This is a genomic window from Achromobacter sp. E1 (genome assembly GCF_037039475.1).
Lineage (GTDB): Bacteria > Pseudomonadota > Gammaproteobacteria > Burkholderiales > Burkholderiaceae_B > Achromobacter > Achromobacter mucicolens.
The window spans coordinates 5,327,173-5,384,843 of record NZ_CP146253.1; the positions used below are offsets into that span (position 1 = coordinate 5,327,173).

Genomic DNA, 57,671 nt, shown 5'->3' on the forward strand with positions numbered 1-57,671 from the left:
CAAGGTCGCCGTCATACGGCGAGTTGCACGAATTGAACTCGGCAATTTCGGTGACCACCGCTTTTGCCGCGATGGCATCTGGGAGCTGCGCATCGACATGGGGCCCGGCTACCGCCTTTACTACACACTGGTGAGGCGCCGGGTCGTACTGCTTCTATGTGGCGGCGACAAAAGCACCCAATCGGCGGATCTTGCGTGCGCCGTCCGCTATCGCACAGACTGGGAACAAAGACCATGAAAAGCAGATCACACGACGAGGCGATGGCCGAGCTGTACCGCAATGATCCCGGACTGGCCGCGGACCTGATCAACAGCGTTCTGGAAGATGGGGATCAGGCAGAGCTGCTCATCGCGCTGCGTCAACTTACCCAGGCCTTCGGCGGCGTTCAAACCGTGGCATCCACGGCGCGATTGAACCCCACTCAGCTATATCGCACACTCTCCCCAAGTGGAAATCCCGGTCTTAGTAGCCTCACAGCCATCCTGAAGGCAATGGGATTGCGATTGGCCGTACAACCGTTGGAGCGGCGGCAACTCAACTAGCAGTGTCCGGCCATGGATAACCTCAGCAGCCCTGCATCGCCACCTTACGCCGGCGCACATTCCCGGCGCGCTGCACCAGCACCAGCGCCAGGCCGGCCGTTGCAATCAGCGCGCCGGCAATCGGCACCGCCGCGTAGCCCATGCCCGCCGAGATCACCGCGCCCCCGGCCGCCGCGCCCACCGCGTTGCCCAGGTTGAACGCGCCCACGTTCATCGACGAGGCCAGTCCCGGCGCATCCGTCGCGGCGCGCATCACGCCCATCTGCAGCGGCGGCACCACCGCGAACGTCGCGATGCCGAAGATCAAGAGCGAGATCGCCGCGCCGGCCGGCGTGGAGGCCAGCCACGGGAACGCCAGCAGATCCGCAATCACCAGCAACAGGAAGAAAATCAACGTGCCATCGAGCGAGCGGTCGGCCATGCGCCCACCCACGCCATTGCCCAGCGTGAAACCCAGACCGATCAGCACCAGCATGCCCGTCACGAAAGCCGGCGACGCGCCCGTGATCTCGGCCAGCGTCGGCGCGATGTACGTGTACAGCGTGAACATCGCGCCCGCGCCCAGCACCGTCGTCAGCAGGGCCAGCAACACGGCGGGGCTGCGCAGCACTGCCAGTTCATGACGCACGTTGGGACGACGTCCGGCCTCACCCGCCGGCAGCGCCAGCCACAGCGACAGCATTGCGATGAGGCCCAGCACCGCCGTCGCAAAGAACGACATCCGCCACCCGATTGCCTGCCCTAGCCACGTCGCGGCCGGCACCCCGCCCACGTTGGCGATGGTCAGCCCCATGAACATCGTCGCCACCGCGCTGGCCTGCTTGTGGCGCGGCACCACGCTGGCGGCCACCAGCGAGCCCAGGCCGAAGAACGCGCCGTGGTTCAGGCTGGTCACCAGGCGGGCCAGCAAGAGCGTCGTGTAGTTGGGCGACAGCGCAGACAGAATATTGCCGATCGTGAAGATCGCCATCAGCAGGATCAGCGCCTTGCGCCGCGACCAGCGCGAAAACGCCAGCGTCATCAGCGGCGCGCCGATCATGACGCCGATGGCGTAGGCGCTGACCAGCATGCCCGCGCTGGGGATGGACACGTTCACCCCCTCGGCGATGACGGGCAACAGGCCCATGGGAGAAAACTCGGTCACGCCGATGCCAAACGCACCGACGGCAAGCGCCAACAACGGCGGGCCGGCCTTCACCGGCTGGGTTTCTTGGGGATTCATGCAAGTTCCTTGGGTTCGACGGCGCCGGCAGGACGTTCCTGGGGCGCGCCCGGCCTGAAATGGCCGGCGCATCGGATAGACAGGCGTGCAGTATGACCGCCGGATCCTTGCAGAAAAAGGCGTCTGGCGGGCAAACACTTTTGACTTCAGGTCATTAATCAGCGGATGTCGAACCCGGCACCTGGGCGCGCCGTCAGGGATGCAGTCCCCAGCGCTTTGCGTGCTTGCGCGTGTTGGTCGTGATCCATCGCGTCAGCCGCTCCAGAAGCGTCCGTTCTGTTCCCAATCGTGCTTCGTCCCACAAACGAGCCTTGACCCGGGCCAGCGCGTCCGGCAATGCTCCGACAAGCGATTGCGCCACGGCAGCAACATAGCGCGGGTTAAATCCCAGATCGCTCGCCATGGCATCGAGTTGTTCCTTGCCTATGGCGCCCGGCTTGTCTTCCCCGCCAATGGCAAATGCAAACCGCGCGCTCAACCCCGGGTAAATTGCCGTGCACATCAAGTCGTAGAACGGCGCAAGGACGTATTTCCCGTCGCCGTCCAGAAGCACGGAGAGATTCTTCGCATGGCTGTCGTTGTTGCCCACCATCAGGTTGAACAGAATCCACTGCAAAAAACGCTTTACGTCCGGACCACCGACACCCGTCGCCGCCAGCAACTTGCGGCAATCCAACAGCGTCGGACCGCCATCCGATTCGTACTTCACGATCGAAGGCTTGCCCGCCAACTGGCACAGATCAAGCTGATGCAGTCGCCGTAAACCGCCCAGTCCGTCCGGCATGCGGTCGTAACGCTGAATCAGACACGCGCGCGTTTCCGGTTGATAAACGGCTTGCGCAACGCCCAACCCAAGTGCTGCCGCCAGTTGCATGACCAGCGTCTCGTTCAGGGCCGATGCCCACACCCCATCCAGTCCGCGAATATCCGGCTTGAGGATGTGAGTGGAGGGGGCCACACCTTCCGGCAGCGCGGGCGAACCGTCAGGCATGACCGTCAGCAGAAGCTTGTCCTGCGCCCCCGCGAGCGAGATCCGCGTGCCTTCAACGTTCTCGGCCACCAGCGCCGGCACGCCCGTTTGCTGCAGACGCGCAGCGATTTCCGGCCAAGTCACGGGTCGATACTGGGCGGGCTGGGGAATTTCCCCCCGCGGCAAAATCGTCAAACCACTCGCGGTGTCGCCGCCGACGCTGCGCAGCAATCCGAACACCGTCGTCGCATGCCGGCTGGCCTGCAGAAACTTGCGCACGTGGCCTTCGGGCAGCAGGTTTTCGAAGAAGGCGTGGACGGCTTCAGTGGATTGATCACCTTGCACAAGCGGTATCGACGGCGAGATCGGACGGGCGTCCGGATGCGCGATCCACGCATCGTCATACGCGAAGCGCAGGGGCTGCTCGTCGAACAGGCGCCCGACCTTCTGGCCATCCCGGTAGAGATCGAGCGCGTCTACGTTGCTCATGGCAGCCTCGCGCGCTTGGGTGCGATCTGCACCTCCAGCCCGAGCAGATCCAGCGCATCTAAGACCTTCTGCAACTGCAGCGTCGGCTTGCCTCGCTCCAGGTCCACCACGAAGCGATTGCCGGTCCCGGACAGGCCAGCCAGATCCGCTTGCAGCAACCCCTGGGACCGCCGGACGGCTCTTACCAGTTCGCCCACTTCGGCCGAGGTTTGCACCGTCACGGGAAACGCGTCGACGTTCGAAGCCATCGCCACCTCCATTTTTACCGTTCGGGAATTTTAGCTAGGTTTGAGCGCATTTGGGTCTTGGTTTTCCCGATCGGGAAGTTTTTGCAAAATATTCAAAGAAAACCCATGGATATTACCGATCGGGAATTTTTCAACCTGTTTTGCCCGCTTCGGCCACAAAAATTACCGATCGGGAAGCAAAGCCCCCTACAAACAAAAAGGGCGTCCTCCCGGACGCCCTCCATTCACCCCAACGCGCTTATTTCAACAGCAACGCGTTCAAGCGCTTCACAAACGCCGCGGGGTCCGCAATCTGCGCCCCCTCGGCCAGCAGCGCCTGGTCCAGCAGCAGACGCGCCCACTGATCGAACTCGCTGTCGTCAGCCGCACGGATACGCGCCAGCAGCGGGTGCTCGGGGTTGATCTCCAGCACCGGCTTCACGTTCGGCGCTTCCTGGCCCGCGGCCTTCAGCATGCGCAGCAGGTGCGGGCTGAGTTCGTTCTGGCCCACGACCACGCACGCCGGCGAATCCACCAGGCGCAGCGTCACGCGCACTTCCTTGACCTGGTCTTCCAGCGTCTTTTGCAGGCGCTCGACCAGCGGCTTGAAGTCCTCGGCCACTTCGGCTTGGTGCTTCTTTTCTTCCTCGTCGGCCAGCTCCGCCAGATCGAGGCCGCCCTTGGCCACCGACACCAGCGGCTTGCCGTCGAATTCACGCAGGTACGACAGCATCCATTCGTCAACGCGATCCGACAGCAGCAGGACCTCGATGCCCTTCTTGCGGAAGATTTCCAGATGCGGGCTGTTGCTGGCCGCGGCGAACGTGTCGGCCGTGACGTAATAGATCTTGTCCTGGCCTTCCTTCATCCGCGACACGTAGTCGGCAAACGACACCGTCTGCGCCTGATCGCCCGAGTTCGTCGACGCAAAACGCATCAGCTTGGCAATGCGCTCCAGGTTGGCCGCGTCTTCGCCCGCGCCTTCCTTCAGCACCTGGCCGAACTCCGACCAGAACGTTGCGTAGTCTTCCGGCTTGTTCTCGGCCAGGTCTTCCAGCAACGACAGGATGCGCTTGGCCGAGCCCTCACGGATTGCGCGCACGTCGCGGCTTTCCTGCAGGATTTCGCGCGACACGTTCAGCGGCAGGTCCGCCGAATCGATCACGCCGCGCACAAAGCGCAGGTACGACGGCAGCAGTTGATCGGCATCGTCCATGATGAAGACGCGCTTGACGTACAGCTTCACGCCGTGGCGGCCGTCGCGGTCCCACATGTCCATGGGCGCGTGCTTGGGCACGTACAGCAGCTGCGTGTACTCGCTGCGGCCTTCGACGCGGTTGTGCGTCCAGGCCAGCGGGTCGTCATAGTCGTGCGAAACCGTCTTGTAGAACTCGCGGTACTGCTCTTCCGTCACCTCGGACTTGTTGCGGGCCCACAGCGCATTCGCCTGGTTCACCGTTTCCAGTTCGTCGGTCTTGACCTGCTCGCCCTTCTCTTGATCCCACTCTTCCTTGGCCATGCGGATCGGCAGCGAGATGTGGTCGGAGTAGCGGCGCAGGATCTCGCGCAGCTTCCAGCCGTTCAGCAGCTCGTCCTCGTCGGCGCGCAGGTGCAGCGTCACGTCCGTGCCGCGGCCGGCCTTTTCGGCGGCGGCAATCGTGAACTCGCCTTGGCCGTCCGATTCCCACTGGATCGCTTCCGTCGAACCGGCGCGGCGGCTCACCACCGTGACCTTGTCGGCCACGATGAACGAGGAATAAAAGCCCACGCCGAACTGGCCGATGAGCTGCGCATCCTTCTGCTTGTCGCCGGTCAGCTGCGAGAAGAATTCGCGCGTGCCGGAGCGGGCGATCGTGCCCAGGTTGGCCACCGCCTCGTCGCGCGACAGGCCGATGCCGTTGTCAGAAATCGTGATCGTGCGGGCGGCCTTGTCGTAGCTGACCGTGATGGCCAGTTCGCCGTTGCCTTCCAGCAATTCCGGCTGGTCGATGGCCTCGAAGCGCAGCTTGTCGCAGGCGTCCGACGCGTTCGACACCAGCTCGCGCAGGAAGATCTCCTTGTTGCTGTAGAGCGAATGGATCATCAGATGAAGCAGCTGCTTCACCTCGGCCTGGAACCCCAGGGTTTCGGACGCGGAATTCGTGGCGGTTTGGCTCATAGTTCTACGTGGCTCGGAAAATAAATTAGGGACAAATATCCGGCGGCTGGGGCGGTGCGCCTGCGCAGGCGCCGGGAAACCCTACTGATGTGGGGGCCAATGGGAACTTTTCAAGGGCGGGGTGGCGGCCCTGCAACCTGACAACCGGCTGGCCCCGGTAAAATCCCGCACTTTTCTCACCTCCCCCTCCCCGGCCGGCCCTCCCGCCATGCAACCCGCCTCCCTCTCCCAACCCGCCCCCCACGGTGCGCCCGACGACGCCGACGCCCCCTACGATCTGGTCTACGGCCCCGACGACCGCCCCGCGCCGCCCGTCGCCTTCGTCGCCGCCCTGCAGCATCTGCTGGCCATCCTGGTCCCCATCGTCACCCCCGGCCTCCTCATCTGCCAGGCGCTGGGCGTCAGCAGCCGCGACACCACCCTGATCGTTTCCATGTCGCTGGTCATCTCCGGCATCGCGACGTACGTCCAGTGCAAGCGCTTCGGGCCCCTGGGCGCCGGCCTGCTCATCGTGCAGGGCACCAGCTTCAACTTCGTGGGCCCGCTGATCGCCGGCGGCTCGGTCATGGTCAAGCAAGGCACGCCGGTCGAAGCCGTCATGGCCGCCATCTTCGGCGTCGTCATCGCCGGCTCCTTCGTCGAAATGGGCATCAGCCGCATCCTGCCCTTCGTCCAACGCATCATCACCCCGCTCGTCACCGGCATCGTCGTGCTGCTGATCGGCCTGACCCTCATCAAGGTCGGCCTCATCAGCATGGGCGGCGGCTTCGGCGCCATGGCCAACGGCACCTTCGCCAGCGCCGAGAACCTGACCCTGTCCGGCCTCGTCCTGGGCACCATCATCCTGCTCAACCGCGTCCCGGTCGTCTGGATCCGCAGCACCGCGCTGGTGCTGGCGCTGGCCGTCGGCTACCTCGCCGCCGCCTACATGGGCCGCCTGGACTTCACCGGCGCCCGCGAAGCCGCCGTCTTCCAGGTCCCGGTTCCGCTGCACTTCGGCCTGGGCTTCTCGTGGGCCTTGTTCGTGCCGATGCTGATCATCTACCTGGTCACGTCCCTGGAAGCCATCGGCGACGTCACCGCCACCAGCAAGGTATCGAAGCAGCCGGTTGAAGGTCCGCTCTGGATGCAGCGCATCAAGGGCGGCGTCCTGGTCAACGGCGCGAACTCGCTGCTGGCCGGCGTTTTCAATACGTTCCCCAGCTCGGTATTCGCGCAGAACAACGGCGTCATTCAACTGACCGGCATCGCCAGCCGCCATGTGGGCGTGTGGATTGCCGGGATGCTGATCCTGCTGGGTCTTTTCCCGGTTGTGGCGGGTGTCCTGCAAGCCGTGCCTGAGCCCGTTCTGGGCGGCGCCGCGATGGTGATGTTTGGTGCGGTGGCCGCATCGGGCATCAATATCCTGGCGGGCATCCAGCTGGATCGCCGCGCGCTGCTCATCATCGCCGTGTCTTTGGCGCTGGGATTGGGGGTATCGCAAGTGCCGGAAATCCTGTCGCACCTGCCGCACTCGGTGAAGAGCGTGCTGGAATCGGGCGTCGCCACCGGCGGGATTTGCGCGCTGGTTATGAACTGGTTCTTGCCTGAGAAGAAGTAAGGATCGAGGGGGTGCGTGTCGGGGGTATGCTGCCCCCGGGCCAGCCCCTGAACGGCAGGGCCGCCCGGCCCTCGCCTGACAAGATGCCAAAGACCGCATATAATCGCGGTCTTCGCATCTCCCGCAGCCGTCACCTGGACGCGCTCGCGACCCCCTAGCCCGGGTGGTGAAATTGGTAGACGCAGGGGACTCAAAATCCCCCGCCGCAAGGCGTGCCGGTTCGATTCCGGCCCCGGGCACCATCAGGCCTTCCCATCGAGGCCCATAGCCAAAAAATTCGCTTTTACATCAGCGAGTTAGCGCTAGACAAAATTCCCAGCGAATCCCATAGATTCCCGCTGGGGTACACCAAAGCCCGCGTTTCTAGGTTCCCTGGCGTGTACCCAAAACGCTCTCCGAATTCCCCGTGGGTACACCCATTTCTGGAGAGCATATGAAGCTGACGTGCCCCCGGAATATCCGTACAGGTCAAAACTAGAGGTATGGTTGCTTCTCAGCGCCCCGAACGGGGCGAGGAGGAGCCATGAAACGGTCGAGATTTACCGAAGAGCAGATCACGTATGCGCTGCGACTGGCAGATAGCGGTACGCCGGTGGTCGACGTCTGTCGGCAGCTTGGTGTGTCCGAGGCGACCTTCTATACCTGGAAGAAGAAGTACGCCGACTTCGGTGTAAGCGAACTGCGTAAGCTCAAGCAGCTCGAGGATGAGAACGCACGGCTGCGGCGCATCGTCGCTGATCTGACACTGGACAAGCAGATCCTGCAGGAGGTGGTGCGAAAAAAAGTCTGAAGGCCGCCAAGCGGCGCGAGCTGGCGGCTTGGATGCACGAGCGCTTCCAGATCAGCGTGCAGCGCGCCTGCGCACTGGCGTTGCTGCAACGGTCGACCTGGTACGCCAAGAGCCATGCGCGGGACCAAAGCGCGCTGCGTCAGCGCATTCGCGACATTGCCCTGAGTCGTCCGAGGTTCGGCTACCGGCGCGTGTTAGTGATGCTGCAACGCGAAGGCTGGAACGTAGGCAAGAAGCGCGTGTATCGCCTTTACAGCCTGGAAGGCTTGCAACTGCGAATGAAGGTCAAACGTCGCAAGCGCATTGCGCTACTTCGGGGCAAGCCACCGGTGCCAACCGGGCCGAACCAGCACTGGAGCATGGATTTCGTTCATGATCAGATGCTCGATGGGCGCAGCGTTCGCATCTTGACCGTCATCGATCAATGGAGTCGCGAGAGTGTGTGTCTAGAGGCCAACTTTCGGCAAACGGGCCGGGGCGTCGGTCAGGCACTGGACCGGTCTGCGGTTCTGCGCGGCTGGCCCAAGGCGATCACCGTCGATAACGGAACGGAATTTACGTCTCGGGCGCTAGACGACTGGGCATACCGACACGGCATCAAACTCGATTACACACGCCCAGGCAAGCCGACGGATAATGGGCTCATCGAGTCGTTCAACGGTCGATTGCGTGATGAATTCCTGAATGTGCATGAATTCATCACGTTGCACGACCTGCAGCAAAAACTGCGAGCTTGGCAGGACGATTACAACCATCACCGTCCTCACGGTTCACTCGGCCATCTGACCCCGAGTGAGTACGTTCAAAAGTGGTCAGCGCAACCCAAAGAGGCAGCCACTTTCCAGTTTTGAACTGTCCAATTTGTGGGGGAAGGTCAGAGGCAGCCACTTTCCAGTTTTGAACTGTCCAATTTGTGGGGGAAGGTCAGTTGCTCAGCGATCGCTCGAGATCCAGGCCGGGAAGAAAGGGGCAACCCGTGTTCAGGAACTGGCCAAACTTGCCGAATTCGTGATCTCCGACGGGGATGGGGTAAATGGAAATCTTCGAAAGAAATTGAAGAGTACGCGTCTCGGTTCACCGATATCGATACCGAATTCGACGCGGTTGTAGGTTACGAAAGCCTTCGTTCGGCGGTTCGGCCGCGAATCAAGCGCGGGTTGTACAAATTCGGTGGAATCGCCAGTTGGTCCAAATGGCTTTCATTCGTGTGGAACGATTGGGCATTGATGTACGACGCGCGCATCGCTTTGCGCTGGACGCGATCCACTTTATCCGAGCCGCGAATGCGCCGGTGTTACCCATGCCGCCGAGCAGAAACGGTTTGCTTGCGAGTCTCGACGCTGAGAGCACGGCAGCCTTTGCCTGGTTGGGACGCTACGGAAGCGCGTGTCCTGCACGGGATGAGCTGGTGGCCGTGAGCGTAGGTAAGACAAGCAAGGATGATCCCCTCAGGGTCTGGTTGAACACGGCGGTAGTACCCGGCCAGAATGCCTATGCCTATTACCTCGAAGTTATGGCCTCAGCCCACCGGCAGCTCTGGCAAGATGATCGTCCCCTGGTGCATACGGAGATGCTGCTGTTCAAAATCTCGATCGCTGAAATTGCACAAGACTTCATCGCAGAGATGCTGGCTCGATTTGGGCAGCTACCAGAGGGCGCTGCATTGGCTGAGGCGGCTTGAAAGAAAGAGCGATGTCGCGAATCGCTGCAAAAATCGAGGCGATATATCCGCGCCATCTTTGATGGATGCATTGAGAATAGGGGTGTCCTGAGTTTCGGCTTGCAAGTCAACCGCGGTTACGTTCCGGCGCCGATGCGTATGACGGCGGTGGAAGCCCTGCCGGGCCCGGGTTTGCCCGCAAACCAACTTCCACTCCCGCCTCAAGCGAGCCATGCGGAGGCACGGCTGCCTGCCGTTTGCAAACGCGGGCTCGATTTTCGCTCTACCCACGATTACCCTCTTGCTATTTATCTGCTGAATGACGTTCAGCTCGAAATTTGACCATAAAGCAGCGGCTTTCTGAACAGCTGAAACCACCGCATTTTGCCATCATGAAAATTCATCAACGAATGTTAATATCCCCGTCAATTTTTCAACGTCCTGATTGCGCCCACGAATCAACATATAGGGTACGTTCGCGTGTCTACGATGATTAGCATCTGGACTGCAGTGACGCGCTTAAGCAGGCTGGATACCGTTCGTTGTCGAGGTCGGGTCGGTAGACGCAAGCCAACGCTGGGGAAGAATTAAGTGAGAGCGATCAAAGCCCTTTTACGCGATCCTGACATGCAGGTCTCGGAAGTGGCGCGTCGGCACGAAATTTCTCGCACCACGAACTACGAGTATGCAGGGGTGTTTAAGCCTCGTGCAAGAATAGTCAGAAGTGAGCGAAGGCGTTCATGAAGCTAATCAAAAACACCGGAACACAGCGCGTCATCGACTTGATAAGGCCCCACCTCAAGCACGGCAACCGACTCGACTGTGTAACGCCTTCTGTTTCTCTCTACGCCTTTGCAGAAGTCCGGGAGGCGTTGTCCGCTCTGGATCGAATCCAATTGATCGTGCCTCCTGATAACGAGGCGCTTGAACTCTTGGGTACGGAGGGTGACCGCGCTGCGCGCAATCGTCTGCAGGCACGTTGGTTAGCCAATCAATGCGCGAGATGGATCAATGACAAAGTGGAGCTTCGGCGGGCATCGAAATCGGTGCCGCAAGGGGCTGCCGTTATGCGCGGACCGGACGGCGCGCCTGCGCAAGTGATTCTGGGTTCTTTTGCCTTCAACACGTCTGGCCTTGGCCTGACGCCGGGCAACCCGCTGAACCTGATCCAGGCATCAGAAACGGCCGACGAAGCCGCGCAGCTCGCCCAATGGTTTGATCATCAGTGGTCGGGCTTGCAAAGTGCTGCTGCCACCGACTCCAAAGGCCAGCGCAACGAGAGCGCGTCCGTTCTTCAAGCACTGCAGGCCCTGGGTGAGCATCGCGATCCCTTCACCATCTACACCTTGATGTTGCACCACCTGTTTCAGGGCAGCGGTGACGAGATGGACGAAGAGCGCATCGTCAAGTCCGCCACCGGCATTCGCAATACCGTAGTGTGGAAGAAGCTCTTCAAGTTTCAGCGCGATGGTGTGGTGGGTGCCATCGACAAGCTGAGTCGCTTCGGTGGTTGCATCATCGCCGACAGCGTGGGGCTGGGCAAAACCTTCGAAGCCCTGGCCATCATCAAATATCACGAGCTGCGCAACGACCGCGTGCTGGTGCTGGCGCCCAAACGCCTGCGCGACAACTGGACGCTCTACAAGGCCAACGACAAACGCAACATCCTTGCGGCTGATCGGTTCAACTACGACGTGCTCAACCACACCGATCTGTCTCGTGATGGTGGCCTGTCGGGTGACATCGACCTGTCTCATGTGAACTGGGGCAACTACGACCTGGTAGTGATCGACGAGTCGCACAACTTCCGCAACAAGGCTACGCACAAGGGCAAGGAATCACGCTACGACCGCTTGATGCGACGCATCATCCGTGAAGGCGTCAAGACCCGCGTGCTAATGCTCTCCGCCACACCGGTGAACAACCGCCTGGCCGACCTGCGCAATCAGATTGCCTTTGCCACCGAAGGCGACGACGCCGCCCTGATGGAACATGGCATCCCCAGCATCGAAGCCACGACCCGCAAGGCGCAGGCGCAATTCAATCGCTGGCTGGCGCTGGACGAAGCTGATAAGACCCCCAGTCAGTTGGTAGAAATGCTGGGGTTCGACTACTTCACCCTATTGGACCATCTCACCATTGCCCGCTCCAGGCGGCATGTGGAGAAGTATTACGGCACCAGCGAGACCGGCCGCTTCCCCGACCGACTGCCGCCCATCAACATCAAGGCTGACGTGGACCTTGCGGGCGAGTTCCGTGCTATCCGCGACATCAACCAGGAAATCCGCCGGCTCACCCTCGCCAGCTACGCGCCGCTGCGCTATGTGGTGCCCCACAAGCAGGCCGCCTACGACGCCAAGTACAGCACTCAGGTGCGTGGCGGCGAAAGTTTCTTCCGCCAGGCGGATCGTGAAGAAAGCCTGATCCACCTTCTGCGCGTGAACGTGCTCAAACGCATGGAAAGTTGTGTGTCGGCCTTCACCCTCACCGTGCAGCGCCAACTCAAGGATGTAGAGAACACACTGGCACGCATCGAATCCCATGCCGAAGCGCTGGAGGAAATCGACATTGCCGATGTCGATATCGACGACCCGGCGTTCGAGGCCTTGCTGGTCGGGCGCAAGGTCAAAGTGCTGCTGGGCGATGTAGATCTGATTCGCTGGAAGCAGGATCTACTGGAAGACCGTAACCGCCTGGCGACCCTGCTGGCAGCAGCGCGCCAAGTGGATGCCGGGCGTGATGCCAAGCTGGCAGCGCTGCGCGACATGATTGCCCGCAAATGCGCCCAACCCATCAACACACACGATGGCAAAGCAAACCGCAAGATCATCGTGTTCACCGCCTTCTCGGACACGGCGCACTATCTCTACGCCCAACTTGCCCCCTGGGCCAGGGATACGCTGGGTGTGCATTCGGCGGTCGTCACAGGCAGCGCCGGCATTCAAACCACCATGCCGGGCTTAAGTAAGCGCATGGGCGACGTGCTGTCGGCCTTCGCGCCGCGCTCCAAGGAGCGCCCGCAAGACCTGGCGGATGAAGGCGAAATCGACCTGCTGATCGCCACCGACTGCATCTCCGAGGGGCAGAACCTCCAAGATTGCGACTGGCTGATCAACTACGACATCCATTGGAACCCGGTGCGCATCATCCAGCGCTTTGGGCGTATCGACCGCATCGGCTCGCCCAACCAGCGCATCCAGCTCGTGAACTTCTGGCCCAACATGGAGCTGGAGGAATACATCAACCTGGAGCAGCGCGTCAGCGGCCGCATGGTGCTGCTCGATGTCTCGGCCACAGGCGAAGAAAACCTGATCGAGCAGCAGTCCGGCAACGCCATGAACGACCTGGAGTACCGGCGCAAGCAACTGCTCAAGCTGCAGGACACGGTGATCGACATGGAAGACCTGTCGACTGGCGTGGCGATCACCGACCTCACCCTGACTGACTTCCGCATCGACCTGGCGCAGTACCTGAAAGCGCACCCCGGCAAGCTGGACACCCAGCCGTTGGGTGCTTATGCGGTCACCACCACGCTGGATGCCGACATTCCGCCCGGCGTGATCTTCTGCCTGCAAGCCTGCGGCCCGGCAGCAAAGCCCGCCACGACGTCCGACTACCCGCTCGCACCGCACTACCTGGTGCATGTCAGCGATGACGGCACCGTGTTGCTGCCGTACCCGCAGGCCAAGCGCATCCTGGATCGCCTCAAGCGCCTGGCGCTGGGGCGCGAACGGCCGGATGAAAATGCGAGCGCGCGCTTCGACAAAGCAACTAAAGACGGCGAGGACATGCGCCACGCCCAGAAGCTACTCGCTGCAGCGGTGGCCTCCGTCGCCGGAAAGCAAGAGGAACGGGCCGTGGCCAGCCTGTTCACGCCCGGCGGCACGCACGCCATGAAGGGCGAGTTCGCTGGCAGCGGTGATTTTGAGGTGGTGGCATTCCTGGTGGTGCTGCCGGAAAGGGAGGCGGCATGAAGATCATCGACGCGCACGCCGTTATTCAGGCATTGGGCCTGCCCGACAGTTGCCGGGTAGAGAAGCGCATCCCCAAAAAACTGCTGTTGGAGAATGGTGTGCTTACGGCGTCCGACAAACGCTTGATCACCGATGCCATTGAAGAAATCCAGTGGTTCTCCGCGCTCAAGCCCAACACCATCGGCGTGCCTGAGTACCAGGACGCGCAGTGCGAGTACCTTGAGATCGCAGTGCTTGTTGTGACCTTGCGGGGTACGGTCAAACCCGCCAGTTGCTCGCGGCTGGCTGAACTGGCGCACCGTGCGGTGCCTTATCCGGTGCTGTTGCTGTTGGTTGAAGGACAAACGGTGTCCTTGTCCTTGGTCCACAAACGCTGGGCGCAGAACGAGGCCAGCAAAGTGGTGCTCGACGGCAGGCTGACGTCGGCCTTGCTATCCCACGCAACCGCCGATGCCACAGCGACCGATCCCGCAGCACGCTCCGAAGCCGAACATGCCTTCGTGCAATCCCTGTCGATTGCACTCCAGCCCCAGACCTCGTTGCACGCTCTCTATCAAGGCTGGATGGATTGCGTGCAGGCCCTGCAGGCTGCGCGGCGGACAGGAAACTACCGAACCACGGCAACGCCGGAGCAAGCGGTAGCGCGTCAGCAGGCGCTGACCGATTGCGAGCGGCTTGAAGGCGAGATCAGCCGTCTGCGGGCACAAGGCGCTAAGGAAAGGCAGATGGCACGCCAAGTCGAAATCAATCTCCAATTGAAAGCACTGTTGGCCGAGCGTCAGCGGATCACTCAATATCTCTGAGGAATAGAAGTGAAGGCCACGGAAACCAACCTGCTCAAGTTCTTGAAGAAATCTCCGCAGTTCGTCATTCCCATCTATCAGCGCAATTACTCCTGGACGGAAGCACAGTGCCAACAGCTGTGGTCAGATTTGCTGAGGTCGGGTCGTGACGAGCAGATTAATGGCCATTTCATCGGTTCAATCGTTTATGTGGAGCGCGGTCTTTCCACCGTCACCACTCAGGAAGCACTGCTGGTCATCGACGGACAACAACGCCTTACCACGTGCACCTTGTTGATTGCAGCACTGGCCAAGCATTTTGAAGCGAATCAGCTGCCTGAACTTCTGGATGGTTTCTCCGCGCGAAAGCTGCACAATTACTACCTTCTCAATCCTGAAGAGGACGGCGATCGCCACTACAAACTGATTCTGTCGGAGACTGATAAGAAAACGTTGTTGGCCATCATCAAATCCGCACCGATGCCTGCAGAGATCAGTACCCGCATAGAGCAGAACTACATGCTCTTTCAGGCGCTGATAAACAAGCATCAGGACGAGCTCAAAGCCATCTGCCAAGGGTTGGCCAAATTGCTCATCGTCGAAGTGTCGCTCGATCGCACTCAGGATAATCCTCAGCTCATCTTCGAGAGCATGAATTCCACCGGCCTTGAGCTCAGCCAGGCCGATCTGATTCGCAACTACATCCTGATGGGATTGGAGCCAAAGCTCCAGACTGAGCTTTACCAGAGTTATTGGCGGCCGATGGAAAAATCGTTCGGTCAGAAGGCCTACGTGACGCACTTCGATCCCTTTATGCGTCACTATCTCACTGCCAAAACACGTGAGATTCCCAACGTGCGCGAAGTGTATGCTGCCTTCAAGGCTTTCGCTCGCGCCAGCCAGCTTGATACCACTGCGCTTGTTGCTGACATCCACGCCTACGCCAACTACTACTGCGCCATGGCGCTTGGTGCGGAAACAGAGTCGAAACTAAAAGAAGCTTTTCACGATCTGCGTGAGCTGAAGGTAGACGTAGCCTATCCCTTCCTGCTTGATGTCTATCACGACTATAAACAAGCACGCTTGCCTGCGGACGAATTGGTGAGCGTTGTTCGCTTAGTTGAAAGCTACGTGTTTCGCCGCGTCATCTGCGCCATTCCCACCAACTCGCTGAACAAGACCTTCTTAGGTCTGAGCCGGACACTGAAAAAAGACCGTTATCTGGAGAGTGTGCGGGCAGCGTTCCTGTTGTTGCCGTCCTATCGCCGCTTCCCAGGCGATGAAGAGTTCCAGCGCGAACTCAAGCAACGCGACCTGTACAACTTCCGCAGCCGTAGCTATTGGTTGCGTCGTCTCGAAAACCACGGGCGCAAGGAACGCATCGTGGTTGAGGACTACACCATCGAGCACATTTTGCCGCAGAACGACGTACTGTCATCAGCGTGGCAGGCGGAACTCGGCCCCGGTTGGCAACAGACTCAGCAGAAGTATTTGCATACCTTGGGCAATCTCACCTTGACGGGATATAACAGCGAGTATAGCGACTATCCATTTGCCTACAAGCGCGATCAGGTCATCAATGCTGATGGCAAGAAAATTGGCTTCAAGTACAGCGCCCTCAACATCAACGAAGGGTTGGGTGAGGTGGAAAAGTGGGATGAGGCAGCCATCCAAACACGCGCCGAACGCCTTGCTGGAGACTCCGCCAGAGTATGGGCTGCACCGCAATTGGATAGCAGCGTTCTTGATGCCTATCGCCCTTCGGCGACCAACGCTGGGCAGCACTACAGCATCGACGATCATCCGCACCTGACCAGCGGCACCATTCGCACACTGTTTGACGCCTTGCGCAAAGAAATTCTGGAGTTGGACCCGTGCATCTACGAGGAATACCTCAAGCTTTACGTCGCCTATAAGGCAGAGACAAACTTCGTGGATGTTATCCCTCAGGCCAGACGTTTGCGCCTGTCGCTCAACATGCCATTCAGCGAGGTCGATGACCCCAAAGGGCTGTGCACCGATGTCACCAACCTTGGCCGATGGGGCAATGGCGATGTGGAAGTCGGCTTGTCCAGCGGGGATGAGCTTCCCTACGTTATGGGCCTAATTCGCCAGTCTTTTGATCGCCAGATGGGCGACCTGCAGGATGTCTGATGCCAAAGAATCCCGAGTTTGAGGAGAGTCTCACCATGACCATTAAAAAAATCGATACCGCCAGCCCAGAAGCCCAATCCGCCGATCTGGTGGCGGGCAATATCGAACAGCTCAAAGCGCTGTTCCCGGAATTGATTACCGAGGGCGCGGAGGGCGTTGCGGTGAACGTGGACGTGCTCAAGGCGCTGGTGGGCGATGCGACCGTCACCGATGCCGACGAGAAGTACGGCTTCAACTGGCACGGCAAGCGTCGCGCGCGGCAACTGGCGCTCACGCCCAGCACCGGCACCTTGCGCCCCTGCCCGGAAGACAGCGTGGACTGGGATACCACTCAGAACTTGATGATAGAGGGCGACAACCTCGAAGTGCTCAAGTTGCTGCAAAAGAGCTATGCCGGCAAGGTCAAGCTGATCTATATCGACCCGCCGTACAACACGGGAAAGGACTTTGTGTACCCGGACAATTTTCAGGACAACATCAAGAACTATCTGGAGCTAACCAGCCAAATTGAAGGCGGACAGAAGATCAGTAGTAATACCGATGCCAGCGGGCGGTTTCATACTGACTGGCTGAATATGATTTATCCGCGGTTAAAGCTGGCGCATAGCTTGTTGCTTGGCAGCGGCGCCATTTTCCTGAGCATCGACGACCACGAGGTCGACAATCTTAGAAAGGCATGCAACGAAATATTTGGCGAAGAGAATTTCGTTGCGTCCGTTTGCTGGGAGCGTGCTGATAGCCCCAGGATGGATGCGGACTACTTCTCAACAAAGCACGACTATGTCCTCTGCTATGCCAAGAACATTGAAGACTTCAAGCTCAAGCGTACCCCGTATGAGGGCGAAGACATACCTGAACATTTCAACAAAGTCGATCAAGATGAACGACGCTATTACCTCAAGCCGCTGCGTGCAATGGGTGGTCAAGGCGAAACTCGCGCAGCGCGGCCTAACCTTTACTTTGCACTGACAGCACCTGATGGTGAGAGCGTCTATCCAAAGCTTGAAGGAGGCGGCGACGGTGCGTGGCGATGGAGTCCGAAGAAAGTTGAAATGGAGAAGGCCCGGATTGATTGGACAGGATCCAAAGGGAGCTGGACGCCTTACTACCGCATCTATGCGGATGAAAGTGAAGGGAAGCCGCCAGAGACAATATGGTTCAGCACGGAAGTTGGAAGCACTCGCAACGCTACCGCCGAAGTAAAGGCGCTCTTCGACGGAGTGAAGTGCTTCGACACACCTAAGCCGATTGCTTTGCTTGAACGGATCATCTCTTTGACCACCGCCGCCGATGACAATGTCTTAGACTTCTTCGGCGGGTCGGGTACCACGGGGCACGCGGTGATATCGCAGAATGTCCGTGATGGAGGGGCGCGTCGATACATTCTTGTTCAGTTACCTGAGCCCCTTGAAGGAGACAGCAGGGAACAAAAGATCGCTGCTGATCTTTGTGAGAAGCTGCGACTCCCGAAGACGGTCTCTGAGCTAACCAAAGAGCGCCTTCGCCGCGCGGGTGCTAAGGTCAAGTCCGACAACCCGGGTTGGCAAGGCGACACGGGCTTCCGCGTTTTCAAGCTCGACACCTCCAACATACGTGCCTGGAACCCAAAGCCGGACGATCTGGAGGCCACGCTATTCGACCATCAGGATCACCTGTTCGAAGGCCGCAGTGAGGCCGATGTACTCTACGAGCTGCTGCTCAAACTCGGCCTCGATCTTTGCGTGCCAATCGAGAAGCGCAGCATTGAAGCTTTGGACGTGCATTCTGTGGGTGGCGGCGTACTGATGGCCTGCCTGGGTGAGAAGATCGCGCGCGAGCAGGTCGAGCCATTGGCCCAGGGCATCATCGTCTGGCACAAGGAACTGGCCCCTGCCGGCGAAACCACCTGCGTGTTCCGCGACAGTGCCTTTGCCGACGACGTGGCAAAGACCAACCTCGCCGCCATTCTGGAGCAGCACGGCATCCAGAACGTGCGCAGCTTGTGAGGGGCTCGCCATGAAACTGCACTTCGAGCCCAACCTCGACTACCAGATGCAGGCCATCGAGGCCGTGTGCGATCTTTTCCGTGGTCAGGAGGTCTGCCGCACCGAATTTACGGTGACGATGAGACGCGATGAGACGCAGATGTCGCTGGGGGTGGCGCAGTCCGACCTTGGCGTTGGCAACCGCTTGACGCTGCTGGACGATGAACTGCTCAAGAATTTGGCTGACATCCAGTTGCGCGGAGGCCTGCCGCCTTCCGGCTCGCTGACTTCGGGCGACTTCACGGTGGAAATGGAGACCGGCACCGGCAAGACCTATGTGTATCTGCGCACGATCTTCGAACTGAACAAGCGTTACGGTTTCACCAAGTTCGTAATCGTGGTGCCGTCGGTGGCTATCAAGGAAGGCGTTTACAAAACCCTGCAGATCACCGAGGAACACTTTAAGGGCCTCTACGCGGGAGAGCCCTTCGATTACTTCCTGTACGACTCGGGAAAGCCCGGGCCAGTGCGCAATTTTGCCACCAGTTCCAACATCCAGATCATGGTGGTGACGGTGGGTGCCATCAACAAGAAGGATGTGAACAACCTCTACAAAGAGAGCGAGAAGACGGGAGGTGAGAAGCCTATCGACCTGATCAGGGCAACCCGGCCGATCATCATCGTGGATGAACCGCAAAGCGTGGACGGCGGCCTGGAAGGCCGTGGCAAGGAAGCGCTGGACGCCATGAACCCGCTCTGCACGCTGCGCTACTCCGCCACCCATGTGGACAAGCACCACATGGTGTTCCGCCTGGATGCCGTGGATGCCTATGAGCGCAGGCTGGTCAAGCAGATCGAGGTGGCGTCGGCAACGGTAGAGTATGCGCACAACAAGCCTTTCGTGCGCCTGGTGAAGGTGGAAAACAAGCGCGGCCGCATCAGCGCCAAGGTCGAGCTGGATAAACAGACCGCCACTGGCGTTCAGCGGGTTGAGGTGACGGTCAGCGATGGCGACGACCTCCAGCAGAGCGCCGATGGCCGAGCGATCTACGCCGATTTTCGGGTGGGCGAGATCAATACGGCCAAGGGCGAAGAGTTCATGGAGCTGCGCTACCCCGGCGGCGAGGTGTTTTTGAAGCTGGGCGAGGCCCACGGTGATGTGGATGCGCTGGCCGTGCAACGCGAGATGATTCGCCGCACGATCAAGGAGCACCTGGACAAGGAAAAGCACCTGCGCCCATTGGGGATCAAGGTGTTGAGCCTGTTCTTCATCGACGCAGTGGACAAGTATCGTCAGTACGATACGGACGGCCTGCCGGTCAAGGGCGTGTATGCGCAGATGTTCGAGGAGGAATATCGCCGTGCCGCCAAGTCGCCGGCCTACCAGAGCTTGTTTGCCGAGATCGACCTGGCGTCCGCCGCCGAGGAAGTGCACAACGGCTATTTCTCCATCGACAAGAAGGGCGGCTGGACCGACACCTTTGATAACAATGCGGGCAATCGGGAGAATGCCGAGCGGGCCTACAACCTGATCATGAAGGAGAAGGAGAAGCTACTGTCCTTCGCGACACCGCTGAAGTTCATCTTCTCCCACTCTGCGCTCAAGGAAGGCTGGGATAACCCCAACGTGTTCCAGATTTGCACGTTGCGCGATATTCAGACCGAGCGCGAGCGCCGCCAGACCATTGGCCGCGGCCTGCGCCTGTGCGTCAACCAGGATGGCGAGCGCGTACGCGGCTTCGAGGTCAACACCCTGACCGTGGTGGCCACGGAAAATTACGAACAGTTTGCCGAGAACCTGCAGAAGGAAATCGAGAAAGACACGGGCATCCGCCTTGGCATCGTGGAGCAGCACCAATTTGCCGCCATTGCCGTGACCGGCGCTGATGGGCATGCCGCGCCGCTGGGCATGGAGCAATCGAAGGCACTGTGGGAGCACTTGAAAGCTGCCGGCCATATCGATGCAAAGGGCAAGGTGCAGGATTCACTAAAAACGGCGCTGAAAAACGGCAGCTTGGAACTGCCACCTGAGTTCGATGCGCAAAAGAGCCAGATTTCCGAACTGCTGCGCAAGGTGTCCGGTCGGCTGGATATCAAGAATGCCGATGAGCGCAGGCAAGTGCCGCTGCGCAAGGGCAAGGATGGGAAGGCCGTTTATCTTAGCGACGAGTTCAAGGCGCTGTGGGACCGCATCAAGCACCAGACGACGTACCGGGTGCAGTTCGATAACGCCAAGTTGGTGACGGATTGCATCGCAGCGTTGCAGAAGGCCCCGGTGATTGCCAAGGCACGGCTGCAATGGCGCAAGGCCGATATCTCTATCGGCAAGGCGGGGGTCGCCGCGACGGAAAAAGCAGGCGCGGCGCCTGTGATGCTGGACGAGGCTGATATCGAGCTGCCGGATTTGCTGACCGACCTGCAAAATCGCACCCAACTCACCAGGCGCACCATCGTCAGCATCCTGACGAGAAGCGGACGCTTGGACGACTTCAAGCGCAATCCGCAGCAGTTCATCGAATTGACCGCCGAAACCATCAACCGCTGCAAGCGTTTGGCCCTGGTCGATGGCATCAAGTACCAAAAGCTCGGCGACCAACATGTCTATGCGCAAGAGCTGTTCGAGAAGGAAGAGCTCACCGGCTATCTCAAAAACATGCTGCTGGATACGCAGAAGTCGATCTACGAGCACGTGGTGTACGACTCGACCACCGAGCGGGACTTCGCCGATGGGCTGGAGAAGAACGACGCCATCAAGCTCTACGCCAAGCTGCCAGGCTGGTTCAAAGTGCCTACGCCGCTGGGCACCTACAACCCCGACTGGGCCGTATTGGTGGAAGAAGACGGCACTCAGCACCTGTACTTTTTGGTGGAAACCAAGAGCAGCCTGTTCACCGATGACCTGCGCGACAAGGAAAGCGCCAAGATCGAATGCGGCAAGGCGCATTTCACTGCACTGGGGGTCGGTGAGAACCCTGCCCGGTATGTGGTTGCGCGCTCGGTTGACGATCTTTTGACCGAGGCGGCAAAGCGGTAGGTTCCGACCCGGCGAGCGACGCTGGCCGCTCTCCAGGCTCCCAAATCAGCGCCGGTGCGAGCCGCAATAGGGCGAGCGAGTGGGGCCAGCCAGTCAAACTGGTCACGGTCGCGCGCCAGATCGCTTTCCCATCGGGCGTCGGTTACAACATGCCGTGGTCCTGGAGCACGTTGCACGACGATGTTGTTCGCTGGGATTGCCATCGACGCCTTGGGACAGCTGGTGCGCTCGCAGCTCACCAGCCATGTTGCATCCGTTTCTGGATTGATATCAGGTCGTACCTCAAACCCGCACCCGCTCACGCGCCGCGGGTTTTTTGTGGGCTGGGATAATCCACGGATCATCTACCGTCAGAAGCGCGAAACGACGCGTCGGAAGACCGGTGTCGAAACCATGATCATGTCCGTCGAATCCCTGCTCGTGACCATCTCGCGTGGAGTTCACCAGCATTTGAATACCTAAGCCCCTATGCCTCTGAAGACCTGGATTTCCCGCTTGCAGACCACGCGCTGCAGTTTGCTTGCCGCATTGACCTTCTGCGTCTGCCTGCCCGCAAGTGCCGCGCAGGCCATGCCACCAGACGCCGTCCAGCCGCCAACCCTAGTGTGGGGTGCCGTTCCCAGCGCGGATCTCTACCTGCTGGTGGCCAGCCCGCGTCTCAGCAAGCCCGAGCTGCAACAACTGGTGGCCGACAAGATCGGTCGTGGTATTGGCGATAACCAAACCATCACCCAGGTCTGGAGCAATGTGCCGGAACCCATCCAGCTGTGGCTCTCGATCGACCCCGCGCGGCTGCGGGAAGCCAAGCTGTCCACGGATCAGGCATTGGAGGCGCTGGCTTCCAAACTGGGGATTTCCGCCCAGTCCGCCCAGGGCGTCCGCCCGCCCCACGCGTGGATCTATTCCGGCGCCACACGCGAGAAGTTCGAAGCCTGGAGCGATGCGCCTTCAAAGCTGGCGGACGGCACCGTCGTCAACCCATCGGAATGGGCGACATTGGCATACCTGCAATCCCCGGAAGCCTGGGAAGCCTGGAACAAGGTTGGGTTAAGCCTTACGGTGTCCACAGAGGCGCGCCGCGATTCGCTGGAGAGCGTCGTCAGTGAACGGCTGAAATCACTGACGTCCCATCTGCCCGATGACGTGTCGGTATTGATCCTGCCTGCGGGTCGGGGATTGAATGAAGCCGACGGCATATTCGTCACGGTCGGGCGCGACGAGTAGCCCCGCACCCGGCGCTGCTGCCGCCCTGCTCGCCTAAGACCAGGGAGCAATCAAGCTGCCGCACCTTTACCGCTAGAATTCCGTCGCAGACAGGCTGGGCATTACGATCCGGCCAACCGACGGAAAGCTTCATTGGCGCAGGAGGTTCAATGGCAATCAAGGCCGTGGCATTCGACGTATTCGGAACCTTGGTCAACATCGATCGGCCAACCCGTCCGTTCCGCAAGCTGGTCCGCCTGCTGCACGAAGCGGGCCGCCCGCGCCAGCGCGACGACGGCATTCGGGCGATGAGCAGTGCGATCGACCTGCGGCAGGCTGCCCGTTTGTTTGGCGGGATGATCGGCGAAGATGCGCTGAGCGCACTCGAAGCCGAGCTGCGCGAAGAGATTGAATCCATCACGTTGTTCCCGGACGCCGCGCCGACGTTGCAGGCACTGAAGGCGCGCGGCATCAAGGTGGCGCTGTGTTCCAACCTGGCGGCGCCGTACGGCCCGCCCGTCCTGGACTTGCTGCCGTTTCAGCCGGACTTTTGCGCTTGGTCGTACGAGGCCGGGGCAGTGAAGCCGCAGCCCGAGATCTATCAGTATCTGTGCGACGGCATTGCTTGCCAGCCCGATGAAGTCCTGATGATCGGCGACACCATCGAGGCCGACATGATCGGGCCTCGGAAGTTCGGCATGCACGGGTATCACCTGGACCGGCACGCGGCAACCTCGAATTCAGCGGAGTCCGTACGTTCGCTGAGCGATGTGCTTACGCTGATGGCCGCGCACCATTGACGCCGGGCAGGCCGAATCAGAAGGCTGCCCTATCCGCCCCGGCGCCGCCAAGCCCACCAGACCGCCCCGATCGGCGCAAAGATCGCCAACCACGACACCCCGTCCCACACCCCATCGCCCAGCAGCGCCGACACCAGCCCCACCACCGAGGCCGCGCCTAGCCAAAGCGGCACGCGGAACACTTCGCCCGCCGATTGCAGGTTCTCGGTCCGCGCGCCGCGAGCATCAACGTTCTTGCTCATTGCGCTGCCCCTTGCCGATCACCCTGCCGCAGCGCGTTGGCGGTCTCTGCGGCATCCGGGGTCAACGATTTCGAAGCCGTTGCCGCCTTGGGCTTGCGCAGCCACAGATACAGCCCGCTACCCAGCACCACGATTGCAAAGAGATCCAGCACCGCCCAAAGAATCTTGAGCGGCAGGCCGCCGTAATCGCCAAAATGCAGCGGCTGCGATAGGAACAGGGTTTTTACGTACCAGGGCATCTCTCGCGTGTCGGTCAGCTCGCCGTTAGTGGCGTCCACCAGCGCGGGCTTTAGCAGGCGCGAGGTCACGGGCGTGTTGCCCTTCATGAAGAACGTGTAATGATGCGGACTGGAAAACATCGTCCCCGGAAACGCGACAAGGCTCACGGCCATGTCCGGCACGGCGGCGCGTGCCGTGCGGATGGAAGCTTCCAGATGCGCGGGTTGCGTGACGGGCGGCAGCCCGCGGAACGGCGCGGTCATTTCCGCCATCTGGTCCATCTGCCAGAGGCTCAGCACGACGCGGTTCAGCGTATTGATGCTGCCCGTGATGCCAACGACCAGCAGCCACACCACGGTGACTATGCCCAGCAGGTTATGCCAGTCCAGCCATTTGACGCGGGTGCTGCGCTGGGTGCGCAGCGCGCCAAATTTCAGGCGGCGCATGAAGGGGTAATACAGCACCACACCGGACACGATCGCGACCACCATCAAGAGGCCCATCGCACCCAGGAACAGCATCCCCGGCAAGCCGGCGAACATGTCGGTATGCAGCTTGAGCATGACGTACATGAAGCCTTCGTCAGTAGCCGGTTCGTCCAGCACCTTGGCCGTGCGCGAGTCGATGACGACGGCATTGTTTTCCTCGGGCGGCGCGTCGACGGCGCGGGCCATGGAGACATACGTGATGTCGGGATGCTCGTCCTGATCCCAGAACATGTAGCGGATGACTTCGCCCGGGCGGCGCTCCAGCGCGGTCTGGGCGATCTGGTCCATGCTGGCGTTGGGCGTGCCAGCGGGCATGGGCGGCGCTTCGACGACGCCCGACAGGTGCTCGATCTCTTCGTGGAAGATCAGGGGTAGTCCGGTCAGGCACAGCAGCAGCATGAAGACCGTGCAGACCAGACTGCTCCACTTGTGTATCCAGGACCAGGCTTGCGTGGACATCTCGGCTTCCTTAGAAGGCGATGCTGGTCGAGAACGTGTAGGTGCGCGGCGACCCCACGAACAGATAGCCTGCCGTGGCGGTGCCCCAGTAGTTCCGGTTGAACAGGTTCTCGACGTTGAAGCGGAAGGTGACGGGCGTGCCGCTGATCTTGGTCTCGTAGCGCGCGCCGGCGTCAACGCGGGTCCAGCTTGGCACCGACAAGGTGTTGTCGGCGTTGGCATACGTCCTGTCGGTGTAGATGACGCGGCCCAACACCGTCAGACCCGGGACAAACGGGGTGTCCCATTCGGCGCCCAGGTTGAATTGCCAGTCGGGCACGCCGATGGCCTTGTTGCCCTGCAGGCCAGGCGTGGTGGCCTTGTTGATGACGGCGTCGATGTAGCTGATGCCGCCCAACAGGCGCACGCCCTTGGTGACTTCGCCGGCAAAGCTGGCTTCGACGCCTCGGTTGCGTTGTTCGCCGAATTCGCCAAAGGTGTTGCCCGAGATGCCGGAGCTGGGGCGGGTCAGCTCAAAGAGCGCGACAGTGGCCAGCATGTCGTCGTTCAGGTTGTACTTGACGCCGAGTTCCTTCTGCTTGGACTTGAAGGGCGACAGCGTTTCGCCTGGATTGGTGATGGCCGCGCTGGTAGGCGCGGTGTCGCCTTGCGACAGGCCTTCGACGTAGCTGGCGTAGACCGACAGATCCGGCCGCACCTTGAAGACGACGCCGGCCAGCGGCGTGGTGGCGCTCTTGTCATAGCGCGGACCGCTGGGCTCGCCGTTGGCGAAGTTGTAATTCTGGCCCTGCACGTTCTGGCGGCGCGCGCCCAGCGTCAGTTGCAGCCGGTCGTCCATGAAACCCAGGGTGTCGGCCAGCGCGTAGCTGGTCAGCTTGGTGCTCTGGTAGCGGTTAAGCGGATTGCTGATGCCGGATATGGACGGCGTGTCGAAGATATTGCCGGCGTAGATATTGGAATTTCCCGGCGGAAAACCGGTATAGAAGCCCAGGTCGGATTTCTGGTCTAGCAGCGTGTAGCTGAAGGCGACCTTGTGGCTCACGGGGCCGGTCTTGAAGTTGCTGCGCAGGCCGGCTTCGGTGGACTTGCTGTCCACCGTCATCCGCTGCCAGCCGCCGAAGAAGGAGTAATCGCCCTGCGTGTTCTGCAGCACGGGGTTGGCGGCGAAGGCGTCCCAGTCCAGCTTGCGCTGGCCGTAGCCTGCGTAGGCAGTCAGGTAGTCGGTGATGTCGTATTCGATCTTGAACACACCGGCGGTATTGCGGCCGTCGCTCCAGCCCAGGCCCGGATACGGATTCTTGTTGCTCGGCGCCTCGGGAATCGAGGTCAGATCCGCGCCAAGCTGAAACTGGCGCACGACGTTGTCGATGCGTTCCTTCTGCCAGATCAGGTCCAGGGAAGACCGCAGCTTTTCACCGCGATAGTCCAGCGCAACCGACCCCAGCGCTTCGCGTGTCGACTGGTCCTTGATTGGCGTGTCGCCGTCGCGCAGCATCCCGTTCACGCGGATGCCAAACGCGTTGTCGGGACCGAAGCGGCGTCCCACGTCGGCATGCACGCCAAAGACGGAGTCCGACATGACCGAGCCCGTGACCCGGGTGATGGGCTCGTCGGTGGCTCGTTTGGGCACCAGATTGACGACGCCCCCCACGCTGCCGCCCGGCGTCATGCCGAAGAGCGCCGCCGACGGTCCCTTGATGATCTCCACGCGTTCCAGGGTCTCGACCGGTGCGCGCCAATAGGGCGTCAGGCCGAACATGCCGTTGAACGCGAAGTCCGCGGTCGGCACATTGAAGCCGCGGATGGTGAGGTCTTCGTTGATGTTGGAGCGGGCACTGCTCATGCGCACGGACGGATCCATGGTGGCCACGTCGGCGACCGACCGGGCCTGCTCGTTCTCGATCGTCTGGGCGGTATAGCTGGTGACGCTGAACGGGGTGTCCATGACGGACGTGTTGCCCAGGATGCCCATGCGGGCGCCACCGCCGATCAGACCGCCGGCGATGGGCGCGGGCGCCTCGCCCAGGGCGACGGGCGCGCTGGTCACCGTGACGGTGGGCAGGACGGTGATCGCGGCCGGCGCCTGCGTCTGCGCCGATACCGAGGCGGCATAAAGCGCGGCGCTGCCCGCCAACGCCTGTTTCACCGCCCGGGCGACGCCCTTCTGCCTGCCTTGACGGCCATTTGATGCTTTACCCACAGCCCCACCCCATGCGTTCTTTTATATAAAAGGCGCATGATAAGCATTCTCATTCGATATTGCTATGGGGTTTGTCTGGATGTGGCGTACGCACGTCAGTTACGTGCGCCGCGCCGATGACGGTCGAATTCGCTGTCGGCCGGGAAAGCGCCTGGGCGCTGCCGTTGGTACGGCAATTCGGTGCACGGCATCACTCGGTAAACCGCGGCCGCCACCTACGCATCCGGGCTGCGGTCCACATAGACCAGCCCCGCAGCCGCCAGCTTTTCGCGCATGCCGTAGATATCCAGCCCCAATTCCCCGGCGGCCAGCCGCTTGCGCTTGTCCGCCTCGTTGCGCAGGCGCGCGTCGCACGCATCGGCCACTTGCTCCGCCCGCGCGCACGGCACGATGCACACGCCGTCATCGTCGGCAATGACGACATCCCCAGGTTGCACCAGCGCCCCCGCGCACACGACCGGCACGTTCACCGATCCCGGCGTTGCCTTGACCGTGCCCTTAGCCGATACGCACTTGGACCACACCGGAAACTGCATGTCCTTCAACGCGGCGACATCGCGGCAGCCCGCGTCGATCACCAGTCCTTGCACACCGCGAGCGCGCATGGAGGTGGCCAGCAGCTCTCCGAACATGCCGTCTTCATTGGACGACGCGCAGGCCACCACGACGATATCCCCGGGCCGGCAAAGTTCGATGGCGACGTGCAGCATCCAGTTGTCGCCCGGCTGCGCCAGCACCGTGATCGCGCTGCCCGCAATGGATGCGCCGGCGTAGATGGGCCGCAGCGTGGGCTGCAATAGGCCGGTGCGTTGCTGCGCTTCATGGGCGGTGGCGACGCCTGCCGACGCCAGGCGTGCGATGACCGTGCTGTCCGCCCGCTCGATGTTCCTGACCGCGAGGCTCATGCCAACTCTCCGGTGACCTGCGGAAACACGCGCTGGTAGCCCTCGGCGTATTTAATCTTCAGGTTCGAGTTGCGCGACGCCTGCACGCCGCGTTGCAGGGCGACGCGGGTGTAGTACTCCCACAGGTGTTCCTGCGCGGCCATGGTCTCGAAGGCCCGGCGCTTCTGGTCCCAGACTTCGGAGATATCCAGCAGCACTTCGGGCTTCCATTCGCACTGTTCGGGCTGATGCGGCTCAAAGAGGAATACAGGCGGTGCGCCCAGCACCGCTTGCTCCGGATGATGCCCATGCGCCTGCGCGATCACGCGGGCTTCCTGCGCCACGTGCGTCGCTAGCGGGTGGTCGAAGTTGTACGGGTCTTTCTGGGAATGCGTCAGCACGAACTCCGGCTGCAATTCGCGGTAGACGTCCACCAGCTCGAACAGCGCTTCGTCCGATACGCGCAAGGGATAGTCGCCGCAGTCCATGAAGCGGATGTCGGCGCCCAGGATGCCGGCGGCCAGGCGCGCCTCGTCGCGGCGGTCGGCCTTGACCCGCTCCAGCGTCATGCCGGGCTGCTTCCACAGTTTGGCGGATTCGCCGCGTTCGCCAAACGACAGGCACACCACGGTGATTTTCCAGCCGCGCTTGGCGTACAGCGCGATGGCGCCACCCGCGCGCCACACAAAGTCCGCGGAGTGCGCGCTAACGACCAGCGCGTTCTTTTGCCGTTCCATTTCAGTTCCTTTATGCATTGTTTCGCCCGCGGACCGCGCCGCGGCCCCGGGCTGGCGCAAAGCCCATCAATCGGCCTTGATGCCCGCGTCCTGGATGACCTTGGTCCATTTGGTGGTTTCAGCCGCCACGAATTCGCCAAACTGCTTGTCCGAGCCGGGCGTGACCACCGCGCCCATCTCGGCAAAGCGCTTTTTCACGTCGGGATCATTCAGCGCGGATTGCAGCGCGGCGTTGAGCTTTGCGGTGACGTCGGGCGGAAGATCCTTGGGGCCGATGAGTCCCCACCAGACGGTCGCCATCGCGCCCGGCAGGCCTTGCGACACCACGGTGGGCACGTCGGGCAGCATGCTCGCCGGCTCGTCGTCCAGCACGGCCAGCGCGCGCAGCTTGCCCGCCTTGACGTGTGAGACGACTTCCAGCGGATTGATCGACATGAAGGAGATCCGCTGCCCCAACAGATCCGTCACGGCGGGCGATCCGCCCTTGTACGGCACGTGCAGCGCCTTCATGCCGCTCTCGCGCTTGAGCAGTTCGCTGGCCAGATGGCCCGAGCTGCCATTGCCGGCCGATGCGTAGGTCAGCTTGTCCGGGTGCGCGCGGCCGTAGTCGGTCAGATCCTTCAAAGTCTTGAACGACGATTCGACGGGCACCACCACCGCCAGCGGTGCGTAACCGATCGCGCCCACCGGCGTGAAATCTCGTGCGGGGTCAAAGGTCAGCTTGGAGAACAGCGCGCCGTTGGCGGCCAGCGTGTTCGATGCGGTCAGCAGCGTGTAGCCGTCCGCCGGGGCGCGCGCCACCGCGTCCATGCCGATGTTCGTCGCCGCGCCGGGGCGGTTGTCGACGATGATGGTCTGCTTCAGCGCGTCGCCCATTTTCTGGCTAACCAGGCGGGTGACGATGTCGACGCCGCCACCCGCGGCGTAGGGCACCACGATGCGGATCGGCTTGTCGGGATAGGCGCCCTGGGCGGCAGCCGGCAGCGGCGCCAGCATGGCGGCCATCAGGGCGCTTACTGCTGCTGCGGCGGCAAAGGTGCGGCGGGACCGGGACGGCGCGTAAGCCTTCATGGTTGTCTCCTGTGTCGTTATGCGTGTTGGTATGGGCGCATGATGCGCGCTGTACACTCATACCGTCCAATACCGTTTTCCACGACGATCTATTTGCTTTCCAAATCGATATGGATTTTCGCCAACTGCGTTACTTCGTCGCCGTCGCCGAGGAACTGAGCTTCAGCCAGGCCGCGCGCCGGCTGCATGTCAGCCAGCCGCCGCTCAGCCTGCAGATCAAGGCGCTGGAAGAGGAATTGGGGTCGCCGCTCTTGACGCGCACAAGCCGCAGCGTGGAACTGACGCAGGCGGGCGCGTTGTTTCTGGATCAGGCGCGCCGCGCGCTGGCGCATCTGGAACGCGCGGGCGAGGTCGTGCGGCAGTCCGCGTTGGGAGAAACCGGCGAGATCCGCGTGGCTTTCACGGCGTCTGTGCCGATGTTCGACGCGTTCCCTCGCATCGTGCACGCCTTTCGCACGGATTTTCCGGGCGTGGGTGTGGACCTGAGCCACCAGTCCACCGGACAGCAACTGCGCGCGCTGGCGTCCAAGGACATCGACGTGGGCTTTCTGCGTCCGTCCATTCTGTTCGTGCCGCCGCCCAATATCGCGACGCTGCCGCTATGGACCGACCGGCTCATGGCCGCCCTGCCCCAATCGCATCCGCTGGCGCGCCGCAACGCGCCGTTGTCGATGACCGATCTGGCGGACGAGTCCTTCATCCTGTTCCCGCGCGGGCTTGGCTGCGGCTTGTTCGACCACGTGGGCGTGCTGGCCAGCCGCGCGGGCTTTGCCCCGCAAGTGGGCCAGGAAGCGCGCGAAGGCGCGACCATCATCGGCCTGGTGGCGGCAGGAATGGGCATCTCGATCCTGCCCGACACCTACATGAAGACGGGCATTCCCGGCGTGGCCTATCGCGAGCTGGACACGCCGGATGCACAAAGCCAGGTATTGCTGGCGTATCGTTCGGAGGATGGGTCCGCGCTGGTGCAGCGGTTCCGCGAAACCGCCCAGGCCGCGCAGTAAAGGAAGCGGCAGCGGTTTGCGGCGGCGCACGTAGAGCCGGCCTCTCGCCAGGCGTACGATAGCCGTAAGCCGTTCCCACTGAAGACTGGTACCCCAAGGCTTACCGCGTCCTTCGCCATGACCTTCCGCCTCTTCGCGCTCACCCTATTGGCCATGCTGGCCTTTGCCGGCAACTCGCTGCTTTGCCGGGTAGCGCTCAAGCAGACTGCCATTGATCCCACCACCTTCTTCGCCATCCGCATCATGTCGGGCGCGCTGATGCTGTGCTTCTTGCTGGCGCTTCGCCGGCAGACCGGGCGTGTCGAAGGCACGTGGGCGGGCGCGCTGGCGCTGGCAGGTTATGCGCTCGCCTTCTCGTATGCCTATACGCATGTACCTGCGGGCACGGGTGCGCTGCTGCTTTTCGGGGCGATTCAGATCAGCATGATTCTTTATGGCCTTGTGGCCGGGGAACGGTTGGCGGCGATGCAATGGGCAGGCACGGCGCTGGCGGTTGCCGGACTCGTCGCGTTGATGTGGCCCAGCGCCAATGCGCCACCGGTGTTCTACGGATTGCTGATGATTCTGTCCGGGGTGGCATGGAGCATCTATTCGCTGTTGGGCCGAGGCGCAAAGAACCCGGCCGCCGCGACGGCCGGAAATTTCATCCGGGCAGCGCCCGTCGCGGTGGCGCTGCTGCTTGCGCAATTGGCCGCCTCCCATGTTCGGTTCGATACCGCCGGCGCGGCCTATGCGATGGCCTCTGGCGCGGTGACCTCGGGCCTGGGCTACATCCTTTGGTACGCCGCGCTTAAGCAGTTGACCGTGACGCGCGCCGCCACCGTGCAGCTCAGCGTGCCTGTGCTGGCGGCGCTGGGCGGAACGGTGTTCCTGGACGAACCGATGACCGCGTTGCTGATCGCGGCATCGGCGCTGGTGTTGACCGGCGTGTCGCTGGTGATCTTCAACAAGCGCGCGGCGTGAACCGCCCGATCCATCGAGGGGGAGAGCCGACCGCCCGGTTATCGACAGCCGCCAGTGTGGTCTGCCCTCCACGGCTCCTGGCTACCAGCGATACCCGACATTCAGCATGCCGCCGTAGCCGCGCTGACCGCCGCTGCCAGCTTGGCCGAACAGCTCTCCGGTGACCTGCAGCGACTCCCGCACATAGTCGGACACGCCGATTCGCAGATCCGCCGCGTCGCGCATCGGCGTGGCCTGGAATGTCGAGGCGCCCACGTTGGCTTTCGCGCTGCCCGAGTTGTGCAACCAATTGGCCTCCACATAGGGCCGCACCGGAGAAGCGGCCGCGTCGTGGCCAAACGGGTACACCCGTACACCGACACGCGAGCTGATCGAACTGGCCGGTGAGTGCTTCAGCGTCATGGTGGGCAGGACAGCATCCTGGGCGTCGTAACGGGTATAGGCGAATTGCGCCTGCGGCACCACGACCATCGATCCCAATGCCGACTCCTCGGCGAAGGGTTTGAGCGCGTAGCCCGCTTCCACGGACGCGGTCCAGGTGTTCGAGCGATAGCGGGCCGAGCCCAGTTCGCTATTGATCTCGTTGGAATACCGGCCGAACTGCAACCACGAGTCTGCGTAGGCGCCCAGGCGGGTCGCATCGTTGGCATACGCGGTGGCATAAATGCCCACCGAATAGCCGGTCACCTTGCCGCGCGCATCGACGTTTATCGGCAGCCCCGTTCCCGGATGCGTGAGCGTAGACCTTGCGTGGGTTCGCGCATCGCCTGCCCCCGCCATGACGCCAGCCCTGAGAACGCCCTGCTGACCAAGGCGCGTACTCACCAGATCGGCGCCGATCTGCAGGATGGCCGTGTCCGTGTCGATATACACGGCGCCTTCAGTCAGACGCAGGTCAGTGTGCCGTGCGCCCTCGGTGCGGGCCCAGACCTGCCGGGAGATGTTGGTGGAACGTGCCTGAGTCGCCGACGTTTGTGCCGTCGCCCGGTCCGACAGGCGATGGACGAACATACGCGTGGCCACGACCTGGTTGCCGATATGAACGCCGCTCTCCGGGGAGATGTTCTGAATGTTGCCCGGCGCGGACCCGGCGGAGCCGCCACTTCCGGGCGGCGTTTCGGTGCCGCTTCCGGGCGGTGTTTCGACGCCACTGCCCGGCGGCGTTTCGGTGCCGCTTCCTGGCGGTGTTTCGGTTCCGCTTCCTGGCGGTGTTTCGGTGCCACTTCCGGGCGGCGTTTCGCTGCCGCTTCCGGGCGGTGTTTCGGTGCCGCTTCCGGGCGGTGTTTCGCTGCCACTTCCGGGCGGCGTTTCGCTGCCACTGCCCGGCGGAAGCGTCTCTCCACCACCGGGCTCCGTGGTTCCTCCCTCCTCCGGCAGATACGCGGAGGTCAGATACCAATCGGACGCGACGCCGCCCGCGCCTCCCTGCACCAGGAAATATTCGTACCCGTTCCAGCCTAGCGTGCTGGACGTGCTTCGGAAGCCGGTCGAGCCCGCGTCAAGATGGAAGGCGTCGGCGGCGATGGTGGCGCCGTTGACGGCCTGCACCAACTGAATGCCCTGGGTGGTCAGCGCGCCAGTGCCGCCGGCGTTCATGATGCGCAGGCTGGTGGAGCCCGTCACGGCGCCGCCGTCGATGATGAGCTTGTCGGTCAGCGACGTGTCGTCTCCCAGTTGCGTGTTCATGACCAAGGTGCCGCCGCCGACGTAGTCGGAGACGGTCAGCGTCTTGAAGCCGGTTTGCGCATCGGGCGCGACGAACTGGACAACGCCCGCGTTTTTCAAGGTCTTCAACGCAGAATTGCCGCGCACGTTCCACACGCTGCTGTCTTCCGTCGAAACACTGTCCACCACGCCTTGTCCCGACAGAACCGCGCCGGTCCAGACGCTGCCGTTGGCAAGGCGGACATCGACGCGACCGCTGTCTGCCAATACGTCGCCCGTCATGGCGGCGCCCAGGGCGTGCAGGGTGACACTCTCCGTTTCGACGGCGGGCGCCGCCTGGGTGTGAAGCAGCACGCCACCGGCCTCGCTGCCGCCGCTTCGGGCCAGCACCTGGGAGTGTTCAACCGTGATCTCGTGATTGGCGCCCCTAACCAGAAACCCCACGCCGTCGTGAGTCTGAAAGTCGCTCCCGTTGGAAATCAGGAGCGCATTGGCGTCTTGCTGCGCATAGCGCAAACTGTCAACAGCGTTGGCGCCTTGCCCCGCCATGATCACTTTCGTGTTGGATAGCGACATGGCATTCGCGCCAGAATCTGCGTTGCCGCGTATCTGCAAGCCGGTCGATCCGTCTGCTTGCGCATGCACCTGCGAGTTAGCGGCGTCCAGATGTGCCCCGTCCATCACCTGAAACCCCAGTCCCGCACTGCCGGACACGTCGACCGTGACGTCATCCAGCGAAACCTGAGCGCCGGGACGGTTGGCAATCACGCCGATCGAACCTGACGCTTCCGCCAGAATGGTTGTTCCGACGGCTTCTATTGTTGACGTGTGGGAACCTATCGGACTCGCATTGAGCCCGCCGAGCTGTCCGCGTAGCGTACCCCCTTGCAGATACGCCGCGCCGTTTAGGGCATGGATCGCATATCGCTTGGCATGAATGTCCAACTCCTGCGCAACCAGCCCACCGTCGCTGCGCATCGAGACGCCAGTCCAGGCAGGGGCAGCTTCGCTGCCGATGGTCACATTGGTCAGTGATGCAGTGGCACCTGCCTCGCCCGGGGTGACGTCGTCCAGGTGCACCCCGGCCCAGGCTTCCGAGTACGTCCATATCAAAGCCGAGTCGACCATGTTCACGTGGCTCCCGTACCTGGCAGTAATGGGGCCTACCGTGCTTCCTTGAACGAAGACCTTCGAAAACGTCGTCAGACTTATCTCCTGGGCGGTTGTGTCGGTCAACACGAGCATCGAGTCGCCAGCGGCCAACAGGTAGGCCGCTGGTGCGCCGAGGCCGTTCATCCCTGAAACTGTGACATTCGACAATTCGACTCTTGCGCCTGATACGGCCGATACGGCCGCGCCAACCCCCGACCCAAGGACGCTGCTCGTAAGCTCAAGATCTTTTGCCACGACGACACCTCCATCAACGGCCCGGATCGTACTTGCAGTGAAGTCCCCGACCATGCCCCCTTCCGAGCTTGACAGGCTTCCCCCATTGAGTTCGATACGGCCGAAATCCGAGGCCAGCACGGCAATATTCGTTGACGAGAGATGCGTGTTGTTGGCGATGACGAGACTATCAGCCATCGAGGCCGACACCGCCGCGCCATCCTGCGTCTGCACCGTACTGTCCGTGAGGGTGATGGCCCCGCCGCCTTGTGCATGGACGCCCCGGCTGTCTCCCTCTGCGATCACCGAGATGGCATTTCCGGTCACGCTGTTGCCCAGGTGATTGACGTTGATTGCGTCCCCCGTGGAGACGGTGACAGTGGTGCCGGGTTCCAGCACCAGCGACGTGTTGCCTTGGGCATCGTCGATGACGATTGGGCCCGTTGGCGCCGCCGACGCGGAAAGGGGAATGGCGGGAACCGCCGCGGCGAGGATTGCCGCGACGATCGGGGAAAGGGGAAAGTGCATCGCAAACTCCTGAACCGGTGCGCGGCTTCGAATTTGCGAATGACCAACCCCCGGCCAATTGCGAAAACCCAGATCCGCCGCGAAGAGAAAAAGTTCATTCTCTGGACGGCGGAAAAGCCCGGATATCGAAGGCTGTCTAGATCGCGTTCTTTTGTTTGCTAAAAACGGTCTTGTCCCAGCGAATCAGACTGACTTCCTGTGCTTCGACGACTCAAGGGACTGTCCGCTGCGCTGCTGGGGAGCCTTGGGACACCGTACATGTGAGTGTTTCGATGCGACCATTCCATCGAGAGCGGAGTCGCAACGGGGCATCGCAGCGCCCGACATTCGGAAGGGCAGACCGCCGCGCGGCCCCGCCCTCCCGCGGCTCACGACTACCAGCGATACCCAACGTTCAGCATGCCGCCGTAGCCCCGCTGGCCGCCATTTCCAGCCTGGCCAAACAGCTCGCCGCTAACCTGCCACGACTCGCGGACATTGCCTGCCACACCGATTCGCAGTTCAGCGGCGTCGCGCATGGGCGTTGCCTGGAAGGTCGATGCCCCCACGTTGGCTTTCGCGCTGCCCGAGTTGTGCAGCCAATTGGCTTCGACGTAAGGCCGCACCGGGAACGTGGCGGCGTCGTTGCCAAACGGGTATGCGCGGACACCCACGCGCGAAGTGACTGAACTGGCGGGCGAGTTTTTCAGTGTCATGCTGGGCAGCACAGCGTCCTGGGCGTCGTATCGCGTGTAGGCCAGTTGCGCTTGCGGCACCACGACCATCGCACCCAACGCGGAATCGGCGGCGAAGGGCTTGAACGCATATCCCGCTTCCACCGACGCCGTCCAGGTGTTCGAGCGATAGCGATCCGAGCCCAGTTCGCTACTGATCTCGTTGGAATAGCGGCCGAACTGCAACCACGAATCGGCATACGCGCCCAAGCGGGTGGCATCGTCGGCGTAAGCGGTGGCATAGATGCCCACCGAATATCCGGTGACCTTGCCTCGGGCATCGGCACGCATCGCCATGCCGGTTCCCGGGTGGATGAGTTGGGAAGTGGCGTTCGTGCGCGCCTCGCCCGCGCCGGCCATGACTCCTGCCTTGAGGACGCCTTGCTGTCCCAGTCGCGTGCTCACGAGGTCGGCGCCCATCTGCAGCATGGCGGTGTCGGTGTCGATGCTGACCTGACCTTCGTTAAGTTTCATGCCGGTGTGCCGCGCGCCCTCGGTACGTGCCCACACCTGCCGGGACGCGCTGGCGGGCGCAGATTGACCTGCCGACGTTTGCGCCACGGTCCGATCGGCCAGGCGATGTACGAACATCCGGGTCGCCGCGACCTGATTGCCGATATGCGCGCCGTTTTCCGGTGAGACGTTCTGCGGCTTGCCCGGCGCAGAACCGGGCGTGCCGGCGCCACTGCCGGGAGGCGTTTCGGGGCCACTACCCGGCGGAGTCTCAGTGCCGCTGCCCGGAGGCGTCTCGGTGCCGCTGCCAGGAGGCGTTTCAATGCCGCTGCCGGGAGGCGTCTCAGTGCCGCTGCCAGGTGGCGTTTCAACGCCACTTCCGGGCGGCGTCTGCCCCCCCGGGTCTGTGGCGCCGCCTTCTTCCGGCGGCGTCGTCGACGTCAGATACCAATCGGACGCCACGCCGCCCGTGCCGCCCTGAACCAGGAAATAGTCGTAGCCATTCAAACCGAGGCTGATGGTTGAGGGCCGGTAGCCAGTCGAGTTCGCGTCCAGATAAAAAGCATTGCCTGAAATCGTGGCTCCGTTGGTGGCCTGCACGAGCCGGATGCCTTGCGTGGTCAACGCGCCTGCGCCGCCGGCGTTCAAGACTTGCAGCCCGGTGGTGCCCGTGACCGCGCCGCCGTCCACGACGAGCCGGTCGGTCAGGGACGTATCGTCGCCCAGATGGGTATTCATGACCAAGGTGCCGCCGCCGATGTAGTCGGAGACGGTAAGCGTCTTGAATCCGGATTGCGCACCGGGAGACACGAACTGCACGACACCCGCGTTGGTCAGGCTCTTGACGGCTGAATCGCCGCGCACGTTCCAGACGCTGCTGGCGTCTAACTTGACGCTGTCCACCGAACCCTGCCCCGCGCGCACCGCGCCGGTCCACTCACTGCCGCTCGCCAGGCCAATGTCGACGCGGCCGCTGTCGGCGGTCAACACGTCGCCCGTCATGAGCGCGCCTGTGGCGTTCAGGGTGACGCGTTGCGTCTGGTACGGTTGCCCGGGGACGATTCCCGCGCTGGGGGTCGCCTGCGTTCTAAGCAGGATTCCGCTGGCTTCGTCGCCGCCGGCTCGGGCCACCACGGTGGCGTTCTGGACGGTGATGTCGTGGTCTCCGCCCCTGACGAGAAACCCCACCCCATCGTGGGTCTGAAGGTTGCTGCCGTCCGACAATACGAGCGAGTTGGCGCCCTGCGGCTCGTAGCGCACGCTCTGCACGCCGTTTGCGTTCTGACCGGTCATGATGACTTGCGTGTCGCTCAGCGAAACCGCCGTGTCGCCGGCGCCGATGTTTCCAAGCATCTGCACGCCGATCGAGCCTGTGGATTGCCCGTTCAACTGTGAATTGACAGCGTCGATGCGTGCCTCGTCGGTTGCCCGAAGCGCTGCGCCCGCGAAGCCGGACACGTCCACGGTAACGCCGTCCAATGTCACTTGCGTGCCGCGATGGTTGGCACTCACGCCTACCCCATTCAAGACTTCGGCCAGGATATGCGTTCCCACTGCATCGATCGTTGTTGTCGCCGTGTCATCAATCGAGTGCGCATACAGGCCGGCCCGTCTTCCGCGTAAGGTCCCGCCTTCAATCTGTACCGCCCCATTGCGGCTTCGGATCGCATACAAGTCCGCGCGAATGTCCAAGTTCTGTCCGGTCATCGCATGGTTATTCATCACCGTGACGCCCTCGTTGAACGCGACGGCTTCGCTGCCGATTGTCACGTTCGTCAAAGACGCCGAAGACGCACCGGTTTGCGTCGACTCGTTATACAAAAGAATGCCGAAGTCCACCGAATGCGGACCGGCAACCACCGTATCCGTCATGGTCAGGCTGGAACCATCGATAACGGATATCTGGCCTTCAATGGTGCTTCCTTGAACGGTGACGATGGCGTTTTGCGAGATATGCATGGATGCCGCCGTGGCATTTTCCGTGCCGCCCGCCTTGACGTGGCTGTCGGTCAGCAACAGCGTGCCGTCCTGCACCGACAGGTCCGCCCCCGTCGCCACGCCCATGTCATCCACGCTGGACACGATGACGTTGGACAGTTCGACGCGCCCGCCAAACTGGACGCGCACGCCATAGTTGTTGACGCCATTGCGATCAATGCTCTTGATCTCCAGGTCACTTGCCGTGATGACGCCCCCATCGGAGGCGCGGACGGTCCCCTGGAACCCGCCCGATCCCGACACGGTTCCGCCAAGCAGATTGATGCGGCCCGCATCGGTCGCAAGCACGGCCGTTGCCTCCGAGGAGATGAGGGAAATGCCGGCGTGGACAAAACTATCTTCCAGGGACGCGGACAATGCAGGCCCGGCTTGCGTCTGGATCGTGCTGTCCACGATCATGATCGAGCCACCGTCTTGGGCATGCGCACCTCGGGCGTCTGCCTCCGCGGTCACAGTGATGCCGTTGACGAAGACGCTGTTGCCCTGGTTATTGACGCGGATTGCGTCTCCGGTGTTGACCATGATGCTCGCGCCGGGGAACACCTCCATCGACGTGCTGCCTTCCGGATCATCAATGAGGATAGGCGCTGCCGGGGCCGCCAACACCATCAAGGGAAAGGCCGGGATCGTGGCGGCGAGAATCGCCGCGACAACCGGGGAAAGGGGGAAATGCATTGCAAGCTCCGTAACCCGTGCGCGGCCTCGGAGATGCGAAAAGCCAGATGCCAGCCAAGTGCAGCAACGCCGAACCGCCACGAAAAAAAGCGTCCATTCTCTTGACGTCGCGCAAGCTCGCACATCGAAAGACTTCTAAAGCTCGCTCCCCCTCTTGCAAAAACGCGGTAACACGCAACAATTCAGACCAGTTCCCGCAACAATGTGCAAAACCAGGGCTGTCCCTGTTTCCGGACGAAAAAAGGGCCGCTTCGAAAGCGGCCCGCAAACGTCGTCCCGCACCGGGACGGATACTCAAATTACGCGGCTCACACGCTGTCCAACGCGGACCGGTCCACGCTAGCTGCCGCGGACGCCGCGTCCTGCATCGCTTCGATGAACACGGGCGCGCACAACCCAGCCACGACCGCCGCCAGATCCGGATCGATATCGTCATAGGCATGACGCGCGGCCAGCATGTTCAGCGAGCCGATCACCCGCCCCGCGTGCCGCACCGGGATGTTGAACGCCGACTGCAGCCCGCGCTCGATCAGCATCGGCGCTTCGGAGAAAACAGTACGCACGTCGTCTTCGTTGCTGGCGACATACAGGCGCCCTTCTTCCAGTACCAGCCGGGACCACGGGCCGTTGCCGGTGGCCTTGAAGCCGCCGAGCGGACTGATGGTGTCGTCCGACGTGTGCAGACGCTTCATCAGCTTGTGGTCCTGCAAGTACAGCAGCGCCGTGAACAGCTTGTGGCCAAAGCAGTCTTGCAGCAGGTTGGAGATCACACCCCACTGCGCCTGCCGGTCGCCGGCCAGCGCCAGATCGCGGGCGTGGCCAGCCAACGCGTTGAATGCGGAGGCCTTGGTCATGCGTTGATTTCCTCGAGCACGACGCCACGCGTGTTCTTGCCGTAGAACAGGATGCCCAGGCCGCCGACCAGAAGGATCGCGGTCATCATGGCAAACACGCCGGCAAAGCCCAGGACCGGATACGCCACGCCAACGATGGTGGGCGATGCAATGGAGCCGACGCGGGCAAAGGCGGAGGCCGCGCCCATGCCGGTCGCGCGGATCGACGTGGGATAGATTTCGGCGGTGTAGGTGTATTGACCGGCGATCACACCGTTCATGCCGAAGGACAGCAGCATGCTCAGCATGATGATCTGATGCTCGCCGCTGGCCAGCGCCAGGCCCAGCGCCGACAGGCACGACAGCAGCATGTACGCCAGGATCGTGTACTTGCGGCCGATCTTGTCGTTGAAGTACGCGGCCGAGAAGTAGCCCGGGATCTGCGACAGGTAGATCAGGATCGTGTACGAGAAGCTCTTGGTGATGGTGAAGCCGCGCTCGACGAGCAGGCTGGGGATCCACACCAGGAAGGCGTAGTAGCAGAACAGCACGGTGATCCAGAACACCCACACCAGCGCGGTGGTGCCCAGGTATTGCTTGGAGAACAGCGACGCCAGCTTGGCCATGGCGGTCTGCTGGTCTGCGGGCGAGGACGCAGCCTTGCGCGTGGCGACAGGCGTGGGCAGCGGTCGGCCGGTGCTTTGCTGCACTTCGGCTTCGATGGCTTCGCAGATGCGGTTGGCCTCGGAAGTCTGGCCGGTGTGTTCAAGCCAGCGGGGCGACTCGAACAGCGACTTGCGCCACCACAGCAGGAACACGACCGGCACCGAAGCGATGATCATGATGTAGCGCCAGCCGTCGTCGCTCATCGGGACGATGAAGTAGCCCAGGAGCGCCGACATCACGAAGCCGAACGAGAAGAAGCCCGCCAGCGCGCCGGTGAAACGGCCGCGGTACTTGCTGCTGACGAACTCGGCCAGGTACGGCGCGATGATGGCGCCTTCCGCGCCCATGCCGATGCCGGCGATCATGCGCAGGATGTAGAACTCGTGATAGTTGCGCGCAAAGGCGTTGACGAACGTGGCAACGCAGAACAGCAGCAGCGCCCACATCATGATCTTCTTGCGACCGTAGCGGTCGCCCAGGATGCCGGAGAACAGCGCGCCAACCAGAAAGCCGACGTACGTGCTGCTGGCGATCCAGCCGATCTGGCCGGTGGTCAGGCCCCACTGCGTGCGCAGCGAGGGAATGATGAAGGCGATGATGCCGGCGTCCAGTGCTTCGAAGGCGAGCCCGAGGCCGCCGATCATCAGCAGCCGGAAATGAAAGCTGCTGAAGGGCAACCGCTCCAGGCGGTCGGATACGGAAAACATGATGGGGAAGTTCCGGAGATAAAAGGAAGGGGACCGTCAGCAGGCGTTCTTGTGCAGCAGGCCGCGGTTCATGATGAGCTTGATCGAATCGGGCTTGGTCAGCAGTTCGATGTCGTCCAGCGGATTGCCATCGATCAGCAGCAGATCGGCGTAGGCGCCTTCGCACACTTCGCCCAAGAGGCCTTCCTGGTTCAGGATCTCGGCGCCGATCAGCGTCGCCTGCTGGATGACCTTGGCATTGCCCAGCACGCGGCTGCGCAGCACCAGTTCATCGGACTGCATGTAATGGGTCTCGCCCAGCAGGTCGCTGCCGTAGCCCATCTTCACGCCGACTTCGTCCAGGATCTCCAGCGCGGTCAGGCCTTGCGTGCGCACGGTGGCGATCTTCTTGACCGAGTCCAGCGGCAGGCCGTAGCGCTCGCCGTCGTTGGCCAGGCCTTCGTAGGTGATCAGCGTGGGCACCATGTAGGCGCCATGTTCCTTCATGACCTCGGCGGCCTCGCGGTCGACGAGGTTGCCGTGCTCGATGGTGCGCACGCCGCAACGCACGGCGCGCGTGATGGCGCGCGGGGTGTAGGCGTGGGCCATCACGTAGGTGCTGGCGTTATTGGCCTCTTCGACGATGGCGATGAGCTCGGCCTCGGAGAAGCCCAGGTTCTGGATGGGGTCGTTGGGCGAGGCCACGCCGCCGGACGCCATGACCTTGATCTGCGTGGCGCCCTTCAGGATTTCCTCGCGCACGGCCAGGCGGCAGTTGTCCACGCCGTCGACCACGCGGCCGATGTTGCCGATCTTGACCGAGCAGGGGCACGGATCGAGTTCGTCGTTGCGCTGGCGGAAGTCGCCGTGGCCGCCGGTCTGGGACAGGGCCTTGCCCGAGCAGAAGAGACGAGGGCCGTCGATGGTGCCGTCCAGCACCGCCTGCGCCAGTGCCCAGTCCGCGCCGCCCGCGTCGCGCACGGACGTGAAGCCGCGGTCCAGCATGCCCTGCATGATGGGCAGCGCGCGCAGCAGCGCCAGCGCGTTGGGCAGGGCCGCCACGCGGCCCAGGTTGAACGACGACGCCACGACGTGCACGTGGCAGTCGATCATGCCGGGCATCAGGGTCATGCCCTTGGCGTCCACCACCTGCGCATCCGCGGCAGCCGGTTCATCGGCGCCAATGCGGGTAATCACGCCATCCTCGACCAGCACGGTCGCGGCGGCTTCAAGGGCCAAGGTTCGGGTATTGAGGATCCTGCAATTCTTGATGACAACCGGCTTCATAAATCGACCACGTAAACAGTTCAAAACGCCGGGAAATCACGGCATGCCGAACTCTACCGGTACAATTCGGGGGTCCGATACCGGGTCTCCCCCTATGCGTTCGACACAAATTTGAACAGCCTTATGAGCATTACTCATACCCCCCTATGAGACGTCGCTGCCCCACCCTTTCCGAGTTGAACGCATTCTCTGCGGCGGCTCGGCACCTGTCGTTTTCCAAGGCGGGCAAGGAACTGTTCGTCACACAAAGCGCCATCAGCCGGCATATCGCCACGCTGGAAAGCTATCTTGGGCATGCGCTGTTCATCCGGGGCACCAATGGGCTGCAGCTCACGCGCATGGGCGCCACCTATCTCAGCCTGATCCGGCCTGCCCTGCATACGCTGGAAAGCGCCACGTCGCAGGTCATGGCGACGCAGCAGTCGGCAAAATCCCTGAACGTATCGGCCGCGCCCACCTTTGCGGCGCAATGGCTTTTTCCGCGATTGAAGACGTTCCGCGAGGTCAACCCGGACATTTCCATCAATTTCGTGCGCTACAGCGTGGCGGATTACAAAAGCACCGAACTCGATTTCGATGCGTCGATCCAATATGGCTATGGCGACTGGCACGACGGCGATGCCAAATACCTGACGGGCCGTGAAACACGCCTGGTGTGTTCGCGGGAATATCTGGATCAGCACCCCATCGGCAGCCTCGAAGACATCAAGCAATGCACGCTGCTGCAGCACATCGAGATTCCGCTGTCCTGGGAATATTGGTTCTCGACCTACCTGGGCGATTATGACCGCGCACGGTTCGGCCCGGGCTTCAATCTGTTTTCGATGATTATCCAGGCCGCGTCTTCCGGCTTTGGCGTGGCGCTGATGCCGCATTGCCTGATCGAAAAGGAACTGGCCACGGGGCAACTGGTGGACATTTTCGACCGGACGTTTGAAAGCCCGCTTGGCTATTATCTTTGCGCGCCGAACTGGCGCAGCAACATGGAAAGCTACGAACGGCTGAGCCAGTGGCTGGCGCACGAGTGTTTTCATGGCGGGCACGGCGGCAACGCCGCCATGCCCACTGACGTGCGGCCCGCGCCGGGAAAGCCGGCTGCTGGACGGATGGCGCCCGCGCAGCCCGGTGAGTCCGACTGCCCGTATTGCGGGGCGGCAGCCTAATCGTCTGACGCAAACGCCCGTCCCCGCGCCTTACCCCAGCTTCGCGCATGCGCGCTTGATGCGCGCGCAGCCCTCTTCCAGCTGTTCCATCGACGCCGCGTACGAGATCCGGAAGAACGGCGACACCCCGTACGCCGCGCCTTGCAGCACCGCCAGGTTCTCCTCGTCCAGCAGGTACATGATGAAGTCCTCGTCGGTCTTCAATTGCTTGCCCGCGGGCGTCGTCCTGCCCAGCAGCCCCTCGCAAGACGGAAACACGTAGAACGCGCCTTCCGGCACATGGCAGTCGATGCCGTCGATGCGGTTCAGGCTGGCCACGATCATGTCGCGGCGCGTCTGGAAGATGCGGGTGCGTTCGGCCATGAAATCCTGCGGGCCCGACAACGCCTCCTGCGCGGCCGCCTGGCTGATCGAAGACGGGTTGGACGTGCTCTGCGACTGCAGCTTGGTCATCGCCTTGATCAGGTCGGCCGGCGCCGCCCCGTAACCGATGCGCCAGCCGGTCATCGCATAGGCCTTGGACACGCCGTTGATGGTAAGCGTGCGCGCCTTCAGGTCGGGGGCCACCTGCGCCAGCGTGGCGAACTGCCGGCCGTCGTACAGGATGTGCTCGTAGATGTCGTCAGACATCAACCAGACATGCGGATGGCGCCGCAGCACTTCGGCCAGCGCCAGCAGCTCTTCGCGAGAATAGGCCGCGCCGCTGGGGTTATTGGGACCATTCAGGATCACCCAGCGCGTGCGCGGCGTGATCGCCTTGTCCAGGTCGGCGGGCTGCAGCTTGAACCCCTGCGCGGGCGGGCAGGCCACGAAGACCGGCGTGCCGCCCGCCAGCAGCACGATGTCGGGATACGACACCCAGTACGGCGTGGGCACAATCACCTCGTCGCCCTCTTCAACGGTGGCGAGCAGCGCGTTGAAGATGATCTGCTTGCCGCCGTTGCCGACGATGATTTCGCTGGCGGCGTAGTCCAGGCCGTTGTCGCGGCGGAATTTCTCGCGGATGGCGGCCTTGAGCTCGGGCGTGCCGCCCACGTCGGTGTACTTGGTGCGCGACTGCGCCATCGCGCGCACGACCGCTTGCGTGACGTTGTCGGGCGTATCGAAGTCGGGCTCGCCGGCCGTCAGCGCGACGATATCGCGGCCGGTGGCGCGCAGTTCACGGGCCCGCTGGCCCGCCATCGAGCTGGGCGAGGGTTTGATGCGCTGGATGCGCGCGGCGGTCTGGATCATGGAAGGTCCTGGAATTGACGGGTTGCAAGCAGGTGGGGTGCGGGGGCAATCAGGCTGGCGTTACTGCCGCCACTGCCGCAGGTAATCAAGAAAGATCCGGTCCACGCGCGCCTCGTTGCCATCCGAATGGCCCGCCGAATGCGGCGTGACGAATGCGTTGGGCAGCGTCCATAGCGGCGATTCGGCATCCAGCGGTTCGTGTTCGAACACATCCAGATACGCGCCGGCCAGCGTCTTTGCGCGCAGGGCTTCGATCAGATCGGCTTCAGCGATGATCTCGCCACGCGCCACGTTGACGAGCCGGGCGTGCGGCGCCATGGCGGCGAGCACACGCGCGTCTACCAGCCCGCGTGTGCGATCGCTTAAAGGACAGGCCAACACCAGCCAGTCGGCGCGTCCGGCGATGCGTGCCAGATCCTCGAACGCATAGGTTTCGACGCCATCGGCGGGCGGCGTGGCCGCGCTGCGCACGGCGATGACGTTCAGGCCCAACATCCGCAGATATCCGGCAAGCGTCTGGCCGATTGGCCCCCATCCCACGATCACGGCGGTCTGCCCGGCCAGGTCGCGCGGCAGCAATCCGCCGATCAGTGGCGTCCACGTGCGCGCCCGCTGGGCGTCGAACAGGCGGGGAAACTCGCGGGCCAGCGACAGGATCGCGGCCAGCGCCGTCTGCGCCACCACCTGCGCATTGGCCCCGGACGACGTCGTGACGCGCACGCCGCGCGCCTTCAGTTCGCCGAAGATCGGGCGGTCGGCGCCCGCCGAATGCACGTGCACCCAGGCCAGCTTCGGCGACCGGCGCAGCGTGACGTAAAACGCCTCCAGCGGTTCCAGGACGCGATGCTTGGTCGACAGGCCCGTCACGTCGCGCGAGATGAATGCGACATCCACATCCGCCGGCTCGTTGCCGTGCGTCTGGGCCGCAATGACGGCCTCGAAGGGGCGCCCGTCCAGGGCCTGGCTGATAGCGCCGCCGATCCGGTCCCGCGTCGATGCGGACATGAGGATGCGCAAGGGTTGTGGTGTGCTCATGTGGGCAATACGCCTGCGGCGCTCATTTCAGTTCGTTCCCTGTTGCGTGCGGTGGAGACGGCGCGATGCGCCAGATCGAAGGAAATTCTAGAGCGCGGTTTTCTTCACTACAAATTGTTGGTTTTTGCCTATTATTCGGTTTCACCAATATATGAAACGGTGGGGAGCATGACGGCCAAACGCAGCATCACCCTGCGGCACTTTCGCAGTTTCGTCGCCGTGGCCAACACGGGTTCGTTCACCGTGGCGGCCTCGCAGCTGTTCCTGACCCAGTCTTCGCTGACGGCGACGATCCAGCAGTTCGAGGACGCGGTCGGCGTCAAGCTGTTTGACCGCAGCACACGGCGCGTGGCGATGACGCCGGAGGCCGCGCGCTTCAAGGCCGAGGCCGAGCGCATCCTCAGCCAGTTCGACGGCGCCTTGAGCGACCTGGAAGCATTGTCGCAAGGGCGTCAGGGGCATGTGCGGATCGCGGTGGTGGCGTCGGTCACCAACTACTTCCTGGGCGACGCCATCGCGGCGTTCCGCCAGGCTTATCCCAAGATCACGTTCTCGTTGCACGACGCCGGCTCGGAACAGGTGGAAAAGATGATCGCCAACGGCGACATCGATTTTGCGATTTCGACGTCGCATCATGGCTTTGACGAGCTGGTCTACACGCCGCTCTTCGAGGACCGCTACGGCGTGATCTGCGCGGCGTCCTATCCGTACGCGCAAGGCGCCAAGCCCTTGAAGTGGGCGGACCTGGATCCGGCCGAATATGTGGGGTTTACCGAGGACACGGGCATCGGGGCGTTCCTGCGCGCGCATGCCGGCAAGCCCGGGTTCTTTGAGCAGCAGCACGACGAAGTGTCGCGGACGTCGTCGCTACACGCCGTGCTGCGCGGCGGCGGGCGCTACTCGATTCTGCCGGCGCTGGCGGCAAGTTCCATCGCGCCGCCGCAGACGCGGGGGAGCGAACCGGGCACGTTCGTGTTTCGGGAATTGAGTTCGCCCCGGTTGTCGCGCGAGGTCTGTCTGATTACGCGGCGATTGCGGTCGCTGTCGGCAAGTTCGGAGCTGTTCCTGCAGTACATGCGGGACGTGATCAACGAAAAGCCGGTGCCGGCGGGGGTGAAAGTGTCGGGGAAAAGGACCAGGAAGGCGCCGTCTGCCGGTGTCTGACACGTCGCCGCAGGTGTCTGACACCCATGGCAGTCGACAATTCACCGCCGGTGTCTGACACCCATGGAGTCGGTCTGCATCTTGAACCGCTGCCGCAAGGGTGTCAGACACCTTTTCTGCACGGGTGCCGGACACCTTTTTTGCACGGGTGCCGGACACCCACGCCGGTGGCTACTGCACCGCGATCTTCGCTTCCTTTACCAGCTTGCCCCATTTGGCGCGTTCGGCTTCGATGTGCGCGGTGAAGTCCTGGGGCGAGCCGCCCGTGGCCTGCGCGCCTAGTTCGGTGAGCTTCTTGCGCACGGCCTCGTCGGCCAGGATCGCGTTGACCTCCTTGTTGAGCCGGTCCACCACGGCCTGCGGCGTGCCGGCGGGTGCGACCACGCCGGTCCAGGACAAGGACTCGTATCCCTTCAGGCCGGCCTCGGTCAACGGCGGAATCCCCGGCAGCACCGACAGCGGCGTGGTGCTGGTGACGGCCAGCGCCTTGACCTTGCCGGATTGCGCCAGCGGCACCGCCGACGGGGCGTTGTCGAAGATCATGTTGATCTGGCCGCCGACCAGGTCCACCAGCGCCTGGCCGCTGCCCTTGTACGGCACGTGCATCAGGTCCACGCCCGCCATGTTCTTGAATAATTCGCCCGACAGGTGCGTGGAGCTGCCCGCGCCCGAGGACGCAAAGGAATACTTGCCGGGGTTGGCCTTGGCCAGCTTGATCAGGTCGTCCACACTGGACACCGGCATGTCGTTGTTCACGATCAGCACGTTGCTGATGGACGCGGTGTACGCCACGGGTTTCAGGTCGCGGTCGGCCTTGTAGCCCGGGTTGTTGTACAGGAACTCGTTGATGGCCAGGATGCCCGTCGTGCCAAAGAGCAGCGTCTGCCCATCGGGCGCGGACTTGGCCACCATGGCCGCGCCGATGTTGCCGCCCGCGCCCGAGCGGTTTTCGACCACCACCGGCTGCTTGAGCGCCACCGCCAACCGCTCGGCCAGCAGCCGTCCGATCACGTCCGTCGACCCGCCGGGCGCGAAAGGCACGACCAGCGTGACCGGGCCCTTCGGATAGGCGGTTTGCGCGCCCGAGGCCGTGGCCACGCAGGACAGCACGGCCAGCGCCGCGCCGGCCAGTTTCCACTTCTTCATTTTTTTTCCCCTTGATTTTTGGGTTGCTGGTGAAGCAACCCTGCCGATCATAGGGAGCGCAATCCTGCGCCACAAATGAGAAATTCCAGTGGATTAATCGGTGCAATCAATATATTCGGGAATGCCCGGATGCTTAGCCGCGTTGCGGTCCGGCGCCGCGCAGCAGTTTGCCTGGGAGCTCGCCCGTGGCCTGTCCGCGTTCGAAGATCGGCCGGCCGTCGACCAGCGTGGCCGCGTAGCCATCGGCACGCTGCACCAGCCTGCGCCCGCCGCCCGGCAGGTCGAAGACCATTTCCGGGCAGTGGACCTTCAACGCATCGGGATCGATGACGTTGATGTCGGCCTTGTAGCCCGGCTGCAGCAGCCCACGATCGTGCAAGCCATACACCAGCGCGGTGTCGCGGGTTTGCCGGCGCACCACGTGTTCCAGCGGCAATAGCGGGCCGCGGCGGCGATCGCGCGTCCAGTGGCTGAGCATGAAGGTCGGCATGCTGACATCGCAGATGTAGCCGCAATGCGCGCCGCCGTCGGACAGGCTGTTCACGGTATTGGCGTGCTGCATCAACTGGTGCAGGTGATCCAGGTTTTCGTACGAGTAGTTGAAGGACGGGTAATAGAGAATGGCCCGGCCGTCGTCCTCCAGCATCAGGTCGTACACCAGCTCCAGCGGCGGGCGGCCCGTGCGCGCCGCCATGGCCGCCACGCTGTCTTCGGGCAGCGGTTCGTAGTCGGGATCCTGGCCCAGCCGGTAGATCTTGTGAAAGCTGCTGAATAGCGTTTCGGCCCGGCGGTCCAGCAGGCCGCGCTGCTCGCTCATGATTTTTTGGCGGACCTGCGGATCGCGCAGCTGCGCGAGCTTTTCCGGCAGGGGCAGCGCGTGCAGCGCCTGATAGGTCGGATGGGCAATGAAGGGGTGCAGCGAGCTCTGCCAGGAGAACAGGATGCCGAGCGGCCGGCCGCTGATGCCAGCCATGAGCGGCACGCCTTCGTCGCGCGCTTTGTCCAGCGTGCGCACGATCTGCTTCCAGACGTCTGGCGCGCCGTCGGTCTGCTGAAGGTTGAACAGCACGGGCAGTCGATTGTGGCGGGCAAGCTGCTCCAGCCAGGGGATCTCGCCTTCCATCGCGGGATGATTGGCCGTCATCTGGAACACGCCGTGGCCGACCTCGCCCATGACCGATCCCAGCGCGCTGATCTCTTCGCCGGTGGCGAATGTGCCCGGGGGATACTTGCGCTCGTCGTACTTGTGCAGGAAGGTCCGCGACGTCGAAAAGCCGACCGCGCCTGCCTGCAAGGCGGCGCGCACGACTTCGCGCATGGCCAGCAGGTCAGCGGGCGAGGCCTCGTCGTGATGAATGGCCCGATCGCCCATCACGTATGCGCGCACCGCGCTGTGCGGAATCTGCGCGCCGATGTCCAGCGCCTTGGGCCGCCGGTCCAGCGCGTCCAGGTACTCGGGAAAGGTCTCCCAGTCCCATTCGATGCCTTCCGACAGCACCGAGCCCGGAATGTCCTCGACGCCTTCCATCACCTTGATCAGCCATTCGCGCCGGTCGGGCTTGACCGGCGCAAAGCCCACACCGCAGTTGCCCATGATGGCGGTGGTGACGCCATGCCATGTCGACGGACTGAGATACGGATCCCATGTCGCCTGGCCGTCGTAATGGGTATGGATGTCGACCCACCCCGGCGTCACCAGCGCGCCCGCCGCGTCGATTTCCCGCCGCGCCGAGCCCGCCTTGCCCCCGGCCTGGACGATCCTGCCGCCGTCGATGGCCAAGTCGCCCACCCGGACGCTGGCGCCCGAACCGTCCACCAGCGTGCCGCCGCGTATCACTACATCGTGCATCGTTGTCTCCCGGGGCCCGCGGGCCCGTCAGCCTTATTCCAATACCAGCCCGATCCGGCGGATCACGTCGCCCCACCGCGCGCTGTCGCGCTGCACGATGGCCGAGAATTCCTTTGGCCCCGCGCCACTGACCTCGTTGCCCTGCGACAGGATGGTCTGGGTGATTTCGGGCGTCTCCAGCGCGGCGCGAAACACCTGGGCGACGCGCTCGGCCAGTGCGGGCGGCATGTCGCCCGGGCCGAAGATGCCTTGCCAGCCCACGATGTTCAGTCCCTCGATCCCCTGCTCTTCCAGCGTGGGCAGTTCTGGCAGCACGCTCAGGCGCCGGTCCGTGGCTGGGCCCAGCAGCTTGACCTTGCCGGCACGCGCGTTCTCGACCGCCGTGGCGGTGCCATCGAAATAAACCTGCACGTCGCCCGCCAAAAGCGCGCGGCTGGCGTCCGCGGTGCCCTTGTACGGGACGTGGACGATGTCGGTGCCCGTCTTCATCTTGAGGATCTCGCCATTCAGGTGCGAGGTCGATCCGGCGCTGTATGAGGCGTAGTTAAGCTTTCCGGGATTTGCCTTGGCGTAGGCGATCAGCTCGGCCGTCGTGGAGAACGGCGCGTTGTTGTTGGCGACCAGCACGGTGGCCGATCTGACCGCCTGCAGGACCGGCGTGAAGTCCTTGACCGGGTCGTACGGCAGCTTTTTGTAGAGGTGCGGATTCTGCGTGTGCGTGACCACGATGGTGTACAGCAGCGTATAGCCGTCCGGCTTGGCGCGCGCCACGTCCTGCGCGCCGATCATCGTGCCCGCGCCCGGCTTGTTCTCGATGATGACGGAGGCGCCCGTCTGCTGCGATACCTTGGCCGCCAGCATGCGCGCCAGCGAATCCGACCCCGATCCCGCCGGAAATGGCACGACCATGCGTATCGGCTTGCCCGCGGCGGGCCAGGCGTCGGGTTGCGGGGATGGCGCCGCGACGGCCGCCGTACAGGCCAGCATGCTCAGCGCGGCGGCCCAGCCCGCCAGATGGAAGATCGGCTTGCGGTTCATGTTGTCTCCTCCTGCGAGGTTGGCGTGTCGCGGGGCCGCGCAGCGCTCTGTGTCGTGTTTTCCCGGGCTCTTGCAGCGTTTTCACCGTCCCGTGGTCAAGCTGTTTTAGTCTTGCAATTGACTCGAATCAATTGCATATTTGGCGCAATTCCGATGAGAAAAATACATGGGCCTGACGATCCGTTCGCTCCAGCACTTTTCCGTCCTTGCCGAAGAGCGGCACTTCTCTCGGGCGGCCCAGCGGCTGCATCTGACGCAGTCGGCGCTGACGCGCAGCATCCAGTCCCTTGAAGAGACGTTGGGCCTGGTGCTGGTGGATCGCGCGTCGATTGGCGTGCCGCCGACGCAGGCGGGAAAAATGGTTCTCGATCGTTCGCGCCGCATCCTTGGCGATGTCCTCGCCCTTCGGCGCGAGGCCGAATTGATGAGGGGTCACGACACGGGACGCGTGAGCTTCGGCGTCGGGGCTTTTCCGGCTGCGGGGTTTCTGTCGGCGCTGCTGGTCCGCCTGGCGCACGACCATCCCGGCCTGAGCGTGCATGTCGAGATCGAAAGCTGGCAGCGCCTGCTCGACAAGCTGTTGCAGGACAAGCTGGACTTTGCCGTGGCGGTGACGCACAGCCTGCCGCCGCCGGCCGACTTCATCGTGCGTGCGCTGCCGCCGCAGCACGGCGGCCTTTTCGTGCGGGCCGGGCATCCGCTGCAATCGGTGCGAAAACCCAAGCTGCGCGCCGCCTTGGCGCAATATCGCCTGGCCGCCACTGACCTGCCGCAGCGCGCGCGGGAGTATCTGGCCAAGCTGTATCAAGTGGCCGGCGTGGATGAACTGCCGATTGCATTTGAGTGCGACAGCGTCAGCGCGCTGCGCGACGTAGCCGTGGGAAGCGACGTGGTGCTGTTCTGCACGCGCGAGGCCATCGTCGCCGAACTGGCGCAAGGAACGCTCGTGCCATTGCCGCTGCCCTACCCGGCGTCAGGTCCGCTGACCTACAGCGTCATCCATCGCGCCCGGCGCAGCTTGTCGCCTACGGCGGAACGGATCATCACGTTGGTGCAGGCGTATCTGGCGGGCGAAGGGGCTGATGATGCGGCGCCGCCGCGCGGGCGGCGGCGAAGTGCCGGCGCGAAATCGGCCGCGAAGGGCTGACACCCGCGCCGCATCAAGACATTCAAGTCCCCGCGCCGGGTTCCTGTTCGCGCCGCTCCGCCGCTTCCTGCGCGGCGACGTCTTCCAGCTTGACCTGACTGGTGCTGCCATGCGTGGCGGCGCATTGGGCGGGATTCTGGGTGCTTTTGACGCACTCCGCGAATGCCAGCGCCGCGTCGACGGTCGCGAAGTGATACGAATGACCGTCGGCGAACGCGACCTTTCCTTCAACAGAACAATCCATGAGTGCCTCCAGGTTGCGCAAACACCCATCCTATCCGAGCCGGCAGGGAAAATCGACCTCCGCGGCGTCCAGCCGGCGCGGGGCGACAGTCAATTCACCCGCTGCGGCAGCACCGCCCGCATCCAGCGCGACAGCGTCGGGCGGATGCGTTGGCTGTGCAGCAGCACGGCGCCAAGCACGCCGATGAATGCCCCGAGCGCCGTGTCCACGAAGCGCGCCTCGATCACATCGACGGGATAGCCTTGCCCCAGATGCGGCGCCTCGGCCAGAAAGATGGTCAAGGGCGTGATCAGCGCCACCGCGCTGGCGTAATGGCGCACCACCAGCGTCTCGATGCCGAACGACAGCGCCATCATCACCAGGCTCAGCGTCCAGACGTTGAGCGGCAGGCTGAGCAGCGCCCATGCAACGCACAGGCCCACGGCGGTGCCCAGGATGCGGTGCAGCTGCCGACTCCACGCCGCGCGCAGGCTGGCGCCCTGGATGATCGCCAGACAACTGACGGGCACCCAGTACGGCCGCTGCAGTTGCAGCAGTTCGGCCACCAGCAATGAGATTCCGACGAACAGCCCGATGATGACGGAGTCGTACACCACGAAATCGAACGTGGGCTTGGGCGGTTCGACATGCGGCGGCGGCGGGGCCACGCGCGTCATGTGCAGCGAATACGCAAAGGCCACCAGGCAGGCGACCAGACAACCCAGGGCCACCATGCCCACGCGCAATGGCACGTCTTCGATGGTGCCCGGCGTGTAGGCGGCGATCGCCGTCGCCATGATGAAAAACAGGCTGCCCGGCGGGCCCAGGCGATAGCAGCGGCACACCATGTTCACCACCATCGCGATCAGCGTCAGCGCCGCGATCGTGGCGGTCGGCCAGAACTGCGTCAGCGCGCCCAGCGCATAGCAGGCGACCATGCCGAAGGATGCCGCCAGCAGCATCATCATGCGGATCTGCAACGAGGCGTTGGGCAGGCTCAGGAACACCATCCCGCCCAGGCTGGACATCAGTCCGTAATCCATGCGCCCGAAATACGCGCCCACCAGCAGCGGCAGACCGGATGACAGCGCGGCGGCCAGAGGCATTTCCCAGCGGCGGTCGCTGGCATTGACCCGGGTCAGCTCGGTCCAGGTGCCGTGCAACTGCGCCTTGACGAAGGCGAAGGGGCGCCTCGTGCGGTCGTCTGGACCTGCGGGGTCGTCATGTCGTTTCATAGGCTGGCGTGGCGGTGTGGCGTTTCCGGCCGCTGGCGGCCTGGAAGCAGGCGGCAGGCCGGGCATGCCCGATTCTATCCCCATCAAATTCCGCCTCCCGGATTTAACGGGAATTCCCTGATTCTCCCTCCCGGACCCACTGGTACTATGCGCCGCACTTCAGCCTTCGGCTGAACGATAAACATGCGCCGCGCGGCGCGGAGACACCATGAAAGCACTCAAACTGGCTGCGGCAGGAACCGCCTTGTTCATTTCGTCCTGGACCGCCCACGCCGGCGCGACCTTCGAGGCGGTCAAGAGCAAGGGCTTTGTCCATTGCGGCGTATCCACGGGCGTCGCGGGCTTTTCCGTGAACGACAGCAAGGGCGGCTGGATCGGCCTTGACGTCGACCTGTGCCGCGCGCTGGCCATCGCCCTGTTCGGCGACGCGTCCAAGGCCAAGATCCAGGCGATCAGCGCGGTCCAGCGCTTCACCGCCCTGCAATCCGGCGAAGTCGACGTCCTGACCCGCAACACCACGCTCACCCTGACCCGCGACACGACGCTGGGCCTGATCGGCGTGGGCGTGAACTACTACGACAGCCAGGGCATCATGGTGAACAAGTCCCTGGGCGTGAAGAGCGCCAAGGAACTGGAAGGCGCCACCGTCTGCGTGCAGCCCGGCACCACCACCGAACTGAACCTGGCGGACTGGTTCCGCTCGCAGAACGTGAATTTCAAGCCGGTCGTCGTGGAGCGCCTGGACGAGATCATCCGCGCCTTCGCCGTGGGCCGCTGCGACGCCTTCACCGGCGACAAGTCGCAATTGGCCGCCGCGCGCAGCAACCTGGAGAATCCGGAAAAGTACGACATCCTGCCGGAGAACTTCTCCAAGGAGCCGCTGGGCCCCATGGTCCGCCAGGGCGACGAGCAATGGTTCAACCTGGTCCGCTGGACGATGAACGCCATGCTGGAAGCCGAGGAGTACGGCGTCACGTCCAAGAACGTGGACGAGATGCTGAAAAGCACCAACCCGAACATCCAGCGCCTCTTGGGCGTGACGCCGGGCATGGGCAAGAACCTGGGCGTCGATGACAAGTGGGCCTACAACATCATCAAGACCGTCGGCAATTACGGTGAAAGCTTCGAGAAGAACCTGGGCCCGAACAGCCCGCTGAAACTCGAGCGCGGGCTGAATGCGTCGTATCGCAACGGCGGGCTGATGTACGGCTGGCCGGTGCGCTGATAATCGGGCCGCAAGGCCCAAAACGACTCCCCTAGGGTAAGCCGCAATTTGCGTGCTCTCGCGTGGCCCGTACCGTACGAGAAATATGTTTATCGTACAAAGTCCGGATCACATTTTTGGAGCAGCACGTGAAGCAGTAGGTCTATAACCCAAGGGGAAGTCGTCATGAAACGTCGTAGTGCGTTGAAGCTGATGGGGGCCGCCGCCGGCCTGCACCTTACCGGCGCAAGCTGGGCACAGAGCGGGCCGTATCCGTCCCGCGTCATCAAGATCATCGTCTCTTCCACACCAGGCAGCGCCACCGACCTTGCAGGACGGCTGGTGGGCGACCTGCTCTACGCCAAGTACGGCCAGAGCGTGGTGATCGAAAACCGCGCTGGCGCGGGCGGGGTCATCGGCATGCAGGCGGCCGCTGCCTCACGGCCTGACGGCTACACCCTCACCACCGGGGGCTTGGGCCACAATGTGCTGCCGCCCGCCACGCTGCGCGGCCTGCCGATCGACATCCCCACCGCCCTTCTGCCCATCGCCCAGGTGGCCGAGTTCGTCAACGCCCTGGTCGTACGCGTGGACCACCCCGCCAACACCGTGCCCGAACTGATCGAACACCTGCGCGCCACCAAGCGCAAGCCGCTGTATGGCAGCAACGGCGTCGGCAGTTCGTCGCAGATGACGGCCGAGCTCTTTGCCATGCGCACCGGCTTGAAGTTCGACCACGTGCCCTACAAGGGCGCCAGCGAGGCGCTGGTCGGAACGGCCAATGGCGACCTGGACCTCTGTTTCATGAACCTGCCGCCCACGCTGGCGATGGTGGACGGCAAGCGCCTGAAGGCCTTGGCGGTGACCAGCGCGTATCGCGCGCGCCAGCTGCCCAACGTGCCGACCATGCAGGAACAGGGCATGAAGGACTTCGACGTGACGAGCTGGCTGGGCATGTATGCGCCCGCGCAGGTCGATCCGGCGATCATCGCGCAGCTGTCCAACACCATCGTCACGGGACTGGCCGCGCCGGAATACCAGACCCGCATCATCAACGCCGGCTTCGAACCCAAGCTGCGCGACGCGGCGCAGTTCCAGGCGTTCTCCAAGGCGGAACTCAAGCGCTGGAGCGAGGTCGCGCAGCAGGCGGGGATCGTGGTGGATTACGGCGGGAAACAGGGATAAGGGGCATGGATAAGGGGCCGCCTCGGCGGCCCCACCTAGGCGGCCCCACCTCGCAGGCCTTCAATCAACGGCCCGCTGCTTTGCCTGCCGGACGCGTCAGGCGCGCGCCTGCCAGACCTCGGGGTTGACCATCGCCTGTGGCGTCTTGCCGCCCAGCGCATCCATCAGGTTGGCCACCGCCAGGTCGATCATCGCGCGCCGCGTTTCGTGCGTGGCGCTGCCCACGTGTGCCTGCAACACGACGTTCGGCAAGGCGCAGAGCGGGCTGTCGGCCGGCAGCGGTTCCTGCTCCATCACATCCAGCCCCGCACCCGCGATGGTGCCGGCGCGCAGCGCCTCGATCAGCGCCGCCTCGTCGATGACCGGGCCGCGCGCCGTGTTGATCAGGTACGCCGTCGGCTTCATCAGGCCCAGTTCGCGCTTGCCGATGGAATGCCGCGTCTCCGCAGACAGGGGGATATGCACGCTCAGCACGTCAGACGACTTGAAGAGTTCGTCGCGCTCGACATAGGTGGCCAGGCCTTCGGCCTGCGGATCTTCGCGGCGGTTGTGATAGATGACCTTCATGTCGAAGGCCTGCGCCGCGCGGGCCACGACACGGCCGATGCGTCCCATGCCCAGCAGTCCCAGCGTCTTGCCGCGGATGTCGCGCGTCAGGGGAAAGGCGCCCTTGGTCCAGGCGCCGCTGCGCACGAAGGCGTCGCCCGCCACCAGATTGCGCGACAGGCACAGCATCAGGCCGATCGTCACGTCGGCCACCGCGCCATCCAGCACGCCGGGCGTATTGCAGATCAGCACTTTGCGCTGTGTGGCGGCCGCCAGATCGACGTTATCGAATCCCACGGCGAAGTTAGAGCTGACCTTCAGCGCGGGCAAGGCGTCCAGCAAGGCTTGATCGACCTTGGTGCGCACCGTGCAGACCATGCCTTCGATATTCGCGCGCGCATCCGCGCCCAGCACCTCGGCCGGATTCTGTCCGGTGGGCACTTCGACGATTTCGCAACGCTCGGCCAGCTGCTCGCGCAGATCGGGCGGCACGGGCGCGGAGACGATGACTTTGGGCTTTTGATTCATGGGGGCTCCAGAGGGTTCAGGGTTCGATTGCTTCGACGTCGGTGGCAAATACCTGCTGCTCACCGGCGTCGACCAGCGCGGGTTCGGCCGGATGGTCCAGGTACCGGACAATCAGCCAGAAGCCGTCCTGCGGGTTCTCGACGATCTCGGCCAACGCGCCGCCCGCCATGCGCACGCGCACACCGGGTTGCAGATCGACGAGGTTGATGGATTTGTTGTCGGCCATGCGGTTGCTCCTTGGGGTTCGG

At 62.9% G+C, this 57,671-nt stretch carries 43 protein-coding genes, 1 tRNA gene and 1 pseudogene (1 of these 45 running past the window's edge); 20 read left to right on the plus strand and 25 right to left on the minus strand.

What is annotated here, in order from left to right; genetic code table 11:
* Positions 1-238: the 3' portion of a type II toxin-antitoxin system RelE/ParE family toxin gene (locus tag V6V88_RS24600; protein ID WP_180097601.1), read on the plus strand. The gene continues 86 nt to the left of window position 1, outside the view; only the last 238 of its 324 coding nucleotides appear in the window; its start codon lies beyond the left edge, outside the window; its stop codon occupies positions 236-238.
* Positions 235-543, plus strand: a complete 309-nt coding sequence (locus tag V6V88_RS24605; protein ID WP_082586349.1) for an addiction module antidote protein — start codon at positions 235-237, stop codon at positions 541-543. Before V6V88_RS24600 ends, V6V88_RS24605 begins: the two co-directional genes overlap by 4 nt.
* Before the next feature lie 22 nt (positions 544-565).
* Here V6V88_RS24605 and V6V88_RS24610 read toward each other — a convergent pair whose 3' ends face one another.
* The 4 genes from V6V88_RS24610 to htpG form a co-directional block, all read right to left on the minus strand.
* Positions 566-1,765: an MFS transporter gene (locus tag V6V88_RS24610; RefSeq protein ID WP_338616819.1), complete on the minus strand. Its 1,200-nt coding sequence runs from the start codon at positions 1,763-1,765 to the stop codon at positions 566-568.
* Positions 1,766-1,958: 193 nt separating this feature from the next.
* Entirely contained in the window at positions 1,959-3,224 is a 1,266-nt protein-coding gene (locus tag V6V88_RS24615; RefSeq protein ID WP_338616821.1) for a type II toxin-antitoxin system HipA family toxin, read from the minus strand.
* On the minus strand, positions 3,221-3,472 hold the full coding sequence (locus tag V6V88_RS24620) for a helix-turn-helix domain-containing protein (RefSeq protein ID WP_056324848.1): 252 nt from the start codon (positions 3,470-3,472) through the stop codon (positions 3,221-3,223). Before V6V88_RS24620 ends, V6V88_RS24615 begins: the two co-directional genes overlap by 4 nt.
* Before the next feature lie 238 nt (positions 3,473-3,710).
* On the minus strand, positions 3,711-5,609 hold the full coding sequence (htpG, locus tag V6V88_RS24625; protein ID WP_175156154.1) for a molecular chaperone HtpG: 1,899 nt from the start codon (positions 5,607-5,609) through the stop codon (positions 3,711-3,713).
* 208 nt (positions 5,610-5,817) lie between these two features.
* On the opposite strand from htpG, the gene V6V88_RS24630 reads away from it, so the two are divergent.
* The 9 genes from V6V88_RS24630 (at position 5,818) to V6V88_RS24670 (ending at position 21,567) form a co-directional block, all read left to right on the plus strand.
* Complete coding sequence (locus tag V6V88_RS24630) at positions 5,818-7,209, plus strand: uracil-xanthine permease family protein (protein ID WP_338616826.1); 1,392 nt, start codon at positions 5,818-5,820, stop codon at positions 7,207-7,209.
* A gap of 157 nt (positions 7,210-7,366) precedes the next feature.
* Positions 7,367-7,451 (plus strand) — tRNA-Leu (locus V6V88_RS24635).
* A gap of 281 nt (positions 7,452-7,732) precedes the next feature.
* Positions 7,733-8,850, plus strand: a protein-coding gene (locus tag V6V88_RS24640; RefSeq protein ID WP_255452252.1) for an IS3 family transposase whose coding sequence is annotated in 2 segments (ribosomal slippage) — positions 7,733-7,994 and positions 7,994-8,850 — 1,119 coding nt in all. Because the reading frame shifts where the segments join, the coding sequence is not laid out codon by codon here.
* Between the two features lie 341 nt (positions 8,851-9,191).
* Positions 9,192-9,680, plus strand: a complete 489-nt coding sequence (locus tag V6V88_RS24645; protein ID WP_338616830.1) for a hypothetical protein — start codon at positions 9,192-9,194, stop codon at positions 9,678-9,680.
* Between the two features lie 719 nt (positions 9,681-10,399).
* Positions 10,400-13,633 carry a helicase-related protein gene (locus V6V88_RS24650; RefSeq protein WP_338616831.1) on the plus strand — a complete coding sequence of 1,078 codons (3,234 nt, stop codon included), beginning with the start codon at positions 10,400-10,402 and terminating at the stop codon, positions 13,631-13,633.
* Positions 13,630-14,436, plus strand: a complete 807-nt coding sequence (locus V6V88_RS24655) for a DUF4391 domain-containing protein (protein WP_338616833.1) — start codon at positions 13,630-13,632, stop codon at positions 14,434-14,436. The genes V6V88_RS24650 and V6V88_RS24655 overlap by 4 nt, the downstream gene beginning before the upstream one ends.
* A gap of 9 nt (positions 14,437-14,445) precedes the next feature.
* The gene (locus V6V88_RS24660) at positions 14,446-16,569 is read left to right on the plus strand and encodes a DUF262 domain-containing protein (RefSeq protein ID WP_338616835.1); all 2,124 of its coding nucleotides are present in this window, start codon (positions 14,446-14,448) and stop codon (positions 16,567-16,569) included.
* A gap of 35 nt (positions 16,570-16,604) precedes the next feature.
* Complete coding sequence (locus V6V88_RS24665; protein ID WP_338616837.1) at positions 16,605-18,554, plus strand: site-specific DNA-methyltransferase; 1,950 nt, start codon at positions 16,605-16,607, stop codon at positions 18,552-18,554.
* 10 nt (positions 18,555-18,564) lie between these two features.
* Positions 18,565-21,567, plus strand: a complete 3,003-nt coding sequence (locus tag V6V88_RS24670) for a DEAD/DEAH box helicase family protein (RefSeq protein WP_338616838.1) — start codon at positions 18,565-18,567, stop codon at positions 21,565-21,567.
* Positions 21,568-21,571: 4 nt separating this feature from the next.
* Here V6V88_RS24670 and V6V88_RS24675 read toward each other — a convergent pair.
* A pseudogene (locus tag V6V88_RS24675) lies at positions 21,572-21,813 on the minus strand (relaxase); the annotation flags it as partial.
* 222 nt (positions 21,814-22,035) lie between these two features.
* Between V6V88_RS24675 and V6V88_RS24680 the strand changes: the two are divergent.
* Positions 22,036-22,791 carry a hypothetical protein gene (locus V6V88_RS24680; protein WP_338616839.1) on the plus strand — a complete coding sequence of 252 codons (756 nt, stop codon included), beginning with the start codon at positions 22,036-22,038 and terminating at the stop codon, positions 22,789-22,791.
* A 149-nt stretch (positions 22,792-22,940) separates the two neighbouring features.
* Complete coding sequence (locus V6V88_RS24685; RefSeq protein ID WP_338616841.1) at positions 22,941-23,570, plus strand: HAD family hydrolase; 630 nt, start codon at positions 22,941-22,943, stop codon at positions 23,568-23,570.
* A gap of 29 nt (positions 23,571-23,599) precedes the next feature.
* Here the strand turns inward: V6V88_RS24685 and V6V88_RS24690 are convergent, their stop codons facing one another.
* From V6V88_RS24690 to V6V88_RS24715, 6 genes are all read right to left on the minus strand, one after another.
* Entirely contained in the window at positions 23,600-23,812 is a 213-nt protein-coding gene (locus V6V88_RS24690; protein WP_223573252.1) for a hypothetical protein, read from the minus strand.
* Positions 23,809-24,978, minus strand: a complete 1,170-nt coding sequence (locus V6V88_RS24695; RefSeq protein ID WP_338616842.1) for a PepSY domain-containing protein — start codon at positions 24,976-24,978, stop codon at positions 23,809-23,811. The genes V6V88_RS24690 and V6V88_RS24695 overlap by 4 nt, the downstream gene beginning before the upstream one ends.
* A 10-nt stretch (positions 24,979-24,988) precedes the next feature.
* Complete coding sequence (locus V6V88_RS24700) at positions 24,989-27,178, minus strand: TonB-dependent receptor (protein WP_338616843.1); 2,190 nt, start codon at positions 27,176-27,178, stop codon at positions 24,989-24,991.
* Positions 27,179-27,393: 215 nt separating this feature from the next.
* Entirely contained in the window at positions 27,394-28,083 is a 690-nt protein-coding gene (locus tag V6V88_RS24705) for a 4-carboxy-4-hydroxy-2-oxoadipate aldolase/oxaloacetate decarboxylase (RefSeq protein WP_223573256.1), read from the minus strand.
* Entirely contained in the window at positions 28,080-28,799 is a 720-nt protein-coding gene (locus V6V88_RS24710) for a PIG-L deacetylase family protein (RefSeq protein ID WP_062841221.1), read from the minus strand. The genes V6V88_RS24705 and V6V88_RS24710 overlap by 4 nt, the downstream gene beginning before the upstream one ends.
* A gap of 66 nt (positions 28,800-28,865) precedes the next feature.
* On the minus strand, positions 28,866-29,870 hold the full coding sequence (locus V6V88_RS24715; protein WP_223573259.1) for a tripartite tricarboxylate transporter substrate binding protein: 1,005 nt from the start codon (positions 29,868-29,870) through the stop codon (positions 28,866-28,868).
* 110 nt (positions 29,871-29,980) lie between these two features.
* Here V6V88_RS24715 and V6V88_RS24720 point away from each other — a divergent pair, with 110 nt between their 5' ends.
* Positions 29,981-30,874, plus strand: a complete 894-nt coding sequence (locus V6V88_RS24720) for a LysR family transcriptional regulator (protein ID WP_128829353.1) — start codon at positions 29,981-29,983, stop codon at positions 30,872-30,874.
* Between the two features lie 117 nt (positions 30,875-30,991).
* Entirely contained in the window at positions 30,992-31,837 is an 846-nt protein-coding gene (locus V6V88_RS24725; RefSeq protein WP_223573261.1) for a DMT family transporter, read from the plus strand.
* Between the two features lie 81 nt (positions 31,838-31,918).
* On the opposite strand, the gene V6V88_RS24730 is transcribed toward V6V88_RS24725, so the two are convergent.
* From V6V88_RS24730 to V6V88_RS24750, 5 genes are all read right to left on the minus strand, one after another.
* Positions 31,919-35,416, minus strand: coding sequence for an autotransporter outer membrane beta-barrel domain-containing protein (locus tag V6V88_RS24730; protein WP_223573263.1), 3,498 nt, complete (start codon positions 35,414-35,416; stop codon positions 31,919-31,921).
* A gap of 374 nt (positions 35,417-35,790) precedes the next feature.
* On the minus strand, positions 35,791-39,255 hold the full coding sequence (locus V6V88_RS24735; RefSeq protein ID WP_338616848.1) for an autotransporter outer membrane beta-barrel domain-containing protein: 3,465 nt from the start codon (positions 39,253-39,255) through the stop codon (positions 35,791-35,793).
* A gap of 308 nt (positions 39,256-39,563) precedes the next feature.
* A complete protein-coding gene (locus tag V6V88_RS24740) occupies positions 39,564-40,109 on the minus strand; it encodes a GAF domain-containing protein (RefSeq protein ID WP_056324802.1) in 546 nt (181 codons plus the stop codon).
* The gene (locus V6V88_RS24745; protein WP_063954825.1) at positions 40,106-41,461 is read right to left on the minus strand and encodes an MFS transporter; all 1,356 of its coding nucleotides are present in this window, start codon (positions 41,459-41,461) and stop codon (positions 40,106-40,108) included. The genes V6V88_RS24740 and V6V88_RS24745 overlap by 4 nt, the downstream gene beginning before the upstream one ends.
* 36 nt (positions 41,462-41,497) lie before the next feature.
* On the minus strand, positions 41,498-42,727 hold the full coding sequence (locus tag V6V88_RS24750) for an amidohydrolase family protein (RefSeq protein WP_152382731.1): 1,230 nt from the start codon (positions 42,725-42,727) through the stop codon (positions 41,498-41,500).
* Between the two features lie 146 nt (positions 42,728-42,873).
* Between V6V88_RS24750 and V6V88_RS24755 the strand changes: the two genes are divergently transcribed.
* Positions 42,874-43,890 (plus strand): LysR substrate-binding domain-containing protein, encoded by a 1,017-nt coding sequence (locus tag V6V88_RS24755; protein ID WP_338616852.1) that lies wholly within the window; start codon positions 42,874-42,876, stop codon positions 43,888-43,890.
* Positions 43,891-43,920: 30 nt separating this feature from the next.
* On the opposite strand, the gene V6V88_RS24760 is transcribed toward V6V88_RS24755, so the two are convergent.
* Together V6V88_RS24760 and V6V88_RS24765 are read right to left on the minus strand one after the other, a co-directional pair.
* Positions 43,921-45,123, minus strand: a complete 1,203-nt coding sequence (locus V6V88_RS24760; protein ID WP_338616854.1) for a pyridoxal phosphate-dependent aminotransferase — start codon at positions 45,121-45,123, stop codon at positions 43,921-43,923.
* 60 nt (positions 45,124-45,183) lie between these two features.
* Positions 45,184-46,158: a D-2-hydroxyacid dehydrogenase gene (locus V6V88_RS24765; RefSeq protein ID WP_280001170.1), complete on the minus strand. Its 975-nt coding sequence runs from the start codon at positions 46,156-46,158 to the stop codon at positions 45,184-45,186.
* A 168-nt stretch (positions 46,159-46,326) separates the two neighbouring features.
* On the opposite strand from V6V88_RS24765, the gene V6V88_RS24770 reads away from it, so the two are divergent.
* Positions 46,327-47,322, plus strand: a complete 996-nt coding sequence (locus tag V6V88_RS24770) for a LysR family transcriptional regulator (RefSeq protein WP_062841228.1) — start codon at positions 46,327-46,329, stop codon at positions 47,320-47,322.
* Positions 47,323-47,493: 171 nt separating this feature from the next.
* On the opposite strand, the gene V6V88_RS24775 is transcribed toward V6V88_RS24770, so the two are convergent.
* From V6V88_RS24775 to V6V88_RS24785, 3 genes are all read right to left on the minus strand, one after another.
* Complete coding sequence (locus V6V88_RS24775) at positions 47,494-48,468, minus strand: tripartite tricarboxylate transporter substrate binding protein (protein ID WP_062841229.1); 975 nt, start codon at positions 48,466-48,468, stop codon at positions 47,494-47,496.
* A gap of 133 nt (positions 48,469-48,601) precedes the next feature.
* On the minus strand, positions 48,602-50,317 hold the full coding sequence (locus V6V88_RS24780) for an amidohydrolase family protein (RefSeq protein WP_338616857.1): 1,716 nt from the start codon (positions 50,315-50,317) through the stop codon (positions 48,602-48,604).
* A 33-nt stretch (positions 50,318-50,350) separates the two neighbouring features.
* A complete protein-coding gene (locus V6V88_RS24785; RefSeq protein WP_062841231.1) occupies positions 50,351-51,355 on the minus strand; it encodes a tripartite tricarboxylate transporter substrate binding protein in 1,005 nt (334 codons plus the stop codon).
* Positions 51,356-51,521: 166 nt separating this feature from the next.
* Here V6V88_RS24785 and V6V88_RS24790 point away from each other — a divergent pair, with 166 nt between their 5' ends.
* The gene (locus V6V88_RS24790; RefSeq protein ID WP_338616859.1) at positions 51,522-52,502 is read left to right on the plus strand and encodes a LysR family transcriptional regulator; all 981 of its coding nucleotides are present in this window, start codon (positions 51,522-51,524) and stop codon (positions 52,500-52,502) included.
* Positions 52,503-52,524: 22 nt separating this feature from the next.
* On the opposite strand, the gene V6V88_RS24795 is transcribed toward V6V88_RS24790, so the two are convergent.
* Both V6V88_RS24795 and V6V88_RS24800 read right to left on the minus strand, forming a co-directional pair.
* Positions 52,525-52,746, minus strand: coding sequence for a hypothetical protein (locus tag V6V88_RS24795; protein WP_062841233.1), 222 nt, complete (start codon positions 52,744-52,746; stop codon positions 52,525-52,527).
* An 89-nt stretch (positions 52,747-52,835) separates the two neighbouring features.
* Complete coding sequence (locus tag V6V88_RS24800; RefSeq protein WP_338616863.1) at positions 52,836-53,960, minus strand: FUSC family protein; 1,125 nt, start codon at positions 53,958-53,960, stop codon at positions 52,836-52,838.
* A 208-nt stretch (positions 53,961-54,168) separates the two neighbouring features.
* Here V6V88_RS24800 and V6V88_RS24805 point away from each other — a divergent pair, with 208 nt between their 5' ends.
* Complete coding sequence (locus V6V88_RS24805) at positions 54,169-55,185, plus strand: amino acid ABC transporter substrate-binding protein (RefSeq protein WP_056324770.1); 1,017 nt, start codon at positions 54,169-54,171, stop codon at positions 55,183-55,185.
* Between the two features lie 165 nt (positions 55,186-55,350).
* A complete protein-coding gene (locus V6V88_RS24810) occupies positions 55,351-56,349 on the plus strand; it encodes a tripartite tricarboxylate transporter substrate binding protein (RefSeq protein WP_280001180.1) in 999 nt (332 codons plus the stop codon).
* A gap of 96 nt (positions 56,350-56,445) precedes the next feature.
* On the opposite strand, the gene V6V88_RS24815 is transcribed toward V6V88_RS24810, so the two are convergent.
* Positions 56,446-57,423, minus strand: a complete 978-nt coding sequence (locus tag V6V88_RS24815; protein WP_062841236.1) for a D-glycerate dehydrogenase — start codon at positions 57,421-57,423, stop codon at positions 56,446-56,448.
* A 16-nt stretch (positions 57,424-57,439) separates the two neighbouring features.
* Positions 57,440-57,649, minus strand: a complete 210-nt coding sequence (locus tag V6V88_RS24820) for a hypothetical protein (protein ID WP_056324762.1) — start codon at positions 57,647-57,649, stop codon at positions 57,440-57,442.
* Positions 57,650-57,671: the final 22 nt, after the last annotated feature.

Excerpts from the sequence above, each read along its gene's own strand:
- V6V88_RS24645 (WP_338616830.1), top strand. The coding sequence starts at position 9,192 with ATGGCTTTCATTCGTGTGGAACGATTGGGCATTGATGTACGACGCGCG.
- V6V88_RS24805 (WP_056324770.1), top strand. The coding sequence starts at position 54,169 with ATGAAAGCACTCAAACTGGCTGCGGCAGGAACCGCCTTGTTCATTTCG.
- V6V88_RS24665 (WP_338616837.1), top strand. The coding sequence starts at position 16,605 with ATGACCATTAAAAAAATCGATACCGCCAGCCCAGAAGCCCAATCCGCC.
- V6V88_RS24820 (WP_056324762.1), bottom strand. The coding sequence starts at position 57,649 with ATGGCCGACAACAAATCCATCAACCTCGTCGATCTGCAACCCGGTGTG.
- V6V88_RS24650 (WP_338616831.1), top strand. The coding sequence starts at position 10,400 with ATGAAGCTAATCAAAAACACCGGAACACAGCGCGTCATCGACTTGATA.
- V6V88_RS24720 (WP_128829353.1), top strand. The coding sequence starts at position 29,981 with ATGGATTTTCGCCAACTGCGTTACTTCGTCGCCGTCGCCGAGGAACTG.
- V6V88_RS24715 (WP_223573259.1), bottom strand. The coding sequence starts at position 29,870 with ATGAAGGCTTACGCGCCGTCCCGGTCCCGCCGCACCTTTGCCGCCGCA.
- V6V88_RS24810 (WP_280001180.1), top strand. The coding sequence starts at position 55,351 with ATGAAACGTCGTAGTGCGTTGAAGCTGATGGGGGCCGCCGCCGGCCTG.
- V6V88_RS24690 (WP_223573252.1), bottom strand. The coding sequence starts at position 23,812 with ATGAGCAAGAACGTTGATGCTCGCGGCGCGCGGACCGAGAACCTGCAA.
- V6V88_RS24670 (WP_338616838.1), top strand. The coding sequence starts at position 18,565 with ATGAAACTGCACTTCGAGCCCAACCTCGACTACCAGATGCAGGCCATC.
- V6V88_RS24705 (WP_223573256.1), bottom strand. The coding sequence starts at position 28,083 with ATGAGCCTCGCGGTCAGGAACATCGAGCGGGCGGACAGCACGGTCATC.
- V6V88_RS24730 (WP_223573263.1), bottom strand. The coding sequence starts at position 35,416 with ATGCACTTTCCCCTTTCCCCGATCGTCGCGGCAATCCTCGCCGCGGCG.
- V6V88_RS24620 (WP_056324848.1), bottom strand. The coding sequence starts at position 3,472 with ATGGCTTCGAACGTCGACGCGTTTCCCGTGACGGTGCAAACCTCGGCC.
- htpG (WP_175156154.1), bottom strand. The coding sequence starts at position 5,609 with ATGAGCCAAACCGCCACGAATTCCGCGTCCGAAACCCTGGGGTTCCAG.
- V6V88_RS24755 (WP_338616852.1), top strand. The coding sequence starts at position 42,874 with ATGAGACGTCGCTGCCCCACCCTTTCCGAGTTGAACGCATTCTCTGCG.
- V6V88_RS24655 (WP_338616833.1), top strand. The coding sequence starts at position 13,630 with ATGAAGATCATCGACGCGCACGCCGTTATTCAGGCATTGGGCCTGCCC.
- V6V88_RS24740 (WP_056324802.1), bottom strand. The coding sequence starts at position 40,109 with ATGACCAAGGCCTCCGCATTCAACGCGTTGGCTGGCCACGCCCGCGAT.
- V6V88_RS24790 (WP_338616859.1), top strand. The coding sequence starts at position 51,522 with ATGGGCCTGACGATCCGTTCGCTCCAGCACTTTTCCGTCCTTGCCGAA.
- V6V88_RS24770 (WP_062841228.1), top strand. The coding sequence starts at position 46,327 with ATGACGGCCAAACGCAGCATCACCCTGCGGCACTTTCGCAGTTTCGTC.
- V6V88_RS24750 (WP_152382731.1), bottom strand. The coding sequence starts at position 42,727 with ATGAAGCCGGTTGTCATCAAGAATTGCAGGATCCTCAATACCCGAACC.
- V6V88_RS24735 (WP_338616848.1), bottom strand. The coding sequence starts at position 39,255 with ATGCATTTCCCCCTTTCCCCGGTTGTCGCGGCGATTCTCGCCGCCACG.
- V6V88_RS24800 (WP_338616863.1), bottom strand. The coding sequence starts at position 53,960 with ATGAAACGACATGACGACCCCGCAGGTCCAGACGACCGCACGAGGCGC.
- V6V88_RS24785 (WP_062841231.1), bottom strand. The coding sequence starts at position 51,355 with ATGAACCGCAAGCCGATCTTCCATCTGGCGGGCTGGGCCGCCGCGCTG.
- V6V88_RS24775 (WP_062841229.1), bottom strand. The coding sequence starts at position 48,468 with ATGAAGAAGTGGAAACTGGCCGGCGCGGCGCTGGCCGTGCTGTCCTGC.
- V6V88_RS24815 (WP_062841236.1), bottom strand. The coding sequence starts at position 57,423 with ATGAATCAAAAGCCCAAAGTCATCGTCTCCGCGCCCGTGCCGCCCGAT.
- V6V88_RS24615 (WP_338616821.1), bottom strand. The coding sequence starts at position 3,224 with ATGAGCAACGTAGACGCGCTCGATCTCTACCGGGATGGCCAGAAGGTC.
- V6V88_RS24610 (WP_338616819.1), bottom strand. The coding sequence starts at position 1,765 with ATGAATCCCCAAGAAACCCAGCCGGTGAAGGCCGGCCCGCCGTTGTTG.
- V6V88_RS24725 (WP_223573261.1), top strand. The coding sequence starts at position 30,992 with ATGACCTTCCGCCTCTTCGCGCTCACCCTATTGGCCATGCTGGCCTTT.
- V6V88_RS24745 (WP_063954825.1), bottom strand. The coding sequence starts at position 41,461 with ATGTTTTCCGTATCCGACCGCCTGGAGCGGTTGCCCTTCAGCAGCTTT.
- V6V88_RS24685 (WP_338616841.1), top strand. The coding sequence starts at position 22,941 with ATGGCAATCAAGGCCGTGGCATTCGACGTATTCGGAACCTTGGTCAAC.
- V6V88_RS24680 (WP_338616839.1), top strand. The coding sequence starts at position 22,036 with ATGCCTCTGAAGACCTGGATTTCCCGCTTGCAGACCACGCGCTGCAGT.
- V6V88_RS24760 (WP_338616854.1), bottom strand. The coding sequence starts at position 45,123 with ATGATCCAGACCGCCGCGCGCATCCAGCGCATCAAACCCTCGCCCAGC.
- V6V88_RS24695 (WP_338616842.1), bottom strand. The coding sequence starts at position 24,978 with ATGTCCACGCAAGCCTGGTCCTGGATACACAAGTGGAGCAGTCTGGTC.
- V6V88_RS24795 (WP_062841233.1), bottom strand. The coding sequence starts at position 52,746 with ATGGATTGTTCTGTTGAAGGAAAGGTCGCGTTCGCCGACGGTCATTCG.
- V6V88_RS24710 (WP_062841221.1), bottom strand. The coding sequence starts at position 28,799 with ATGGAACGGCAAAAGAACGCGCTGGTCGTTAGCGCGCACTCCGCGGAC.
- V6V88_RS24630 (WP_338616826.1), top strand. The coding sequence starts at position 5,818 with ATGCAACCCGCCTCCCTCTCCCAACCCGCCCCCCACGGTGCGCCCGAC.
- V6V88_RS24780 (WP_338616857.1), bottom strand. The coding sequence starts at position 50,317 with ATGCACGATGTAGTGATACGCGGCGGCACGCTGGTGGACGGTTCGGGC.
- V6V88_RS24765 (WP_280001170.1), bottom strand. The coding sequence starts at position 46,158 with ATGAGCACACCACAACCCTTGCGCATCCTCATGTCCGCATCGACGCGG.
- V6V88_RS24605 (WP_082586349.1), top strand. The coding sequence starts at position 235 with ATGAAAAGCAGATCACACGACGAGGCGATGGCCGAGCTGTACCGCAAT.